Genomic DNA, 57,671 nt, shown 5'->3' on the forward strand with positions numbered 1-57,671 from the left:
GGCACCAGCAGGTAGAACATCACCTCGATCTTGAGAGTCCATAGTGCCCCATTGACCTCAGGTACCCTGTTGACCGTCAAACACACCAGGAAGCGTTGGCTGCAGAAAGTTCAGAAAGATCAGGTTGCTGCCGACGTACTTGAGCCATGCCCACGAGAAATAGTCGCCGACGGCCTTCGAGCTGACCGCTACCAGAAACACCGCGCAAAGCATCACTACCGTGAAATAGGCTGGATAGAGGCGTCTGACACGCTTGCTGAAATAAGAAGCAAGCGATGTCGACCGCTCACAGCTCATGAAGATGAGAAAGCCGCTGACAACGAAAAAAGCCTTCACTGCGGCACCGCCTGACAAGAAGCCAATGTCGGGCGACAGCTCTTGAAATCCGGAAAGAAAGGCAACGTGAACGACGACAACATTCACCGCCAACAACAGGCGCAGCAGGTCGAAGTTGTTTCTGCTCAAGCGCGGACTATCGTCACTGCATTTATTTCGACTCCCAGGGGAAACGTGGATTGACGGACTTCAGACGCCTTGCGCCGCAAGCCGGGGATGCCGGGGAGCCAGACGCGCAGAACGAGCGCAGCAGCCGAAATCAATCGTCCTGCCTGATCAGCACCACCGCCTCGGTGGCAATACCTTCTCCTCGCCCGACCAAGCCCAGCTTTTCGGAGGTCTTTGCCTTGACGTTCACGCAGTCCAGCGCCACCTGCAGGTCGGCGGCGATGTTGGCGACCATTTGCGGAAGATACGGCGCCATCTTCGGTTGCTGGGCGATGATCGTCGCATCGATGTTGCCGACCTGCCAGCCAGCCTCTGCCAACAGCGCCAACGTGGCGCGCAGCAGCGCGCGGCTGTCGGCGCCGCGATAACGCGGGTCGGTGTCGGGAAAGTGACGACCGATGTCGCCCAGCGCGGCGGCGCCGAGCAGCGCGTCAATGATCGCGTGCAGCAGTGCGTCGGCATCGGAATGGCCAAGCAGGCCACTGTGATGCGCGATGTCGACGCCACCGAGAATCATCTTGCGACCGGGAACCAGTGCGTGAATGTCGCAACCCTGGCCGACGCGGATCATTCGTCCTCCCGCGCCCTGCCCTGCAGGATCAGTTCGGCCAGGCGCAGGTCGGCGGGGAAAGTGACCTTGAAGTTGCTGGCGTCGCCGGCAACCAGGCGCGGCTTGAAGCCGGCGGCCTCGACGGCCGAGGCTTCGTCAGTGCCCTGCGGGTGTTCGGCGAGCACCTGGCGCAGCACGCCGTAACGAAACATCTGTGGCGTCTGCGCCTGCCACAGGCCGTCGCGCGACACGGTGCACGCGACGCGCTGTTCGCCATCTGCGCGCTTGAGCGTATCGGCCAGCGGCGCGGCCAGGAGGCCGCCGACCGGATCGTCGGCGAGCTGCTCGCATAGCGCGTTCAAATTCGCCTGCGACAGGCAGGGGCGCGCGGCGTCGTGAACCAGCACCCAGTCATCGTCGTGAGCGGCCGTAGCCGCGGCAGAGAGGCCATTGGCGACGCTGTCGGAGCGGCTTGCGCCGCCGCAATAGACGGTCTCCAGTTTGTGGCCAAGACTCGTCCAATCGTATCGCCGCCACCAGCCGTCGTCCGGAGAAAGCACCACCCAGACGCGATCGATGCGCTGGCAGCGACAGAGAGCGGCAAGACTGTAGTAAATCAAGGGTCGGCCGGCGAGCATCTGGTATTGCTTTGGCATCTCGCCGCCAAAGCGCGATCCGCTGCCGGCGGCGGGGACGATTGCGTAGTGACGTAGCATGGCGTAATTTTAACCAAAGAAGGCAAGCCGATACCGAAATAAGCGCGCAGCGCTGCGCACGGGCTCTCGCCGCCGGGCAACTTTTCGGGAGCCCGTGCCGGAGCCGCTCCGCCTTCCCGAGCAGCAAGCCTTGAGGATCGACAAGATGACCCACTCGACAGCCACAGTTCGTCCGGCCGCAGTCGCCGGCACCTTCTATCCAGAATCGGCCGTCGTTCTGACGCGCGCTCTGCGCCGGCTACTCGGCGACACGCCGCCAGCGCAGGAGAGTCGGGAACGGCCACCGAAAGCGATCATCGCGCCGCACGCCGGCTACGTTTATTCCGGCCCGATCGCCGCCACTGTCTATGCGCCGCTGCACGCGCTGCGCGCCACTATCCGGCGCGTCGTTCTACTCGGCCCGACGCACCGCGTCGCGGTCAATGGGCTGGCCGTGCCGTCGGTCAGCGCCTTCGCCACGCCGCTCGGCGAGGTTCCTCTGGACGCCGAGGCCATCGCCCGCATCGCGCCATTGCCTCAGGTCGTCGTCAGCGACGCCGCACACGCCATGGAACACTCGCTCGAAGTACAACTGCCGTTCCTGCAAACAGTGCTCGAACGCTTTACGCTGGTGCCCCTGGCCGTCGGCAAGGCCTCGCCGAGCGAAGTCGCCGAAGTGCTCGAAACCCTGTGGGGCAGCGATGAGACGCTGATCGTGATCAGCTCCGACCTCTCGCATTACCTTCCCTACCCGCGTGCCTGCGAGACCGACACCGACACCGCCCGGCACATCGTCGCACTTGACGCCAAGCTCGACCATCAACAGGCCTGCGGCGCGACACCGGTCAACGGCCTCTTGCTGGCCGCGCGTCGGCACGGACTGCGAGCCCGCTTGCTCGATCTGCGCAATTCGGGAGATACCGCCGGCGACAAGTCACGCGTCGTCGGCTATGGCGCCTTCAGCTTTACGCCGGTGAGCGCCGATGCCCACTGGGACCTCCTCGGCAGCGCCCTGCTCGTCAGTGCGCGCAACGCCATTGCCGCAAAGTTCGGACTATCACCACAGCCGGTGACGCCGATGCCCGAACTCTCCGAGCCCGGAGCGAGCTTCGTCACGCTGACCCAGAACGGCCACCTGCGCGGCTGTATCGGCAGCCTGGAAGCGCATCGGCCACTGGCCACCGACGTCGCCGAGAACGCCTTCGCCGCCGCTTTTCACGACCGGCGCTTCGCACCGCTGAGCGAGCCGGAGTTGCCGCGCACGCGCGTCGAAGTATCATTGCTGACGCCGGCCGAAGCTTTTCCGGTACGCAGTGAAGAAGACGCCCTGGCCCGCCTGCGACCGGGTATTGACGGCCTGATCCTGAGCTACGGCCGGCGGCGAGCGACTTTCCTGCCACAGGTCTGGGAGTCCCTCGCCGACCCCCGGCAGTTCATGGCCCAGCTCAAGCTGAAAGCCGGCCTGGCCGCCGACTTCTGGGACCCCGAGCTCACCCTGGCGCGTTATGGAGTACGAAAATGGAAAGAGACCTGAACGACTCGCTGAAAACCCCCGCATCCGCTCACCCTGCGCGTTGGTGGCACACGCTTGCCGACGGCCGCATTCAGTGCGACCTCTGCCCCCGCGACTGCAAGCTGCACGCCGGCCAGCGCGGCGCCTGCTTCGTCCGCCAGAACATCGCCGGCGAGATGGTGTTGACCACTTACGGTCGTTCGTCGGGCGTCTGCATCGACCCCATCGAAAAGAAACCGCTCAACCATTTCTATCCCGGCTCGTCGATTCTTTCTTTCGGCACCGCCGGCTGCAACCTGGCCTGCAAGTTCTGCCAGAACTGGGACATCTCCAAGTCGAAGGACATGGACCGCCTGCTCGACGCTGCCAGCCCCGCGGGCATCGCTGACGCTGCGGCCGCCTATGGTGCGCACGCCGTCGCGTTCACCTACAACGATCCGGTAATTTTTGCCGAGTACGCCATCGATACCGCCGTCGCCTGCCGGGCAAAGGGCATCAAGACCGTTGCCGTCACGGCCGGCTACATCCATCCCGAGCCGGCGCGCGAATTCTTTGCGGTCATGGACGGCGCCAACGTCGATCTCAAGGCCTTCACCGACGACTTCTACTTCAAGCTCTGTGGCGGCCACCTGCAAGCGGTGCTCGATACGCTCGCCTACATCCACCATGAGACGAACTGCTGGCTGGAAATCACCACCCTGCTGATCCCCGGCCGCAACGACTCGTCGAGCGAGGTCAAGGCTCTTGCCGACTGGGTGGCGCGCGAGCTGGGAGCGAACGTGCCCCTGCACTTCTCGGCTTTCCACCCGGACTGGAAAATGAGCGAACTGCCGCCGACGCCGCCATCAACCCTGACCCAGGCCCGACGCATCGCCATGGACGCCGGTTTGAACTACGTCTACACCGGCAATGTGCATGACACCGAAGGCGGCACCACTTTCTGCCCGGAGTGCCAGGCGGCACTGATCGAGCGCGACTGGTACAACATCCGCCATTACGACCTGCCGAGTGATGGTCGCTGTCCGCACTGCGCGACGCCGATCGCCGGCTATTTCAGCCGCTTCGGCAAACCTTTCGGTCCCCGTCGTGTTCCGGTCAAGCTGGTCCGCCGTTGAGTGAAGCGCTGGCCACCGCCGCCAGGACGCTGGCCATCGCCAGCGGCAGCGCGCGACTGCACGCCGAGCTGGTCCTGCCCACGCGACCTTCGGCACTGGTGATCCTGGCCCACGCCGGGCCGAATCCCGAGGCCCGCGACGACGCCCTCGCCGTCGTCCTCCGCCACGCCGGCATCGGCACGCTGAGCTTCGACCTGCTGAGCAGTAGCGAAGAACGTTTCGCCGACAATCATCACAACGTTTCGCTGCTCGCCAGCCGCCTGCTCGACGGCCTGACCCTGCTCAAGCAGCAGATGCTCCTCGAAGAACTGCCGCCGCTGCCAATCGGCCTCAGCGCTGCCGCTGACTGCTCGCCGGTGGTCGTGCGCGCCGCCGCCATTCGTGACCGCGACATCTTTGCCATTGTCTGCCGCGGCGGCCTGATCGACCTGGCCGGCATGCTCTACCTGCATACCCTGATCTCGCCCCTGCTGGTCCTCGTCGGCGAAGGCGAACAGCGCGTCGAAGCCAGTAACCGGCGCGCCTTGCGCGAGCTCGCCGGGCGCAAGGAGTTGAAGCGACTGCCGGCGAGTGCCGATGCCCCCGACTCGGCCGCGGCCTTCGAGTGGGTCGCGCGCGAAACGGCGCGCTGGTTCGTGTACCACCTGCCAGCGGCGGCAAGGACGACACGCGCGTAGAGGGGCGGCGCTGGAGCGTCACAACCCTTGCCGATGGAATAATCCCTGGCGCGTAACGCCAGCGCTTTATCCATGCTCAGCTTGTGGTACCAATGGCCAAGGAATAAAATTGAGGCCGAGCCTGATTCCCGCAATACCCTGGCCGCGGTCCACATTCGTACGCGCGGCGTCAACGCAAAATAGAGAAGGCATATGAAACCGGTAGATAGCATCACGCGACCCACCCTCAATGACCACCATATCAAGATCATCGAGGCCAGGCATCACGATCCCTTCGAGGTGCTGGGCAAACATCCCGACGAAAACGGCGTCGAAGTCTGCGTCTATATTCCGCATGCCGTTGAAGTCTCCATCCTTGAAGGCAATCACCCCCTTGAACGGATCGGAGAAAGCGATTTCTTCAGGTGGCGCGGCGCGGTCGACGACGTTCCCGAGCACTATCGGCTGATCTGGCTGGACGATGGTCATCGCCAGCACATCTCCCATGATCCCTATTCCTACGGACCACAGATCGGCGATCTCGATCTGCACCTGCTGAGCGCCGGCAACCACCGCCATGCCTACAACATCCTGGGCGCGAATTGCCGCGAAGTGGACGGCGTTGCCGGCGTCTTGTTCGCCGTCTGGGCGCCCAACGCCGAGCGCGTCAGCGTGGTTGGCGACTTCAACCGCTGGGACGGCCGTCGCCACCAGATGCGCGTGCGTCCGGGCAGCGGCGTGTGGGAAATCTTCATTCCCGACCTGGCGCCGGGAGCCTTCTACCGCTTCGAGATCAGGAATCGCAACAGCGGCGAAGTGTTGCTGAAGGCCGACCCCTACGGACAGCAGTTCGAGGCACGCCCGAAAACGGCGTCGATCGTCGTCGGTGAAGCAGAGCACGTCTGGCAGGACGGCGAGTGGATGGCAAAGCGTGCCGAATGGGACTGGCAGCACGCGCCGATGTCGGTCTACGAAGTGCACCTCGGTTCGTGGCAGCGCGGAGCGGAGGGAGAATTCCTGAACTACCGCGAGCTGGCCATCCGACTGGTTGACTACGTCACGCGCATGGGCTTCACGCACGTCGAACTACTGCCGGTCACCGAGCATCCCTTCGACCTCTCGTGGGGCTATCAGGCAACCGGCTATTTCGCCCCGACCAGCCGTTTTGGCACGCCGGATGACTTCCGCTTCTTCATCGACCATTTGCATACCCACAAAATCGGCGTGATTCTCGACTGGGTGCCGGCGCATTTCCCGAAAGATGCCTTTGCCCTCGCCCGCTTCGACGGCACGGCTCTCTACGAGCACGAGGACCCGCGCAAGGGCGAGCACCTCGACTGGTCCACGCTGATCTTCAACTTCGGTCGCAACGAAGTGCGAAACTTCCTCGTCGCCAGCGCCCTGTACTGGTTGCGCGAAATGCACCTCGACGGACTACGCGTCGACGCCGTGGCATCGATGCTCTACCTCGATTATTCGCGTGAGGACTGGATTCCCAACATGTACGGCGGCCGCGAAAACCTCGAAGCGATCGAGTTTCTGCGCGAGCTCAACAGCGTCGCGCACGTCGAATGTCCCGGCGCTCTGATCATTGCCGAGGAGTCCACCTCCTGGCCGCAGGTGACGCGACCGGTCTATCTGGGCGGTCTCGGCTTCGACATCAAGTGGAACATGGGCTGGATGAACGACACCCTGCGCTACATCGCCCAGGAGCCGATCCATCGCCAGTACCACCACAACCTGCTCACCTTCAGCATGCTCTATTCATTCACCGAGAACTTCATGCTGCCCTTCTCGCACGATGAAGTGGTGCATGGCAAAGGCTCGATGCTAAACAAGATGCCCGGTGACGAATGGCAACGTTTCGCCAACCTGCGCACGCTCTACAGCTACATGTTCACCCATCCGGGCAAGAAGCTGCTGTTCATGGGAACCGAATTCGGCCAGGGCCTGGAATGGAACAGCGCCGGCGTGCTCGATTGGTATGTGCTCGAATACCCCCTGCACAGTGGCATGCAACGCATGGTCAGCGACCTCAACCACCTCTATCGCAACACCGCGGCGCTGCATGGTCACGAATTCGACTGGACCGGCTTCGAGTGGATCGACTGCAACGATTCTGCCCAGTCGATTCTGAGCTTCGTGCGCCGCTCGGGGTCCGAGTTCGTGATTGTGGTGGTGAACCTGACGCCAGTGCCGCGTAGCTACTACCGCATCGGGGTCCCTGAAGAAGGTGCCTACGCCGAAATCTTCAACTCCGATTCGCATTTCTACGGTGGCAGCAACCTCGGCAATGGGCAGGAGGCTCTCGTTGCCCAGTCCATGCCGTGGATGAATCGTTCGCACTCGCTGGAAATCACCATCCCGCCACTGGCGACCATCGTGCTGGCCTTGCAACGCTAAGCAGCGAGTCGCCTACGCGACTCACGAACCGCCCTTCTCCCCTTGCGGGAGAAGGGCCGGGGGAAGAGGGGAAAACGGTCATGACTTTGATGATCCCGGGCGTCTCGATTGTCGTGACCGTTAGCGCCCCACAGTAAACGCCAGAGCTCCGCCGTCGCACATGCCGTCGGACAGGATCAGCAGCTTGTAGGCCTGTGGGGTCTCTTCGAGCACCGTCATGGCCTCCGGTTTGAGCGCCTTGTCTTCGCAGGTGTTGGCTTTGCCGGCTTTGGTCTGGCGCAGTTCCACGCCTTCGAGATCCAGGGTGGCCAGGGTTTTTGGCGTGACCACGGCGGCGCTGCCTGTTCCGTCCCACCAGGCAATCGACCACTTCACGCGCTCCTGGTTGGCAGGGTCGTCGTCAGGGCCGGTCAGCAGCAGGAAACCGCCTGCTACGGCCACCATGTCGCGTATGCCCCGCCCTGCCCCGACCTTGATTCGGGTGACGCCGGCCTTGGCGTCGCCGCCCTTGAACAGCGCTTCGGCATCGACCGCCAGGATGAGCGCCTGCCCCTTCCTGGCCGGGCCACGGAAGCCGAAATACAGGCGCCCGTCGCTGACCGCCAGGCCTTCGATGTTGACGCCATGTTCTCCCGCCAACTCCAGCGCCTCGGGGGGAGGCGCCGAGCCCAGGCATTTGCCTTCGCCGACAGACGCCTTGAGTTCCGGCTGCGCCTGCATGATCGCCCACAGGCGCCCGCTGTCCGCGTAGTCGACCAGGATTCCGCTGGGGTCGCCGCTCGGAGAGCGTAGCGCGCGGCCGGTCGCCGGATCGCGGCGGAAGCGGAGCACATGGCGGCTGTGCGGATTGCTCTGGCAGTCGGAACGTTTCGCCGAATGCGAGCCAGTGACATAGAAGTAGCTGCCATCGGTGGCTGCGCCTTCAGCGTCCAGTTCGCCCTCGTCGGCGCGCAGCACGACGCGCTCCGAACCGACGACCAGAGTAGCGTCGCGTAGGGTCGCGTAACGCGCCTCGACGCCTTCGTCGAAAACCAGCAGGCAGATGCGCTGTCGGGCGGCACTGAGACTACAGGCCATGCCGCTGACCGAGCGGCGGGCTTTCGCCTCTTTCTTCTTGCCCAGGCCGAAGGAAAAGCCCTCGCCACCCGTCCATGGGCCGCTGCCGGGCTGTACGCTGGGGACCGGGAGCGGGACCGGTGCGCGGGCGTACGCACTGCCTGGCACCCATAGCAGGGAAGCACTGGCGAATGCCAGGGCGCCGAGGTGCCAGCACCCTGAAAATTTACATGCCTTCCTTCTCATGGCATGAGAATGGTCTGAGGGGTCATTGATCTTCCCGGCACATGCGGCGGATTTCATCTTCCTTGATGGCCAGCGCGACCTGTTGCAAGACCGCGTCGACATCGGCCAGATGTTCGTCAAGAACAACCCGGCCCGTCAAGGCAAGGTCCGGGGTGAGCAGGCCACTTTCGTAGTGCGCCCAGATTTCCTTGCCGAACTGGCTGCCCGCCAGCGAGGGCGCAAAACTGCTGAAGTAGCTGCGCAGATTGATTACGTCCCGCGCCAGCATCTCGGCGGCGTTGCTGTTGCCCGCCGCGTCGATCGCCTGCGGCACATCGATGATCACCGGTCCGTCCTCGCCGACGAGGATGTTGTATTCGGAAAGATCGCCGTGGATGATGCCGGCGCAAAGCATCCGCACCACCTGCTCGATCAGCAGGGCATGAAACTCCAGCGCCAGTTCTTCGCTGAGCTCGACATCGTTGAGGCGCGGTGCCGGATGGCCGTCGGCATCGACAATCAAATCCATCAGCAAGACGCCCTCGTAGCAAAGATGCGGCTGTGGAACCCGCACACCGGCAGCGGCCAGCCGATACAAGGCATCGACCTCGGCACTCTGCCAGACCTCTTCCTGCATCTTGCGCCCAAAGCGGCTGCCCTTCTCCATGGCGCGCGCCTGCCGGCTATTCCTGACCTTGCGGCCTTCCTGGTAAGAAGCGTTGTTGCGGAAGCTGCGCTGGCTGGCCTCCTTATAGACTTTGGCGCAGCGAATGTCGTCGCCACAGCGAACGACATAGACAGTGGCCTCCTTGCCGCTCATCAACTGGCCGAGCACCTCGTCGACGAGGCCTTCTTCAACGAGTGCTGCGAGTCTTGCCGGGGTCTTCATGAGATGTTCATTCTCTTCTTGCTTGTCCTGCTGAGGAAGCCGCGTCTGCGACTCACGAATTGAGGGAAGGGATGGAAAGCAATCGCCGCCGCCGGAGTGCCAGGTCGCTGCGCTCCTCCCTCGTGACGGCCTGGCATATGACGGTCATTGCGAACACAGTGCGGCGATCTACAGGCTTGGCGATAGCCGCCGCCGCGTTGGCGGAACCTGCCGATCAAGGCTTGCGCAATCGTCTTCGCGAGCCCTCCATCCACGCGAACTCGCGCCAACCATAACACCACCGCGCGCTCTTGCGCAGACTGCGTTGACAGCCGTAAGGGATTCTGCGGTCCGCGGAAGCAGGCCTGGTTCCCCTGTCGATCCCAGCCGACGCCACGACTCTCCCCGCGTGACCCGCCCGCGCCCTCGGGGAACTCGGCTTCAAGCAGTACGTCCGGCGGCCCCGTTACGCGCGTCCGCCCGGCAGAGCTCTCTGCAAAAAAAGACCGATGTGCTGCACCTGGTGCGCCACGGCTCACACCCGCCCCCCGAATCATCCAACGCCGTAGGGTGCCATGTGCTGTCATTCGAGCGCGATCGGACAGGAGGTAAAGCAAAAACAAATAATAAGCAGCGGAACAGCAATATTAAAAGACGAAGAACACAAAGCCTTCGAAATCGCCAACGCGCCACCATTAACGGACTTGCAAAACGCAAACAACACACACACGGGGAAAATATTAACGGGCCTTACTTCGGCCCTATTTCCAGACATACGTTGTGCACGGCACGCCAGGATGGTCGAGGTCTTAACGGGCCTTACTTCGGCCCTATTTCCAGACTGGTGATGCAGAACCTATACGTTGTGCACGGCGTCTTAACGGGCCTTACTTCGGCCCTATTTCCAGACGCGGATGCGCTGGATAGCTACATTCCACCAACTCGGTCTTAACGGGCCTTACTTCGGCCCTATTTCCAGACTCGAAGAACAGTTGCCGGGTGTCGGTTATCGCAAGTCTTAACGGGCCTTACTTCGGCCCTATTTCCAGACCAACAGGTGTTGCTCCCAATGAACGGCATCAAGTCTTAACGGGCCTTACTTCGGCCCTATTTCCAGACAAGCTCTCCATCAACCCGGACTTCTCCCCGGACGTCTTAACGGGCCTTACTTCGGCCCTATTTCCAGACTGAAGTGCATCGACTATCTGGAGGAGCGTTACGAGTCTTAACGGGCCTTACTTCGGCCCTATTTCCAGACGGGCATGGCAACACTGAAAGGCTCGCACTGGTCTTAACGGGCCTTACTTCGGCCCTATTTCCAGACTCGGCAGCCTGCCCTCCACTCGCCAAGAAAAGTCTTAACGGGCCTTACTTCGGCCCTATTTCCAGACCGTGCGCTACTTCCAGTGCCATGGAGGCGACGAAGTCTTAACGGGCCTTACTTCGGCCCTATTTCCAGACATGCGTTGCGATATCGAAAGCTCCTTTACCAGAAGTCTTAACGGGCCTTACTTCGGCCCTATTTCCAGACAACAAGGACAGCCTGGGCCACTTTGTGGGTGATAGTCTTAACGGGCCTTACTTCGGCCCTATTTCCAGACTTTACAAGGAGAAACAAATGTTGATCACAAGAGTCTTAACGGGCCTTACTTCGGCCCTATTTCCAGACACAATGCACACACCATAAGGAGTGTCAAGTTATGGGTCTTAACGGGCCTTACTTCGGCCCTATTTCCAGACCTCAAAGCTCTCCTCCCTTTCTTCCCGCCGGTGTCTTAACGGGCCTTACTTCGGCCCTATTTCCAGACCCTACGACATTGACGATTGGTCAGATCTATGTGGTCTTAACGGGCCTTACTTCGGCCCTATTTCCAGACGGTCTGCCAAGAAGCAACAAAGACAAGCAGCGGTCTTAACGGGCCTTACTTCGGCCCTATTTCCAGACCCTCAAGGCGTGGGCAACAAGCACTACTTCGTCAAGTCTTAACGGGCCTTACTTCGGCCCTATTTCCAGACCGCATGACCCGCAACCCGATCGAGATTTGCATGAGGTCTTAACGGGCCTTACTTCGGCCCTATTTCCAGACCCCCTGACCGTGGGCCGGTCCCTGACCGTGCACGAAGTCTTAACGGGCCTTACTTCGGCCCTATTTCCAGACCCCCTTTCCCAGTGCGCAGAGTGAGTGATCCGTCTTAACGGGCCTTACTTCGGCCCTATTTCCAGACCACCGTGGGCAAGTCCCTGAACGTGGGCGAGTACGTCTTAACGGGCCTTACTTCGGCCCTATTTCCAGACCGTCAAGCTCGCAATCAGTGAGCGTATTACCCTGGTCTTAACGGGCCTTACTTCGGCCCTATTTCCAGACCACCTTGACAGGGGGCACTCGCAGCACCTTGGTCTTAACGGGCCTTACTTCGGCCCTATTTCCAGACCTGAGTCTGGCGACGAGTTGAACTACCCTGGGGGGTCTTAACGGGCCTTACTTCGGCCCTATTTCCAGACCCCCTCAAGGTTTCAGCAGGCCGTCGCAAGAAAGTCTTAACGGGCCTTACTTCGGCCCTATTTCCAGACCAGAAAGTCATCCAGAGCGCACCGGCGCCAAGAAGTCTTAACGGGCCTTACTTCGGCCCTATTTCCAGACCCCACTGCTAGGCGCGATGATTTCGTGTCAAAGGGTCTTAACGGGCCTTACTTCGGCCCTATTTCCAGACCCGATTACTTCCGAGTTTCCTACGACAACAAGACGCGTCTTAACGGGCCTTACTTCGGCCCTATTTCCAGACCCCGTTGCTAGCCTTGGCCAATGACTTGGTACGGTCTTAACGGGCCTTACTTCGGCCCTATTTCCAGACCCCCTTTCGATTCTGCCTTAAAAAAATTGCTCTGTCTTAACGGGCCTTACTTCGGCCCTATTTCCAGACCAGATAAAGCTGGAAGCCAGTAGTGGCGGGGGCTGCAGCGAGCTTTGCGGCGCTCGGAGATGCACGGGGGTTGCCATCACCGTTCGGGAGGCCATTTCTTTCAAAAAACGTCATAAAATCAATATGCGGCGCTATTTTTATCAACCGGTTTCCTCCATTAATAGCGTAAGCTGCTGATATTCAAACGATCCAAAATGGCTCGCACGCAGCTGACGGTGGCTTGCCTTGCCAACCCATATCTCGCCGACAGTGCCGGCAGACGGGTTGAATCAGAATATGGTCTTCGGCGGGGTCAATGATCCTTCGCAGGCGCAGGCGAAGCGCCTGCAGGCCCGCGGGCGTGAGCCCACATTCGAAAACGCTTTTCTGCAGGCGGTCCCCCACCGCTTCGAGCGTGCGCGCGACTCGCCGCAAGCGGCGCGGGTCAGCGATATCGTAGCTCACCAGAATCAGGTACAGGGTGCTCATCGCCAACGCGTCATCAAAAAATCGGCACCACGACCGCTGCGTATGGCCGCCAGCAGTGATAGCACGTCGTGATCGATGATGCGCCGCAAATCCATCGCGGCGCCGCTTTGCGGGTGCAGTTGAACCACATTGAAACGGTTTTCCAGGGCACCGATGAAGTGTCGGATGGTGCTCTTTCCCAGAGCACAGCGCCCGTCCTTTTGCTGCTGATCCTGGGGGTCGAGCTGATCGCCATGCAAGAGCTTGAGCACTGTAGCATCGACCACGTAGGCCCGGAAGGCTTCCATCAAATCCGAGGCCAACGCCAGATGGCTGCCGCCAGGGACATGCAGGTAACCCAGGTGAGCATTGAGCCCGCGGGCAGCCAGGATCCCGGCAACGCTCTGATAGAGAATGGTGTAGCCAAGCGATAACAGGGCGTTGACGACGTCCGGCGCCGGACGACGCTGGCGGCGGGAAAACTGCCACTGCGCCGGCACCAACTCGGCAAAGGCTTGCCAGTAGAGTGCTGCAGCCGCGCCTTCGCTACCGCGCAGGCTTTCGAGGCTGGCAGCATTCTTGAGGGTTCCCTCGATCTCCACCAGTCGTTGCCGAACGCCGGAGTGCTGCAGGGCGAGTTTGTGGTGACGCTGGCTACGTGCCAGCACACGAGCGCTGTTGTGCAGCTTGGCGGCGACCACCTGGCGAGCGATCTGCAAGCCGAAATCGCCGTTGGCATGGCCGGCGAACTGGGCTTGCAGCAACTGCACGTGCTTGCCCTCGGCAGCTTCGAAGCGGCCGTAATAGCGGCCCATGTACGAAAGCCAGGCGATACTGCAATCGTGGCGCGCAGCGAGATGCATCACTTGACTGGTGGTCTGAACCGCGCCGAAGAGAATGATCTGATCCACGTTCAGCGCCGGCAGGCTCAGGATGACCTTGCCATCGCGCTCGACTTGGTAACGCGCATTGTCCACCGCCAGCCGGGCCCGGTGATCGACCAGATAGAGGGTGCGCAGCAAGGGCGCCAGCGGCGGCAGTTGGGGAGCTTCGTCAGCGGGCGCGGTTGCCGGACTAGCCGTAGCCGTGATGGCAGGCTGCGCAGGCGCGATGGCAGCAGCCTCTGCAGGGGCTTGGGCCTGCCAATTCGGGGCTTCCTCACGGGCTTCGACCATCGCCTGTGCCAGCGCGACATCGACGGTCTCCTGGTCGTCGTCAGGCGGCGCTTCCAGAACTGCCGCATCGGTCGGCACCTCCTCTTTCCAGCGCTTGGGCACGGCAAAGCTGCGCACGAAATGCCAGCCCAGAAACTCCAGCCCTTCGTCCAGGTGCAAGATTCGGGTCTTGAGCGGGTTGAGCCGCAAGGAAAGTCGGTCGAGCACTTCACGACTCAGATCAAGCGCGACTTCAGCGCGCCGCCGGGTCTTGGCGAGAACGATGAAGTCATCCGCGTAACGCACCAGCACGTGCTCGGCGTCGAGCAGCGCGTCGTCCAGGGTGTCCAGGTAGAGATTGGCCAGCAGCGGCGAAACCGGGCTGCCCTGCGGAATTCCCTTGTCCGGCGTCGTGTGCCGGCTGCCCTCTTGAATCGGCGTGGTCAGCCAGAGTTCGATCAGTTGCAGCAGCGCCGGCTCCGGCACCAGCGCTTGCAGCTGCGCCAGCAGGCTGGAATGAGAAATGTTATCGAAAAATGCTTCGATATCCGCGTCGACGATCCAGCGATAGCCTTGCCGCTGATAGTAGCCGATGCGCTCGACTGCCTGGCGCACGCCACGCCCTTGTCGATAGGCAAAGGCAGAATCTTCGAGCACGGCTTCGACTGTGGGTGTCAGCGCCAGACTGACGCTCGTCTGCAGGAGACGATCTCTGACCACGGGTACGGCGAGCCCGCGCGGGCTCTTGCCGGAGCGAGGGATCCAGATGCGCAAGAGCGGTCGGGGCCGGTATTCCCCGGCAATGACCTCCTGGGCGAGGCACGTACAGAGGGCGTCGATCTTCGGCGCCAGATCATCGATACCCTCTCCGTCCACCCCGGCCATACCACGGTTGCCGGCAACTTTTTCCCAGGCCCTGAGCAGGGCGCTGCGCGTCAGTGCTTGTCGCAGGAGGGGGCCCAGGGGATGCACGGTGGTCATCTCAGATGATCCAGTGACCGGGAGGCGCTGCCAGCCCACGGCAGAGCCCTTCGCCCGCAGAACGCAAGAGGTCGAGCCGGCACAGGGGGTAGTAGCGCACGCTATCCTCGGCGCCACACAATACCCGCGCCAGATCCCCTTGCAAGGCACGCAGCTCTTCCGGACTGAGTTCCATCAGGTAGACGCTTTCCTGTACCCGCTGCCCCACACGCTCGCAAATCCGCGCAGCCCGGCGCAGACGACGCGCTTGGGCGATGTCGGTGGTGATCAGCCAGTGCGGCATGATCGATACCTCGCGTGTTCAAGCATTCCGGATCAAGGGCTTGATCTGCGGCGTGCTGGCCGTGAAGGCGACCAGCGCTTGCCTCGCGCCGGCCGGTGCTCCGTCCCGGTCATTGGCCATGAACCACTTGAAATGCTCTCCTTCCATCATCCCATTGGGTAGCTGTGGATAATGCACCGGCACGCCGATCGCCCCGGGGTTGCCCAGCAGTTGCAAAGCGCGGCGCACGTCTGAAGACACCGCCAGCATGCCCTCAGCGGCCAGTTCACCCGGTTGCGGTGCTCCTGCTAGCACATCGGCCTGGAGTTCGGGCTGCAGGTGGCCGGGCCAGGCCGCGGCGCTCTCGGCACGCCAAGCGGCGTGATAACGCGACGTGCCCGGATCATCGCTGGCATAGCGTGCGCTTCGATTCACCAGGAACAGCCCCACCGGGTCGATCTCGACCGACCCCAGGCCCAGTGGCTTGCCCATGCCCAGCCGGTGTTCAAAATGGGCGCAGGGATGCAGGGTGGCGCAGAGTAGCGCCAACTGGTGCTGGCTGAGGTTATTGAAGTCGATCTCGAAGTGGAAAACTCCGCCCACTGATACGGGCTCGATCAACACTCGCCGTTTGTGCCCGTCATCCGGACAGCCGTCGTACCTGCTCTTCCAGGGCGGTGATCCATTACCATCGGCACGCCGGCCATTATCACCCAACGCGACGACCTGGCCTTGCTCACGCCAGGCATGCAGATAGGCTTTGCGCCCACGCAGCGTGTATTGCGCAGCGTTCTTGGCGAGCTCGTTCTTGCCGACGTAACCGTCGCCAGCGATTCGGCGGAAGTACAGCGCCGGCGACGGCGGCTTGGGCGTGGAAAGTTCCTTGAGCGTCACCGGCGCGTCCTGTCGAATGTCCTGCCCGATGCCGAAACCAACGAAGACCCTGCCAGCCAGTGCGTCGGCCTGTTTTTCGGGGCGATCGTTATGGCGCTCCTCGACGAAGCCAAACAGCATTTCCGTCGGCGACAGCTTCTTGCTCCGGCCCGCCATACCGTATGGCAGTAGATTGGCATCGTACTGCGCCAGCAGATCGGCGGTCGTGCACAGTGTGCCGTCCTTTTCTATGCCGCTCCGCCACATTGACGAGAAGCTGACCTCCTTGATCGTGGGCTGCCGCACGTTGTCATCGACATCGAAGAAAACCAGATCGCCATGCTGCAAGCGTGTGAGCTTGCCGTCACCCGATCGGGCGGGCCGGCCTACGGGCGTGTAGGGCAGCAAGCTGGTATCGGCGAGGCGTTCTCCATCCTTGATGTGCATAGCCGCCAGTGCCAGGTCAGCGAGATCATGGAAGCGTTTGCTCACCGCCTCGGGAATGGCGAGCAACTGATCCGGACCGGGGTTCTCGACGAGATCCGGGATGAAGATGTGATGCTTGACGGTCCGAGGGAGATCACGCCCAGGTGCTTTCAAGGAACGTACCCAACCACGGATATAGCCAGACTGCTGCGCGGCCGTGAGTTTTCCGAGTTCCGCCGCCGAAATGGGTTGCTGATGATGGTTTCGCTGGCCAATCAGAAAGCGCTCGTCATTATTCCCCTTCGGGAACCGTAGATCACCCGAGCGCAGCAGGTGGTCCTTGTTGGCGCCGCCATAATCCACTTCGGCTACTTGCATGAAATAAGGCTGATCACAGCCGTAGCTGACGTTACCGAGGGGATCAAAATAAACCCGCAGGGGAGCAGGATCCCAGTCAAAGATTTTTCCCCATTGCGCTGGGATGGGATAGATCGTGCCGCTCCTGCTTAGAGTCGGCAACGTAAGGGGCAAGAGATGCGGCTTACCTTGATGCATCACCACGCGACCGATGGCCGAAAGCGCGTGACGATTGATTTTCCGCATCGAGTATTTTTCGGGATGCAGCACCCGGAAGTTCGAGCCGCTAACACTTTCGAACAAGGAAGAGAGCATGCCGCGCAGGCTGGTGGCCGGGATGGCAATTTCGTTGCGCAGCTTGAAAGGCTCGATGGGGGTGGGGCTCAGGGTAGCGGCAGCAGTACCGCGTTTGCCGCCGACAAACAGCGGCGTCTTCGGCGTGAGTTTGCACACCAGCCGCCCCGACAAGCCTCGGTAACGGTCATGCCCGTGATCGGCGCGCAGCTGTTCCATGTCGGGCCAGCTCGTAACGTCGGGCTTCACCAGAGGGATGAAGTGGTAGGGGTTGTGAAAGCCGGTGCTGGCCGGCCGGGGTTCAAATTCCTCATCGGCCTGCGTCTTGATGGCGTGCAGCGGTAGCGGGCTGGCCGCCGGGCTACCCAGCCATTGGCGCAACGCCTGCAAGGCATGGCTGACGGGCTCATCCTGCTCGGGGAACAGAGTCTGCAATTGCTGCCGCCAGTTGTCCAGAAGCTGCGGCGCACGGCACTGACCATAGCCCTTGCTGATGCCATAGCCGAAAGCAATGTCGCCCTCGGCAAGGTCACGCAGCAACAGGGTGATCACACCAAGCCCGGGCCACAAGGCAATTTGCTCGCCCGTGAGCCGGGCAGCGTTCAGCCTGAGCAGGTCAAGGCTGATGCTACCTTTGAGCGTCGGGCACTCCACGTAATCGACGTTGAACTTGGCGCCGTCCTTGCCGCCGCCGGTAAAGCGGTCGATGGCCACCATTTCCTGGCGGACGACCGCCGGCTCGCCGAGCGCAACACAATCGCTCGCGTGGACAATTCCGCGCCATCCGGCGCTGCCAAAGAGCACGCTGGCGAGGTCGTTGTGCAGCTCTCCTTTGCGATGAGCCGAGGCAGCGTGGCCTTGCGGCACCTTGCTGCCCAGCGTTCGCAGGATGCGTTCGGTCTGGCTGCGCAAGCGTCCGCGCAAGCTACTGGCCGGCAGGCCAATTTGCCCATTCGCAGTACGACGCGGAATGGCGTCAGCTTCGGGCTTGTGGTCGCTTTTGGCGTCCCGGTCGGCTTCTAGCTCTTGCTGCCTGACAAGGAATGGGGTGTGAAAACCGAGCTGTAGATCGATCTTCAATGCTTCGACTGCTTTGCCCCGCTGGCGGGCGGCAAGCGTGACTTCCTTGGCGTGGCTCCACCAGGGAGTTGCCTCGCCCTTGCCGATCCTGTCGAGCCAGGCGCTGGCCTGCTCGCGGCCGAAATAGCCGGTGCGAAACTTGCCATAGGGCTGAACGCGACCCAGGTCGTGGTTACGCTGCGCGCCGAGAGAAAAAGACGGGTCGCTGGCCATGTGCTCCAGCAAGCCAAGCAAGTGGCCGATCTCTTCCTCGCTGGCGCTGTGCACGACAATGCGCAAGCTGAAGCGCGTGCCGGCAGGGATAAGTGCGGTACGAAAGAGTTTCTTGTCTTGCGCACTACCCGTGGCTCGATCAATCGCATTCCGCGCTTGCACGGTTTCCGTGCTGCCCGGCTGAAGGCTGCACCATGCACAAAGAAACTCCGCCTGCCCGGCCAGGGTCTTGTCGCCCTCCTCCCAACCAAACAGTTGCTTCAGCTCTGGGAGCAGATTGGTGCGCCGGGCCAAGGCCTTGAGCGCGCCCTTCAGGCTGGCTCCGGGGATGTAGGGTTGGCCGGCATGATCGAGGGCGAGATCAGAGATCCAGTAGCGCTCGATGTTGCTGTCGCCGTCGACCGCTCGTTCCTCATCCCGACCCTGGCCCGCATCGGCGAAAAGCCGCTTGAAAGCCTTGCCGTCGACCTGTGCCTCGATCTCCACATCCAGACCATTGCCCACATGCAGCGGTGTGACGAGTTCAAGTTCTCCATCAACGATCCAGCGGGTGTTACGAGACATCGCATTCTCCTCAGCAGGGGCTCAGTTGGTGGGCTTGCGGCACGGCAAAACCATGAAGCGGATTGATGACGACTTCCCCGAAGCCGTTTTCGGGCAGGTAGCTGTGGTCTTGCCATTTGTCGCCGTGCTCGGCGACCACCGTTGGCGGCAAAGGCAGACCCTGGCTTTGCCAGACGCTCAGCACCGTTTCCGCTGCGCAGGCCTTGCCGGCCGCCACGCTGAGAACGAACACGCTGCCGGCATCGCTAAGAACGAGAGGGAGATACATGGCTGCCCCGCCACGCCGCTGGTGCAGGTGATCACCACCGGCCATACGGTGGCTGGCATAGAAGTGCGACAGTTGCAACGCGCCGCCCGAGAGGCTGGCAAACGCAGCCGCGTAAAGCTCCTGCAGATCATGAGGAGTATTTGCAAGCTCCTTCGAGGCCAGGAGCAGTGCTGGCGTATTGAGTGTCAGGCGGATGAACTCGCCCGCTCGCGGCTTCTGCTGCTGCCATACGCTGGGGCAGTCCCCGCCTAACTCGCTCCGTGCCCAGGCGTCGGTCTTGCCAACAGGCCCGAGACCGTTGGCAAGCAGATCTGCCAGTTCCTGCCAGACAGCGGCGCGATGGTCATCGGCGACGGCCGCGAGCGAGAGGTCGGCAAGCCAGCGAACCGCCTCCTCGGCGACCAAGCACTGGTAGGCGAAGAGCTTGCCTTCCGCGGCTGTGCGCGTCCCTTCATCAATCGCCGTGCGAACGCGCAAATGCTCACGTGTCTGGCCCCACTGGCGTTGCCCGTTGACCTCATCCCAGACCGCAGCCTTCCAGTCATGGCAAAAAGCCGGCGCCTGACTCTCTATCAGCTGCGGCACCGCGAGTTCCGCGACGTCCCAGATTTTTTGCTCATTTCCTCGTTTCGTCGCCACCAGAGACATCGGGATCGCGCCCGGTCTGCTGTACGTCGCAGACGGGAAAGCATGGCTCACGCGGATCGCATCGAAGTGTTCGGCGAGCTTGCTGGTCGACTTTCTCTCCGCGACGGTCTCGCCAAATTGCGCCCGAATCAGGCTTGCCAGCGCGCCCTTGATGGTCGCCCCGGGAATGATGTCACCCGACTCAAAGACGTTGCCGCGGCTCCGCACAGCCACGCAGATCGCCTGCTCAAAATCAAGCGTCAGACGAGCGTGCGTACCGCTGACCGAGTCGACCCGGGCATTGGTAGCAGCTTCGACAACTACCGAAGCCGATAGCAATTCGCCAAAACCGACGCTGCGCTGCGCGCCCAACTGGCTGTGCCAGAGCAAACCGGCCAGGAGCGCGCCCTTCAGTGGGCACACCTCGTCAGGGCTCAGAAATGCTCGCCACCGACCCGTAAAACTTATGCAGCTGCCGGCTTTCTGGGTTTGCTCGATCATCATCAGCATGCCGTTCTGCGGAGCACCGGTCTCTACGTCGATCGGCACACGTGAGGAAAGCTGCAGCTCCGCCGCGCTGCTTTTTGACGAGAGATCATTGCTCCAGATACGACTGCGATCACTGTCCTGGTGACCAATGCGGCCAAACCATTGCGACGCATCGAGTACGGGCAGAGCAAGCTCCGCCATCGCCGCCCACGCGGCGCGAATACGCCCGACGATCAAACTGCCGGGAAGGATGAGTTGGCCGTCGTGATCGCGAATCAAGCTGGCATCCAGACCAAAGTGGCCCGGATCGTTGCCATGAACCAAGCACGGGGTCTTTAGCGTGACCTCCAGGTCTATCGTGTGCAGGCTGCGCGGCGTCTTCACGGCGTTCCTCCCGTGCTGAGAAGTGGTGCATCGGGCAGCAAATAATCCCAGAGTTCGAGCAGGATCGTCCAGGCGACCACATCCGCCGCAGGCAGCATCGCCGCCTCTTGGCTGCTGGAGTCGTTTTCCCAGAAGCTACCGCACAGCAAATGCCAGAGAGAGGCGAACTCGCCACGATTCTGAGTGGCCAGCGCCTCGTCGGTCGATGCGTAACTGCGCCTGAGCAGACGCACTTCTTGCGCAGCCTTGCCGGCGGCGAGGCTGCGCAATACACGAATCATGGCTGAACGTGGCAGATCGTTCTTCAGCGCCGGAATCAACGCGCGTAGCCGGCGGATTTTCTCTTCGCTCAGCAAGAGCCTCTGCCAGCCGTCCTCCTCTATGCCATTGCGCTGCCAGAATCTGGTGATGCTGTTGCCCACGTGGTCGAATGATTCAAGCACGATCCACGAAAGACTATTCTGCTGCCTGTCGTATTGTTTGCCAAATTCAGCGAGTTTCTCCGTGGCAAGCTTCTGTAAGCGGCTGATCGGAGCGTTATGCTTGGCGAAAACGAGCCCCGCCGAATGCGTCAGTTTCTGTCCCTGGTAATCCCAGTTGGCGGTCAACTCGAAAAACCGCTGCGCGAACTCCAGCCCCAGCCAGGCGGGCAACAGGAAGAGCATTTCGTCGCCGCCCCACAACAGCGTTTCAAAACGAAGCTTGCCTTCTTGCGTTCTGCCCAGCGACGTGGAAGCCTGCCAGCCCAGAAGGTCGTGGAGAAGCCGGCGCCGCTTCGCCTTGAGATCGCGGTCCCACGCATTCAGGTCGATATCGCTCTCGCACGCCTGCTGAATCTTTCCAAAGCCATTTCCATCAGCATAAAAAACCGCCATCTTTCCATTGAGATTGGCAGGGATGGCAGCATAGTCCCCGAGCTGACGAAATGTTGACAGTTCTTCCGTATTGTCGGAAAAGGAGTCCATACCACACGCGAACGCCGTTGAGCTGCCCAATCCACCAAGTTCCTGCTGGTAAAAGCCCTGCCGCAACTCCCGACCCGCATTGCTCCGAACATGAACGCTAAGGCTGGTTGGTCGATTTTTGTACTTTTGCTTGGCGGCTGCAGGACGAATTTCATCCGTGCCACACACCTCCGAACACCTCCCCCACTCGGTAGAAAAATTGAGCGTGTGCATTTGCTGCCAGCGGTTTCGTGCCAGCGAAGCCTCCACGCACGTTCTGAAATCTGCATGGGCCACACGATCGACGACAAAGGTCGCATGACGGTAATCCGCATGCTGGCATAAATATTCCCGGACTTTGCTTTCGTCGAGCGTCGCGTCTGACAGATTGAACAAGCCGATCGAGGCACCCGTACTGATGGGCGAAAGCCGGCCTCTGAATTTATTTTCCACATCGCGAACGGCTTGCAACAACAGGTAACCCCCGCCACGACGGGTATTCAGATCCTCGGTGTCGTCAATTGAATGAAGCAGATTGACGGCCTCGATGCGTAGTAGTCTATTCATCACTCCTCCTGCGGTATCTGAAACAGGCGACAATAACCATCACAGCGATGATCCCAAACAGTGCTAGAGATAAACGGCCCACGTTTCCCGCAACCCAATTGATGCAGGCAACGAACTCAACCTGTATTGGCGGCTTGTCCGTGTCGAACGTGTTCATGCCCAGAATACTGGAAGCCAGGCCGGCAACGGCAATGGCCAGACCGAAAATCGCGACTATTACAACAAGGATATTCAATCTGTGAGCTTCACTGGTTTGATCTTGATTCTCTCTTGAGTCAACGAACTGTACGATGTCCTGTAACTCCTGCCGCATTTCATCGTACGCCGACTGCAGTCGCAGCCTTGTGCGCCACATCTCGAATAGCTCGATCCCCTGCTCCTGAGGTGTTACCTCTTCAAACCAGTAGGTCTGGGTGAAGGCAATGAATCCAGCTTTCAGATCCTGGAATTTCTTTGCATCCAGCGGCCTTGGCTTCCGGTCTTCGTACGGTGACAAGTCTGCCAGTCTTCGCGTAGTCACCAGCAAGGCAGCTTTCTGAAAATGCGCAATGATGGCCATCGGAACGTAGATATGACGGTAGCTGACCGGAGCACCGTTCAATTGATTGCAGAAGAAGAATCCATCACGCGAATCCCCAAGCCAGGTGAAGGCGTAGCCACAGTTCATGATGCGTGAGGACAGTTCCGTGGATTCGTCATCGACATACCAGAAACGGTCATAGCAGAAGCGCTCCTCGAAGTTGCTGAGATAACTCTTGCTATAGGAGAGAATATCGGAGCCTGCCTCGTCGGCAAAACAAAGCCGAATCAGATTGCCGCGGTCGATCAGCTTGTGTAGTGGTGGATCATCACTCTGGTTTTCGAGGGTGATCATGCTTGCCAGTGCTGCACGATCATCACCGAGCTGCCTGGCAAAGAAAACACTACCTGCTCCGTTGATTGGCTTGAGTAGTTGCTGCCAGTGTTCCGCCCATAGATGAGTATGGGATGACACGTCGCCTGCTGTTTCTTCAAGCTCTGCAGCTTCGCTTCGAAGCCCGTTCAACTGGCTGGAATCGAATCCGGGCACTGCGTCACGTTTTTTTGGTCCGTGCCACAATTCTACTGAATTTGGAAAGTGCCCACCGGGGTACTTGTCGTGCCTTTTGTCAAGATAGGGCGGGTAGATGCGCCGGAGTCGGTCAAGGCAATTTTGCACCGCCTGAAATTCGAGCACATCCCGACTTCTCAAATGTAGAACGAGAACGGCGATATCGGGCGTGAAATACAGGAGATCGCAGACGGCGTCGAGGACGATTGTTCGATCACCAATCGTGCACTCCAGGGCTTCCACATCGCTGCGCCGAAAACGCTGGACCAGCCCCTGATCAAACCAGAAGCGGCGAACGAAGGGATGAAAATAGTTGTAAGCCTGATAGCGGATATCTTTCAACGCCTCTTCATCGAGGCCGTGTGCCGATATCCGATCTGGCTCATGCCCTGCCAGTCGTTTCCAACCCGCACTGCACAAGGTGGCCTGCAAATCGCCGACTTTCCAGCCCTGGCGATCGGCTCGTCCGATCTCAAACGGTACGATAATGAATGTCTCGAGGCGTGCCTTTGGCAAGTCATTTCTCCTTTAGCTGGTACATACCACGGCCAAGGGCGGTTCCTTGACCAGCACCAAACCAGACCCCCCATTTGAGAAGGGCGTGAATGGCAGCGGGAATTGGGCCTGAGTAGCTGACCTGGCCCAGGAGGCCTTCCAGTTCGAAGGGGCGATTGTGCTTGCGAGACCCGTAGACCCAGGGGGCTGACCGCAGCGTGTGCTTCGCTACCAGAAGTCGGCGAATGGACTCCTCGGCGACAATCCAATCCTGACCATTGAGATCGAGTTCTTCCGCCAATGCGGGTTCGACCGCGCGAATCCGCTTCACCAGCGAGCGCACCACAGCCAACAGATTCGGTGCCACATGCGTGGCGCCGGCCGCCCATTTTCCCTGGCTGTCGAGGGTCAGCGGGGTGTTCCATTCCAAGGTCAGGCTGTCGAGCGCTGAAGATTCAGGCGCGATCCCGGGATCGTGAACCTGGATGTCAAGGTGGTCGACGCGATCCCTGCGGTCGCCATAGCGTAATTCCTCCCAGCAACGCAAGGCGTCCGACACCACTTGGTCATGATTGGCAGCCTCACCGAACAACATGACGCCGCAGCCAAGATAGACCGTCGCGTGCCGAAGATCGGCCTGCCAACCGTAAGGCGGTGGGAGAACCGCATACTGTTTGTACCGCACTCCCTCCGTCATTCCCAGCAAGCCAGTAAGCTGGGGAGAGTGGCTGCGAATCAGGTGCTCGAAGACGCCATGCAAAACCCCGCCCAGAAAGGGCGCTTCGGCGAGCGCAGATTGTCCAGCCATCGGCTGCAATGCAACTTGCAGGCTGAGCAGTTTCATCCCGGACGTTTCTGAAGAAACTGCCAAGCCTCGCGACACCAGCGGGCGTCATGCAAAGCATGGTGCACTGACGATTGCTGTGCGGGAAGCGATGGCCCGCCCGACTGCAGGCGGAACTGCTCCAGATTCATGTGCGACAAGGGCCAAGCCTGTGGCCAATCAAGCATGTGCCCAAGCAATTGCCGCAGAACAACCCAGTCGTACTCGCCAAAATAGGCCCATATCTCGCTAGGTGCCGGGCTGAAGAAATCAAGCACCTCCTGGCGGATCGCCGTCCGCGACTTTGCCTGCGAAAAGTTCAAGTGCTGAAGTACGTTCTGGCGAAGCCAATCACTGGCGCATGAGCTGTCATATTCTGAATTTATGGCGTAATACTCTCTACCATCTTCAGCGACGATCCCGACGCTGATCAGGTGAATGATTGAAGAGCGTTCATCAAACTCCGTATCAAACCAGTAGCGCATACCATTTCTCAAAAAGTGGGCATTCTATCAGCATCTATGATGCATTGGCCAAAGTCTTCAGTCCGGTGCCGCGAAGACTACGACTTTGCTACATTAGCCATATTGAAGACGGCACGATAAGAAACAGGCTTTCAATGTCCATCAGCGTTCTCGATCTGTTCAAGATTGGCGTCGGGCCTTCGAGCTCGCACACTATCGGCCCGATGCAGGCGGCGCACGACTTCGTGCATGAGCTTGAAGGCAGGAAGCTGCTCGCTGCGGTAGGCCGCATCGAGGTCCGGCTGTACGGCTCGCTGGCCGCTACCGGCATCGGGCACGGCACCGATCGTGCGGTGATCGTCGGCCTGATGGGCCAGCGCGCCGACAGCATCGATCCGGACTTCATCGCTCCCGCGGTCGCCGACGTCCAGCGCAACGCCTGCCTGCAGCTCGCCGGCAAGGTCGCCGTGCCGTTCGACTGGGCCCACGACATGCGCCTGTTGCCGGTGAGCCTGCCTTACCACCCCAACGCCTTGCGACTCGGCGCACATGGCGAGGCCGGCGCCCTCTTCGAGAATACCTTCTACTCGATCGGCGGCGGCTTCGTGATCGACGAGGCGCATGCCAGGAGCGGCAGCAGCGCCGTCGCAGACACGCCGCTGCGCTACGAGTTCAATAGCGCCGCCGAGCTGCTGACAATCTGCCGCCGGCACTCGCTGCGCATCAGCGAAGTAATGCTCGCGAACGAAGGCGCCTGGCGCAGCGAGGACAAGACACGGGTGGCGCTGCAGCGCATCTGGGAAGCGATGCGCGCCTGCGTCGCCCGCGGCATCAGACAGGGCGGCGTGCTGCCGGGCGGCCTGGAAGTGCGCCGCCGCGCGCCAGCGCTGCACGCCACACTTCAGCAGCGCGAAGTCGGCCGCAACCTGATCAGCGACACCATGGCCGCACTCGACTGGGTCAATCTCTACGCGCTGGCGGTCAACGAAGAGAACGCCGGCGGCGGTCGCGTGGTCACCGCGCCGACCAACGGCGCGGCGGGCATCATTCCCGCTGTTCTGCACTACTACATGAACTTCCAGCCCGGCAGCAGCGCCCGCGATGTCAGCGACTTCCTGCTGACCGCAGGGGCCATCGGCACACTGTGCAAAAAGAATGCCTCGATCTCGGGTGCCGAAGTCGGCTGCCAGGGTGAGGTCGGTTCTGCCTGCGCGATGGCCGCGGCCGGGCTCACCGAAATCATGGGCGGCAGCCCGGAGCAGGTGGAAAATGCCGCCGAAATCGGCCTCGAACACAACCTCGGCCTGACCTGCGACCCGGTCGCCGGCCTGGTGCAGGTACCGTGCATCGAGCGCAATGCCATGGCGTCGATCAAAGCCATCAATGCCGCCCAACTGGCGCTGCGCGGCGACGGCGCGCATACCATTTCCCTCGACCACGCCATTCGTACCATGCGCGACACCGGCCGCGACATGCTCGACAAATACAAGGAAACCTCGCGCGGCGGCCTGGCAGTCAACTTCACCGAGTGCTGAGCGCGCGCTGCGTGTCTACGGCTGACGCCACGCAGCCAGCCGCACCAAGGCGCCCCCGCCTTGACCAGGCCGGCCAAGGCCAGAGATACTTTGGCTGCGACCGATGTCGTTACTGTCGCCTTCTTGCCAAGCGTGGTTTCATTCGTATAATCGCGCGACTCTGGTTCGTGCGACATCCCACGACCTATCGACCATCCCGGGAGGTCGAATGAAGGACATCCTGAATTTTCTGGCGAGAGCAAATCTGATTGAGCTCTCGGAGGATGAGCAACTGGCCGCTGCTGAAGCTGAATAGGCCGCGGCAGACACGCAATCCTACGCTGCGGAGCCCGCAACCGCTGCCGATACGCCCGCGGAAACAGGTGGCGTTTCGCCGCCGGAAGTGGCGACCGTTGGCGCTCCGGCAGAGCAACTCGCGGCTGAACAGGAAGACATCCCCTCGCCCGACATCTTCGCAGCCGCAGCTGTGCCCGCTTCGCCGTATACGGCGGAAAAGCTCCTGCGCCTGCTCAACGGCCTGCGGGCGACGTCAGCCCGGCTCTGCTGACGCATCCGCGCATCGTAGCAATCGAGCTGCCGATACCGGATTGTGAAGCGCGCCACGCGGCGATCGGGCATTGCGCATCCAGCATGCCCGCTGCCGAGGCCGATCGACTGGCCGATCGCTGGCCGACCATACCGCCGGACTGCGCCTGATCCAGTTGGCGAGCATCGTCACCAGCGAAGCGCCGCAGGCACTGAGCGAGCAGCAACGACGAAGCCTGATCGTTGGACTGCTGTAGGGCAGTCCGAACGCCGAGCAACGCGCGCAAAGACTCGCCGCGATCACCGCCGGCATGAGGCCAGGCGAGATCCAGCAACTGGTCGACCCGACCCGGGCGCTGCCCGAAGAGGACCCGGCCGGCGAGATGCTGGCCGTCGTCCGCCAACGCAAGCGCGAGTTGATCGAGAAGGAGTGCGCCGGCCTGATCGAATTCATCGAACCTCGGCACGGACTCGACAGCGTCGGCGGCAACGAGCACATCAAGAGTGAACTGCTCGAGATTGCCCGGCTGATCCGTAGCGGCGACCGAGCGCGGGCACCGATGGGTCTGCTCGCCGTGGGCCCGATGGGCGCCGGCAAGACCTTCGTCATTAAGGCCTTCCTCAAGGAGGCGGGATTGTCCGGCGTGGCGCTGAAGAACTTCCGCTCCAAGTGGGTCGGTTCGACCGAGGCCAACCTCGAACGGGTGCTGGCGACGGTCAAGGCCATGGGACCGATTGCGCTGGTCATCGACGAAGGCGACCGCAGCTTCGGCAGCAGTGGCGATTCCGACGGTGGCACCGGTTCGCGAGTCATCGCCCGCCTCAAGGAGTTCATGTCTGACCCCGAGAACCGCGGCCAAGTGCTGTTCATCCTGATGACCAACCGCCCGGACAAGCTCGATACCGACATCAAACGTCCGGGGCGTCTCGATCGCAAGATTCCCTTCTTTTACGCCGAAACGGCTGCTGAGCGCGCAGCCGTCATCGGCGTCATTTTTCGCCGCTAACCAGGTCGCACTGGACCTCACCGACGCCGCCCTGCAAGAAGCCTGCGAAGTGCTGGAAGGCTATTCAAATGCCGACCTCGAAGCGCTCGCACTACTCGCTGCCGAATTTGCCGAACGCGCGCGGACAGCGCTGACCAGCGCGCTCCTGAAGCAGGCGATCGATGACTTCATGCCGCCGCAGGAGATCGCCATGGTGCGCTATATGGAGATGCTGGCGGTTTCGGAAACCTCGCGCCGCTCGCTGCTGCCGCAGCGCTTCCGCGCGCTATCGGTCCAGGAAGTGCAGACCCGACTCGCCGAGTTCCGGCGCCAGATCGACCTCTGCAGGAGCCCCTATGTTTCCCCAGTTCGATGACGTTTCGCTTAACCTCCCTTTAACACCTCGCTGTCATATTTCGGGTTTTTCTAGCCCGCGCTGATTTTAAGTCGTTGATTTGAAAGAGGCGGTTTTCCGGAGGTGAAATGTTGTGCCATAATAGCTTTGACGTTCTGGTTTTTTTCCCTTGCATTTCTTGTACGATCGTGGGCATGTATATCCGACAGACACGAACGAACAACAAGGTCACCGGCGAGGGCTACTTCACCTACCGGCTGGTGCGTGGCGAACGCATCGCAGGCAAGGTCCGTCAGATCACCCTGCTGAATCTCGGGCGTAATTTCGCGATCAAGCAGGAAGACTGGCCGATACTGTGTCGTCGTATCGAACAGTTGCTACACCCCCAGGAAGCGCTGCTGCCGTTGCCATGCACAGGTCATATCGAAAGTGCGGCCCAGCGCTACGCCGGGCAGCTGATCGTGCGGGCGCCGATGAGCGACGCGTCGGCGACAGAGGCCAGCGACCCTGCCGAAAACCCGCGTCCGCCGGCGACATTCGTCGAAGTCGATGTTGACTCGCTGCAAACGATGCAGCCGCGTTCGGTCGGCGTCGAGCACGTCGGCCTGCATGCGCTGGCCGAACTGGGCATCATCGACCAGTTGCGGGAGTTGGGCGTTAATGGCGTTCTGTGGGCGTCGATTATCGGCAATTTGATCGGCAGAATGGCCCATCCGGGCTCCGAGCGGGCAACCTGGAACTGGCTGCAGACGCACAGCGCCTTGGGCGAACTGATCGACGTCGACTTCCTGTCGATGTCACACATGGGTCTTTACCGGGGTTCGGACATCCTGATGAAGCATCGGGAGGTGATTGAAGCACGTTTGTTTGGCCGCGTTCGCACGCTCTTTGGTTTGGAAGAGACGATCACGCTCTACGACCTGACCAACACCTACTTCGAAGGCGAAGTCCCGAGCAATCGCAAGGCCAAGCGTGGCCGTTCCAAGGAGAAGCGTAGCGATTGCCCCTTGGTGACCCTTGGCCTGGTGCTCGACGGCAGTGGTTTTGTGCGCCGCTCGCAGACCTTCGAAGGCAATGTCAGCGAAGCCGGCACGCTTGCCGGCATGCTGACCGGTTTGGCCGCCCCGGCAGGGGCGCTGGTGATCATGGACGCGGGCATCGCCAGCGAAGCCAATGTCGCCTGGCTGGTCGAACACGGTTATCGCTACCTGGTCGTTCGTCGCGGGGGAACCCGGCAGTTCGATGAAACACAGGCGATCACGATCGAGACCGCCGACGAGCAACCGTTGCGCTTGCAGAAGACGCTCAGTGAAGACGGTCAAGAGCTTCAGTTGAATTGCCATTCACCGGGTCGCCAACTCAAGGAGGAGGCAATGCTCGAATCCTTCAGCCAGCGCTTCGAAGCCGGATTGCAGCAAATGCTCGATGGCCTGGCCAAACCGCGTGCCGAGAAACGCCCAGACAAATTGCTCGAACGACTCGGTCGACTGAAGCAGAAGAGTCGCGGCACCAGCCAGCATTACACGGTAAACCTGGTGACGGACGAGTCGGGCAAGCGCGTCACCGGGATCACCTGGCAGAAGGTGCCCCGCGAAGGGAGCCAGGCGACACACCCAGGCGTTTATTGCTTGCGTACCAATCAACTCGACTGGGATGAAGAGCGGCTCTGGCGCACCTATACTCTGCTGACTGACCTGGAAAGTGTGTTTCGCAGCCTGAAGAGCGAGCTGGGCTTGCGCCCGATCTACCATCACAAGGAAGATCGCGCCGACGGCCATCTGTTCATTACCGTGTTGGCTTACCAGTGCGTGCAGTTCCTTCGCGTCAAGCTGAAGGCGGCTGGCATTCACGACAGTTGGACGACTTTGCGCGAGACCCTCTCGATGCAGTGCCGGACGACGACGACTTTCCGCCAGCGCGATGGCCGCACGCTCCATGTCCGCAAGGCCACCAACGCCGAGCCAGAGCAAATGGCCATCTATCGCGCCTTGGGCATCCACTCACAACCCGGAGGACTCCGAAAACTGATCGCCTGACAGCACATTACGCGCTTGTTGTGCCATTAGAAATTCATTTGCCCTGCAAGCAATTGATTATGCAAGAGGTTTTTTGGGGTAGGTTAAACAGGGGTTAATGCCGCCCAGACCGTCGCCGCCACCCAAATGCTGCTGCGCATCGCGCACGTCGATGGCACAAGAAGCGCGGAAGAAGTGGCCCTGATTGGCCAGTTCTATGACGCCTGTCGCAATGCGGCGCTGGACTGGCCCGCTTTCGCCTCCCTGCAGACCGAGACACCCGCCGGCAACGCTGCCGGCCTATTCACGGAGCCGGCGCAGCGCGACATGCTCGTCGCCACCTGCCTGCTGGTGGCCTACGCCGACGGTGCTCTGATTGACGAAGAATTGGCGGCGGTTCGCGACGTCGCCGCCGAGATCGGCATGGCCGCGGCACGCGTCGACGAACTGCTGGCCCTGGTCAAGGACTACATGCTTGCCCAACTCGCCAGTCTGCCCGACGCCCACTCGGTGGCGGTGGTGGCACGCGAATTGGGCTAACGGTCATGACATTCCAGATACCCCGGATCATGAAAGCCATGACCGCCCCCTTCCCCGACCCTTCTCCCGCGAGGGGAGAAGCAACCGTGTTTGACGTCAAGCGTTTTCTGGTTGCCAAGGGGTGTTGTTTTTAACCATAGCATTCATGATCGTAAGCAATTTGCGCATACAGGCGACGATGACCACCTTGGCCGGTTTCCCGGTCCCTTTGAGACGATCTGCGAAAGCTTTGATCGTCGGATTGCAGCGAATCGCGGAAACCGTTGCCATGTATAGCGCGGCCCTGACGTCCGCCCGACCGCCCCAAACGAAGCGTTTGCCCCGGTGCTTGCCACTGTCGTTGGCCAGGGGCGCGACGCCGACGAGCTTGGCGATCCGTTGCCGGTTGAGTTGCCCCAGTTCCGGGCATTTGGCCGTCATGGTCACACTGGTTACCGGCCCGACGCCGGGAATCCCGCGCAGCAAATCGTCTTTGGCTTTCCACGCATCGGAATTCCGCAGGCGTGTGTTCAGGTCATCGTCCAAAGTGGTGATCTGTTTGTCCAGCCAGATAATGTGGCTCTTCAAGCTCTTCTGCAGCATTCTGGAGGCTGCGGTGCCAAGGCGTAGCGTCTCTTGAACCCGGTTTTCGACCAGTTGATGGCGCCGGCTCACCAACTCATCCAGCTCACGTGTCTCGGCATCCTTGAAGGGACGCACCGCGGGCCGAATGGCTTGAGCAAACCGGCACAAAACGGCCGCATCAATCCGATCGGTCTTCGCTAGCTCTCCCGTCGCCTTGGCAAAATCCCGTGTCTGGCGTGGATTGACAACGGCCACGGGCAGGCCCTTGGCCAGCAGCGTGCTGGCCAGCCGCGTTTCCAGGCCACCGGTCGCCTCCACGACAATCAGTGCGGGAGCAGCCTTTACGAGACGATGACATACTTCCTTGACGCCCGGATCGTCGTAGGCGACCTGCAGGCTTTCGCTGGCCGGCTCGATGCGGATGTCCAGCGTATTCTTGGAGACATCAATCCCTACGAAAGTCTCAACCTCGTTCGCGCTCATGGTACCCATCCTTGCAAAAATACGGGCTCTGTCGCCCAAGCAACCGTTCGGGTTTGCCTTGAGAAGACGGTACGGCGCTCTTTGCTTCTCCACGGGCTTGGCGTCCCAAGGGAGTGACGAGCTACCGCACCGAAACCACAGGTCTGTGGATTTGTGGACAATTCGCCTGCGGCGAACCGGGTCGCTTGCCGTGGAAAACGCTTCGCGTTTCCCACCGCGCGCCCCTTTGCCCACAAGCTCCACAGACCACATTTCATTTATATATATCTTCAAACCCAACATACAAGGGAGTTTCGTGAGTCGCTTGCGCGACTTTCACATTAATGGGCTGAAAGGCGGAAGGGCTCGAAAACCCGGCCTTTCGATGTTTGTTTCGGGGGTTCGCCGCGGCCGAATCGGTAATTGACAGAGCTGTTGGCGGCTACCTATACTTTTTGAGCGCGCTCCTGGAGTTCGCTGCTTCTCTTGGTCGTGTCGCTTCGTAGTTCATTCGCAGTTCATTCGCAGTTCATCCGCGGCCCACACGTGGCAGAGCACCTGAGCTTACCCAAGCCCCTATCCGACTGCGGGGGCTGCTGCCAGCGCGTAGCTTTGCTGGCAAGAGTCGAGCGCGCGGCGTTGACCGTTGACCACCCATCAAGCGAGGTTACGACAATGAACCTGGAATCGATTGGCGGCATTGATTTTGCCGCACTGCGCACAGGCTGCTTTCACCCCTCCCCGGCTGCCTGGGAAGATCAAGTCCTCTATTTTCTGATGCTCGACCGCTTTTCCGACGATCAGGAGAACGGCTACAAAGCCAATGACGGAACGTTGGTGAGCACCGGTAGCACGCCCCTTTTTACGCCAGCGGATGCTGGCAACGCCGTGTCCACCGAGGCCGCTGCCGCCAGCTGGCGCGATGCCGGCGGACGCTTCTGCGGCGGCACGCTGCGTGGCTTGAGCAGCAAGCTGGGCTATCTGCAGCGCTTGGGAGTGACGGCAATCTGGGTTAGCCCGATCTTCAAACAGGTAGCGTTCGACGCCGGCGCCTATCACGGCTACGGCATCCAGAACTTCCTCGCCGTCGATCCACATTTCGGCAGCGCGGACGAGCTGCGCAGGATGGTCGCCGAGGCGCACAAGCGTGGCATCCGTGTCATCCTCGACATCATTCTCAACCACAGCGGCAACGTCTTTGCCTACGAGCCGGATGTCGTTCCGTTCTGGAACGGCGGGACGTTTCCGGTGGCAGGCTACCGCGACGCCAGCGGCGCCCCGACGTTGCCTTTCGATGCTCCGCTGGCAGCGGGACAGGGATCACCCGACGCTGCGATCTGGCCGCAAGAACTGCAAGCCGCGACGACGTTTACGCGCAAGGGAAAGATACGCAGCTGGGATTACGATCCGGAGTTCTATCAGGGCGATTTCGAGACGCTGAAGGATATCTCCCTGGGCGAAGGATTTCTCGATCCCTACCGACCCTCAACGGCGCTGAAAGTCATCACCCAAGCCTACAAGTACTGGATCGCCTTCGCCGACGTCGACGGCTTTCGTATCGACACCGTAAAACACATGGAACCCGGTGCCACGCGATACTTTGCCTCGGTCATTCACGAATTCGCGCAGAGCCTGGGAAAAGAGAACTTCTATCTCATCGGGGAAATCACTGGCGGCCGCAGCTTCGCCTTTCAACGGCTCGAAGAGACGGGGCTTGATGCCGCCCTCGGCGTCGATGACATCCCGGACAAGTTGGAGTTTCTCGTCAAGGGCTCGCGAAACCCGGAGCAGTACTTCGACCTCTTCCGCAACTCGCTGCTGGTCAACAAGGAATCGCACGTCTGGTTTCGCAACAAGGTCGTCACCCTCTTCGACGACCACGACCAGGTACGCAAGGGCGAACGCAAGGCCCGCTTCTGTGCCGGCGACCCGGCTTATGCGCGTCAGGTGATCGCCGTTCTCGGGATGGAAGCGACGACCCTGGGAATTCCGCTGCTCTATTACGGAACCGAGCAGGCGTTCGATGGCGAAGGCGGCAACGATCGTTACATTCGCGAATGCCAGTTCGGCGGCGATTTCGGCGCCTTCCGATCACGCGGTCGCCATTTTTTCGATGAGAGCCATCCCGTGTACCGGGAAACATCCAGGATCCTGGCCCTGCGCAAGGACAAGATGGCCTTGCGCCGTGGTCGACAATACCTGCGGCAAATCTCCGGCGATGGTATCGGCTTTGGCTACCCAAGGATGTTCGGGAATGAAATCCGCTCCGTCGTTCCCTGGTCACGGCTCTTCGACGGCGAGGAAGTCCTGTGCGCGATCAACACCGACTCCGTCCAGGCCCGCACTGTGTGGTCGGTCATCGACCACGATCTGCATCGGCCCGGCGAACACTTCCGCTGCGCCTATTCTACCGACGCCGCCGAGGTCGGCACCCAGTTGCCGGTTGAAGATCGCGGACCGACAAGGGCCGTACATCTGACCGTTCCGGCGGCCGGTTTCGTGATCTACGAGAAAGCGAGCTGAATGGTGCTCCAAGCCATGCCGCCAAGGCGCCGGCGACGCGCAGGAGGGAGCACCCGCGCATGAACGGTAGGTGCATTACCGGCAGGCGAACTCAAGGAACTTCACGGGTCCCACGTTCCACGAGCAAGCGGGCGTCATAGGTCCAGGGCCGAACGGCCGTTGCAGTGACCTTGGCGGCGTCCGCGTGACGAGGATTCAGCAGCACGTTGAACTCATCGGGGACGATCGCCGACGGCACCATCAGCAGAGCCGACAGCAGACCATCGAGCCATGCATTGCCAGCTTCTGCGGACACCGATCCCGCAGGCACGGCATTCCAGCCCTCGGCAAGGCTCGCAAGCAACAGCGATTGCCGTACATTCCAGACTTCGTCCGGAACGTCGATACGCACCAGCACGCGGTTCAGCGGCAAACCACCCGCATTGAGGTGCACGACCGTCTCCAGGCAAGCCAGCGAGGCGCTGGTGGCGGCATAGACTACCGGCCTGCCAGGGCTGTTCCACCGACCACCCGTGTTCCCTGCGCCCAGGCCGCCGAGATCGGTGGGGGCAATGCTCCTCGATGCCAATGCGATGCGCCAGAGCGCGACGCTCATGCGTAGGCGCCGCTGCCGATCTGGTCGAGCAGGTGGAAAACGATGTTCTGTCCTTCGGCGGTGTCCATCCACTCCGCGGGCCGCTGGCCTCCGAGCGCCGGCAACGGTTGCTCCAGCCAGGTCGCGGCCCACACGGCAGCATCGAAATCCGCCACGCTGCCTGCATCGTCCATGATCGCCTGCACGCGCCCGACAAGCCGGCTGAGTCCCAACACGCGCGAAGTCTCATCGGGCGATAGCAGGCTGGCTTCGCGTACCTTGCGGTCGATCGTGGCACGAGCCAAACCGAGCGTACGGCACAGTTGCTCCTTCGAAATGCACAGTTGCGCTGCCAGTTCCACGACCAGCGTGGCCGGCACGCCGTGCTTGATCATATCGATACGCACTATCGGCGCGGCACGATAGGCCTGCTCGAAGTACTGTTTGAAGTACTGCTGCTTGAGGATCCTATCGGCAGACCTGTTTTTCTGCACAAGCGCGACCTGGCCGGCGAGATTGAGCATCTCCCCGCTCAAATCAGGATTGGCCGGCACGCTCGCGTCGGGTGGCTTGAGCCTGGACTTGCTGGTACGGTTGGTCGCTCCCACGTTGGACATCCACATCGCTCTAGTGAGCAGTCACTATACGTCGAGTGAGCAGAAGGAATCAAGCGAGCCTGCTCGTCGAAATCGGACTCCCCGTCGAACAGGCCGCGATAGACCGACTGCCGATCGTCGGGTAAACGACCCAGGGCGACATACTCAGGGTGCGCGGTCAGGACAGCACTGCTCACCCCCTACGCATTGGCCGCGTAGCTGGACCAACGGGACTTGGCCGGATGATCGACCATCGCGACCCTCACCGGATTCAGCTCCTTGTAACGCATGCACGAGAGCAGATAGGTCTACGACTCAATCACGTTGCACCGGTGGCGACCCTCCCACAAACCGCCATGTCGCTGATAAGTTTCGCTGATATGTCGCCTGTAGAACGGTGCAAGGGATCTGACCCCTTTCTACTTTTCTTTCCTAGCTACTCCCCAGTTCGCTTCGGCCGCCGAATGGCTGCTTCCATAGCGAGGGCAACGCCGACGCCGACAAGTAGGCCCACGACTAGCCCCACGGCATTGCCGACGACCGGCACCACCGTGCCCGCGAGCGCGCCAGTGGCGGCCGTGCCAGCGACGGTGGCAAGGAAGCCGCTGGTTGCACCGATCACCAGGGCGCGACCTTCGCGCAGCGCGACCTCTTCGCCCGAGTGCGGTCCTTCTTCCGTGGCGATTTGCCAGGTCTCAACGGCAAGCGAAGCGATGCCGCCGCCCGCCGCGCCACCCGCCCCGCGCAACAACGTGCTGCGAACGGCCGTTGGTGCGCCGGCAGTGAGCGTTCGTGCCACCAATTGGCGCTGAATCTGCGCTTGGGCAGCAAATTCGGTCGCCGCCCCTGTGGTGCCACCGAGGAACCCGTAACCAGCGCTGCGCTTCAGTCGCTCCACAGCCTCGGGGTTGTCACGCCCGTCGAAAAGCATGATTCCGGTGTCGGTGATGACCGCAATCAGAGCACCAGCTGCACCGCCGCGCGGTGCCACCCCCAACGCACCCGCAGACACTCCGGCGCCCCACGAACCGTACTGCCGGCCATAGCGAGACGCGGCCAGGTATTCGGGCCCCACGATGCCCTCGGTGCTTGCCGGGCTACCGGTGCGGCTCCGCAGCTTGACGTCGGCGCGCAGATCGCCCACGCCTTCTCTGTGACCGGCCACCATGCCGGCAGCCCGTTGACCGCGCTGCTGCAGCACAGCGTCCATCTGTGCCTGCGTCATGACGTTTGCCGCCACGGCGGCATCGAGCGCAGCCACCGATTTGTACTGCGGTCCTCCCGGTGTCGACCGCGCCGGGTCGGCCGCAAGCAAGCCGTCGAAGATGGGGGTGAAAGACTGCAGCCGGTACAGCGGCTGACGGCTCTTCGCTGTCATGGGTGCCGTAGGGTTGGACAGCAGCGATTGGAACGCCGCCACGTCGCCTGGCGGGATGAGCAGTTGTGCCGACGCCAGAAAGTCCGTGGCAGTGGTCTGCCCGCCGGGCAGGTTTTGCAGCATGGTGGCGAACAAGTCCGGGCGGCGTCCTCCGGTGAGATCGCCCAGGCCCTCGGCGTAGTACCGATTTCGACCACTTGGGTCTTGAACGCTGGTCTTCAGCGATTGATTGGCGCCGGTCGGTCGGCTGCGCAAATCCACGATTGGGAAGTTGCGCTCGGCAGCGAGGTGGAGCACGTTGGCACCGCCACGCGTGTCGACCCAGCCGCGATTGTTGTAGTCGTAATGCAGTAGGTCGCCGAACAACGGGTGGCTCATCTGACCATACTCGGCCCGTTGCCCCATCCAGGTGGTGCTTGGCTGGCGCGAGAAGGCGCGCGCCTCGGCGACCTGCACTCCTTGTAGGTGGGCATCGCCACCCAGAGCACCCAGCGCACCGGCGCGGCCGGCGCGCGCCGCGAGGTATTCCCTGGGTGTCATCGCCGGAATGGCATGCGCCGCGAGGAACGCACTGAACTGCTGCTCGGAGAGAATTGGCTTGTTTCGAATGTCGATGGGCGACCCCATGGCAAGCGCCATGTCAGCCACCAGCACCTCGATGGCCGGGCCCTTCGGCACGACCTGGATCAGGCGCGACGGCGCCACATCCCAGGTCTCTTCAAGCCATTTGTGGCCCAGGCGGACGCGCCGCTCCTGTTCGCGCCCCAATACCGACGAGCCGCGGCCAGACCCGATCGCCATGGCGGCAATCAGTTCCTCGTTGGTCAGACTCTCGACATGCGACGCGCCTGCCGGTACTCCGCGATCGACAAAATCGACTCCATAAGCGGGCGGGGCAACCGCGACGCCGTTCTTTCCACTGGATGACTGTTGCGACGCGACGCCCCTGTTCTTGTTGGCTTTACTGGCCGAGGTGTGGGTTTTCACGAATGGGGTGCTCATGTCGCTTTCCCTTCCTTGCCCTGCTCGCGGCGAATGCCGCGCTGGAGCGTGTCGAGCGTAACCACGCCGTCGCCGCTCTCCAATGCCTGCAGCGACGCGTAACGAACGACATTCATGATCGAGCCGCCGCACAACTCGTACTGCGCCGCGATCTTGTCCAGATCGACGGCTTCGTCAATCCGGGCTTTTGGCGAGAATCCCTGCCGCCACAGGCGCAAGCGCTCCTCGTGGCGCGGCATGGGGAAGTAGATGATCGACTCGAAGCGGCGGGCGAAGGCCTGGTCGATGTTGTCTTTCTGATTGGAGGCGAGGATGGCGATGCCGTCGAAGGTCTCGATGCGCTGCAGCAGGAAAGAGACCTCCTGGTTGGCGTAGCGGTCGTGTGCGTCCCTGGTCTCGGTTCGCTTGCCGAAGAGCGCGTCGGCTTCGTCGAAGAAGAGAATCCAGCCCTTGTGCTGTGCCTGGTCGAAGACGCGGGCGAGGTTCTTTTCGGTTTCGCCGATGTATTTCGAGACGACCAACGCAAGGTCCACCTTGTACACCTCGCGGCCCGTCGATTTACCGAGCAGGCAGGCGGTCATCGTCTTGCCGGTGCCGGGCGGACCGTAGAACAGCGCGCGGTAGCCGGGCCGCAGCTTCGGCCCCATACCCCAGTCGTCCATCAGGGTGTCGCCGTGGCGCAGCCAGATCTCGATTTCCTGTACCTGGGTGAGCGTGCCTGGGTGCAGCACGAGGTCGCTCCATTCGAGCCGGGTCTGGATGTGGCGGGCGGGAAAATCGGCGCTCAAGTCTGGGCGCCGGGCGTAGCCGGTGGTGACCAGGCCCAGGCACTCCGCCGAGAGGCGCAGCGGCGCTTTCATCAACGGCTCGTCGCGGCTCTGCGGGACGGGCCGCAGGAGGTCATGCCGGGCGAAACAATGGTCGCGGTCGAAGATCGGTTGAAGCGCGAAGCGGGTTTCGAGATTGGTGCCCGCGAGGATGAAGGCGAGTGTTTCGCCGGTCGGCACGAAGTCCCCGTTTTCATCACGAAGGCCACCGAACTCGGTGAAGCGGCGGTCAAATGTCTTGTTCACCGTGTGGAAGATGTCGAGTAGTTGCGGTCGGAGGTGGGGCACGAGGCCGAGGACGAGCGCCACGCGCTCGACGAAGGAGAACGCGTAATGGCGCAGGAAACCCGCGTAGGCCGATTCGGGAGTGCCGAATTCGGGTGGCGCGACCTCAAAGACGCTGCTGTAACTCGTTTCCTGGCTGAAATAGAGCTTGAAGCGCGTATCGAGCAGGCGTGCGAACCACGCGAGTTCCTGTTCGAGGTCGCGCGCGTTGAGCTCGATCAGCGAGGACCTAAGCGTTTCCAGAGGTAGATTGGCACCCAAGGGCATCACCACTCGACCTGCATCAGCGCCGTCATCCACGGCAGTTTGACGATCTGGACGCTCCACGGGAAGCGGTCGAGAACGATGTCGTGCGTTTCGCGCTGCACGCGCAGCAGCCAATTCCCGTCACGCACGCTGAGTTGCCCCTGGCGCAGCAGGAAACTGCCGCGAAAGCCGGCAATCGACATCTGGTGCAGAATCGGTGCCTGCGCAATCACCGCGGTGAGCAGGCCGGTGCATTCCTCGATTTCGTCGGCGCTAATCGGCTCGCCGAAATCGAACACCTCGTCGAGCGCAATCCCGCAGAGTAACTTGTTCAGAGGCAGCAGATACTCCGGCGGCGCCTCGTCGGCGGTGGCGACGTATTGCAGCAGACCCGCCGCCCGCTGCGCCGCGGCCTCATCCCTGAAGCGCTTTTCGTCCACGAGCCCGAGGCGACCGAAGAAACTCTGCAGGAACGGCCAGAGGATGACCAGGCCGGCGTTGTCGACGTAAATCGCGTCGCTGTCACTGAAGGCCCGGTCGACTCGCGGGGTGCTTTTCGACGCGCTCGGCACCGGCTCCTGTGCCGTGCCCAAAACGTTCAGCAGCTTCGCGCCGAGTTCCGAGGAGACCGCAGTGGGCATTCCCGGCGGTGCCGATTGCTGCAGCCTCGCCGCGTAGCGGTCGACCACGCCGGGCGCAAGGAGCTGCTGCGCGAGCGCGGCGCGCACCAGTGCGGCGAGGGTGTCGATCATCGTGCTGCTCAAGTTCTCGACTCCACCATCCTGTACGACGGCAAACGCTTCGATGGCTTGCGCTTGCAGCACCGCGGGCAGGCGGCCGAAGACGGCGCCCAGCCGCTGCCACAAACCGCCGTCGGGTGCTGGAGCGGTGGGCGAGTCGAACTGTTCGAGCAGCCGCAGGAAGTGCCGGCGCGCCGACTCACTGGCCGGAATGGCGTCGCGGGTTGCCGGCAAGTCACCGCCGCTCTCGCGCCACAGAGCTTCCATGACCTCGCGCATCCAGGCCGGCACCGACACGCTGGCATCGGCGAGCACGCGATGGAGATCGGCCGCCAGTGAGTGATAGTCAAGTTGCCTGCGCCGGGCAACGCGTCGCAGAACCGCACCGAAAATACGCGGCGCCTCGGCTGCCGAAGCGTCCTCGGCGATCGCGGCGCGCAGGATCTCCTCCCAGAGGAGATGGCGCTCGGCGTGCGCCCGCTCTGCACGTGCCGACTTGCCCTGCCCCTCGCGCCGCGAGCCGACAATGGCGATGACGGCACTGCCGAGGCCCGGGCAGGCTGCGGACCAGCGCGGCGCGAGCACGGCGGCCAAGTGATCGAGCAAACCATCGGAGAACGCCCGAACGATCCGCCTCAGCGTTCGCTCGCCGTCGGCTGCAGCGACTATTGTTCGCCGAAGCGTTCGCGGGGCACGCCCGAGCAAACGCGCCACAGCGGCTGGCAGCAAATTTCGGTCGGCCACGTCGGCCCACCAGGGAACGGTTCCCGTCCGGATGAAATGTTCGAACAACTCCAGATCGGCATCGCTCTCCGGAGCATCGTCGATGGCGTCGGCCAGCCGACTGCGGAACGCCGGCGCGAAGCTGTCGGCGAATGCGGCTTCGAACGCTTCGAGCGGCAGCTCGCCGAGGTCGATCTCCAGCCTGTCGACGCGATCGATGCGACCCGGCGCGCTCAGCTCCGAGCAAATCGCTTCGATCAGCGGCAGCAGGCGCTCGCGGTAGGCGTCACGCAGCTGCGACTGGAGGAGTTGTGCCGCGTCGCGCGAGCAGCCGTGGACTTCCAGAACCTGGCGCATGATCTTGTGCTGTTGGGCGATCATCGTTCGGCGGCTGCGCTCAGGCGCCGGATCTAATTTTCACGGTCGCTTGCGCCGCAAGAACGACCGCGATTTCCGGTTTGTCGGCGCGCGCGGCAGCGACGCTGAACGTCGTGTCCGCGGCGATCGGTCCGGTCGGCAGAACGATGCTCGCCGCGTTGCCGGGAAGCGACGGGCCGATGGCTGCCTGCCCGGAAAGCAACTGGTAATCGATGCCGGGCTGGGTTTTCTCGACGACGATCTGAGCGCCCGCGTTCAGTGCGACGGCGTCGGCTGTCGCCGATACCGGCAGCGCCGCGTTCGGCCGCACCAGCACCTCAACCGCCAGCACGCGCTCGACGCGCATGCCTTGCTCGGCGACACTGGAGACGACCACCTCGAAGGCTGCATCCGCGTACAACGGCTCGCTGCCGATGACCAGTTCGCCATGGTTCCCGGTCAGCGCGGGCCCCACCGCGGCGTCTGCAAGCGTCACCTGATACTGGTCCTCGGGTTGGCTGTCGGAGATCACGATCTTCGCGCTGCTGCCGTAGTCGATAACCGTCTGCTCGGCCCGGATCGCGGGCACCGCCGCGAGCTGCGCGAGTTGTGCCATCGCCACCGCGACCTTGGTCTGTGCTTTCACCGCGCGGCAGGCCAGGCTGGTGCCGGCCGGCAAGGGCGTGATGTCGAGCAGCGGCAGACGCGGAAAAGCCCTCGCCAGGTCGGCGCCCGCGGCCAGCGGAGGCTCCGGATCGGCGGCGAGCACCAGATCTATTTCGACGCCGAGTTGATCGACGCCCTTGGCCTGGGTCACGTCGTGTTGATCCCGCTGGTGGAAATACGCCGGCAGCGGCAACTCGTCGCCTGCCGACGACGGCCGGAAGTGGTAGAAGACCCCCGGTTGACCACCGGCGACCTGCAGGCTGTTGCCGGTCTGCACGCCGATCAGCGGTACGCGCAGCGTCAGCACCCGCTCCGGGTCGGGACGTACGAGCAGCGCCGCGGCCTGGTTCAACCGGACGGCGGACAAGATGATCGCTGAAGCCGGATTGCCGGCATCGACCCGATGCTCTTTCAGCGCCTGGACGATGATCAGCGAGTCGTCGGTCAAGGACGGTATCGGCAGGCGCAGCGGCTTGCCGGTGCCGGGCACCGGACCGTCGCCGAGGGGCGCATACCCCACGGGCGTCTGCCACCTCCGCCACGCGTCGGGAGCCGTTGGCGGCGGCACTTGCACTTGCACATCCGGCCACCCCGGCACCGGCACCGTTACCGTTACCATGTCCGCACCGCCGGCGTCGCCGTGCACGAAGTCGGCGTCCGCTATTCGACGAAGGTAGGCGCGGTACTGGACACTTTTCTGCGTGGCGGCAATCTTGATCGCCGCGCCCTGACGGTAGTCAAGAATCGGCTGCGGGTCGGTCGAGACGGCGAGCTCCGGATTGGCTAGCACCTTGAGGTACAGCCTGGCATCGAGCAGATCACTCTCGTCAAGCCGATTTGCGGAAGCGGCGAAGGTCTTGGTCGCACGTACCCGAATCACGGCATCCTCGGTCATCGGGCCGGTCTGCAGACTGACCGCGCCCAGGTTGCCGGGCTTGCTTCCGGGCAGCTCGCGCTCGTCGACGATCAGCGAATACATGACTCCTTCCTGCGTCTTGTCGACCTGCACCTCGACGCTGGACTCGTAGGGAGCGATGCGCGGATCGGAAGGCTTCGGATCCGAGAGCGTGCCATCGAGCACCTGCGCTGCCAGGATGCTGATCCCCAGGCTGGTGTCAATGCCGACCTTGACCGGCGCGAGGTCGTCAAGAAGGTGCGGAATCTGCGCAGGCAGCGTCGAGCCCGCAGCTCCTTGTTTGCTCGCCAGGATGCGATAGGTGACGTCTTCCAGGACCGCCGGCGTTTTGATCCCCAGCGTGGTGTCGGCGCCGTCGCGCTTGAACTTGTCTCCGAGCGAATTTCCCTCGTGATCGAACAACTGGTAGCTGACGCCCGCTTGCGCGTTTTCAATCTGGATGCTGGCGGTGCCCCCGTACGAGACCTTGGGTGGCTCGGCGACGACGTGCAGGTCGGTCAGCGGGTAGGTGTCGGCGATCCCGAGCAGGTCGATCAGCCGATCGCGCGCGCTGCGCAGCGGGATGGCATGGTCAGGCGTGCTGCTCATCGTGCTCATCGGTCAATACTCCGTCAATACTCCAACTCGGCCAGGCGGTAGCTGCGCCATTGCTCCAGCCAGGCGCCATACGCCAGTTCGAAGGCCTGCATCTCCCTTTCCTCCTTCCACAGCACGCGGGCGCTGAGGTGTGCCGGCGTTTCCTCGAACACCGTCCGCTCCACGAACTGCCGGAAGTTGGCGTCCTGGTAGCGCTCGAGCCAGCGCGAGAAAACCAGGCTGATCTGCAGCGAGTAGGGATCGCGCAGCTGCGCGTCGCGAAACAGCGGACGACTTTGATGCACGTCGCCCGGCAGCGGACGCAGCAGGATGTGCTCGACAAGATAGAACTGCTCGTCATCGGCGATGCCGAGCTTGCGGCGCAGCGTCAATTCCAGCCCCGAGCGGTTGCCGGCGCCAACGGGTTCGAGAAGGTTGAACGCCGTACCGCGGTCACGTCCGATGCGCGGGTAATCGCGCAGAAAGGCGCGTTTGTCGCGTACCAGCCGCTCGGCGCGCGCCATGCCGTCTGACGCCCCCTCGCCGGCCTGCAACATTGCGTAGTCGTGAAATTGCTCGCCAAAGCGCGCCAGCAAGTGATCGAGAAAACGGTTCCGCCGCTGCAGGCCTGGCTTGCGTTTCGACCCGGCGGCGTCCGACGGCTCCTCGGTGATCCGCTGCAGCAGCGCGCGATGCTCATCCGGGCCCGAAACGCGAATATCGTCCAGGCCGAGCACGCCGTCGTCGGGAATGACCTGCGAGAAGTACGAGTGGTACGCGTGGTACGAATCGTCGGCACCGTCCGCATCGTTCGTATCCGGCGTTTCGTCGCGGCAAGAAAACAGCTTCCCGACGTTGGCCAACTGGGCGAATTGATTCGCCAGAAGTTGATCGTAGAACATCAGGTAGGCTTTCAATTGCTTCGCCAGAGCGTGCCGGGCTGGCGCCGCCGACTGCGGCAATCCCGCCGCGCCTATGCCGTAGTTCAGCGGAAAAAGTTCCTGGATCGAATGGTAGCTGGCCACGTGGCGGTCGCGACCTGGCGGCGGGCGCAGTTCCAGTTCATGTTCCTCGATCTGGCTGCGGGGCGCAGTGTCGCGCGTGCGCGACTCGTACAGCAGCTGTGCCGCCCGCTTGATTCCCGCCTGGTCGATCAGCATACCTCGCCTTTGCAGGCGGATTTCCGATTTCTCCAGATCGAAACGGGGGGTCTTCCTGGCGGCATCGACGGTCAGCAACCAGTCCTTGACCGCCTTGCCATCGCTATCGGTGAAATGCAGACTCTTGACCGCCAGCACTCCCGGCACGGCCATCAGTACGCGGATCAGATCCGAAACACGCACCGAGCTGCGTCGCTCGATTCCGGCCAGGTCCTCGTCGTCAATGAATCCGTGATCGAGCAGCGGCCCCTCGAAGATTTCATCGACCCGCCGGCCGCGCTCGAGCATTTCCGCCAGCGTGCGGAACGGCACCGCCGGCGAGCAGTAGCTGGCAATACTCTGGAAAATGCTCGCCAGCAGCCGCGTGGCGTCGCCCACTGCGCCGATCTCCAGCGTCGCGCCAAGCCTGATCGGCTCGTCATCGAGGACGTCGATCTCGTGCACATCCACTCCCAGCGGGCGATGGCGATGCACGCGCCGCGCCACCTCGCTGCGGATCGTGCGCGCTGCTTCCGAGCGAACCGCCGTCTCGTCGACGTCGCTCATTTCGACCCGAATCCGAAGCAGCCCTTGCACGCGGATCTCCGAAATATCAGGGCTCGGCGCCGCAGCGAGCGGGCTAGTCGCCGGGGAAAGAGCGCTCACTTCGTCCCTCCTCGCCGAATCAAAGGTCGCTGCCGGCTCGTCGACGAGGTCGATCCAGGCGTTCCTGACGCCGGGAACGTCGATCACCAGCTTGCGCAGGTCGCTGATCGTCACCGGGCTGGTCGGCAGGATCTGCGCTGGCGCGGGAAGATCCGCGCCGGGCTCGTATCCTTCGCGGGTCAGCAGGTCGGGAAGCGCGAACTGGCTCCGGTAGCCGAGATCGGTGAGCGCATAGCAGAGCTGCTCGAGGATCGTGATCCCCGGATCGTGCGTGTTGTGATCGGTCCAGGCATCGCCGGCCAGGGAGCGGACGAGCGCCATCGCTTGCTGGCGCAGCGACGGGAAATCCGGCACCGCGGCGGTCGCCGATTCAAGCACTGCGTGATTTTCGGGCTTGTCCATGTTTTGGCCGCCGCGTCAAAGCGCTCGTAGCGCCTCGATTTCCATGCGCAGCTCCCCGATCTGGGATTGCTGTTGCTTCAAGGTCTCGATCAGCGGCGCGATGAGCGCCGAATAGTTGATGCCTTTCATCCCGTCGGGACCGGTACCAACTGCCTCCGGAAAGAACTCCTCCACCTCTTGCGCGACTAGTCCCATCGCATAAGGATCGTCCTCGGCGGCGTCTTGCCACTTGAAACGAACGCCGCGCAGCTTGAGGATGTCTTCCGGCGCCTGTATCAACGGACCCACGTCCTTCTTCAAGCGCAGATCGGAGACGCCAAGGAGACTGCCGGCCCACAACGGGCCCTGTACCGTGAGTGAGCCGGTTCCCCCCCATTCCCTGCCGATGATGACTCCCTGCTTGTGCAAGAGAAACAGAATTTCGGCGCCGTCGATATGCATTCGCCCCGGGCTGTAGAGGACACCCCCTGCGGCCATGTTGATACCGCCGTTTACATTCAGCTTCGCCTTCATGTCCGAAGTGCCGATCCCGACGTTGCCCCCGGCATCGATGACAAGGCCTGTAACGCCCGCATGTCCGTTCACTATCGAAAACGAGTTTCCGCCACGAACCCCGATATCCCACCAATGGCCACTCGGTACGCCCCCGCTACGGCCCATGCGAATGGAGGCTCGAGCTTCCTGCTCGTACCATACGACGTGAGGGTTGTACAACATGATGCCGCTCGCGCCACCTTCACCTATTGTGACGTACTGGTTATTGCCGTCTCCCCATCGGTTCGTCGTCTTGACGACGAACTTATCCCATCCTCCGTCGCCACCAGTTTGGACATGTAATTTGCCCGCGGGACTGTCCGTCCCTATACCAACGCTTCCGGCGCCGACCACGACCAAGTTTCCACCGTCTATAGACAGGCGCCCGTTCGCGTTGTTGATGATCCTCATGTTGAAGTCCTGGCCAGAGCCTGTACCGTAATGGAAGTCTATGTACGGAACCACACCTGCCTGTAGGCTGTCTCCCAGTTCGATTGATCCACCTTGGTTGGATCTAGCCCAACCGCCCGAGCCAAAGCAAATGTCCGAGGCCTTGATACGACCACTCACTTCCAATGACGCTGTGGGATTCGACGTCCCGATGCCAACATTCCCAGTACTCTGATCAATGAACAGCCTGCTCTTGCCGTCGGCGTCACCGATGTCCCAACCCGGCCTGGCGGTCGCTGGGTCGTTGGCATCGACGCGCGGATTCAGGCTGAGCGTCCACGCCGGCTTGGGATCAGCGAAATTGCCATAGAAATTGATCACTTTCTTCTGGCTGGTAGCGTTGCCGTCCGCCTGTAGGCTCAGTGGCTCGTCCGGCAGCTTGACGATGCCGTCGTCCTTCGCGTTGATCATCCCGTCGATCAGGTCCTTGAAGTTGCCTTCCGTGGGAATCGCGTTCTTGACAAAAAAAGACTTCAGCGCTTTGCGGTCGAGTTTCTTGATTTCCATGGCGGTCTTTCCTGTGATCTATGGTTCGTTAGTCGAATGCAGCGACGACGAAGTCGAGCTCGATCTTCATGTAGTTGATGCCGGTGAGTCGTTCGACGCGGTAGTCGGCCTGCGAAATGACGTCGAAGACGTGCTTGCGCGCCGCGACGAGAACGTCGTCCGCGCTTTGCGCACGAACGTGATAGCTATCGCCCTCGGGGACGATGTTGAAGGTCTGGCCATCGTCCGGGCTCGAGAACAGCTTGAATTCGGCGAGGTAGTCCACGTACTCGCGGCCGTCGAGGAAATCGATGATGCTGTTGGCGTAGATGCTGCCGCCGATGACGATGTCCGCGCCTTCGTCGTAGGCCCAGGGCGACAGGAAGCGGTTGAGCTCATCGTTGAGCCGGTTCCGGCAATAGCCCTCGTCGCTGCCGGAACGAAAGCGCACGCCACAACGGACCATCACCGGAACGTAGCGCGCGTTCCTGGCCCTGACGGTGGCAAATGGCGGCGTCTTGTCCTGCAGGAAGGCGTCGATGTCGCGCAGCAGGTCAACCGGGGCCTTGGGCTCGAACGGGTTGAAGGGCAGGCGGTTGCGGATGTCCGGAATGACGATCAGCTCGATTCTGCCGGGTTCGTCCCGAGGCGCGCTGGGGTCGGCGCGCAGGCACTTCACCTTGTACAGTTGCGGAAATTTCTCGAGCACCAGCCGCTCGTAGTCCCAGACCGTCAGCGCGCGCTTCTTGTGTCGCAGCCGTTCGCTGACGCGGACGTTGAAGCTCGTGTCCTGCTCGGCCATTTTTCCGCCGAACGAGGAGTACGGCTGGCGGATGTGCGCGACGCCGGGCTGTGGCGTCACCAGCCTGGCAATGCGGCCGGCGGGAAGGGCTTCACTCAGATGTTCGGGCGCGTTGTGGTCGTCGGCAAAGGCCGCGAGCACCGCATTCGGATGAATGTCTAGGAGATCGCACACGGCGTCCGACGAACGGGCGATGGCGGCGCGTAGCCAGTAGCAGCCGCCGGGCAACCGCGTGTTGGGCGCTGCCGGTTTCAGCAACAGCTCGACGATGCCGGAATTGATCAGCCCGCGCGTGCCATCGGCGAGGAGGCTACCGTCGTGCAGCGTCAGCCAGCGGTTGCCGCTCAGGTAGCTCCATTGCACCGGCTCGGGTAGCGCGTCCGGATTCGCGCTGCCTTCGGCGACCTGGAACAACAGCGACACTCTCTGCGGAGCGTAGACGTTGCGCAAGCCGATGTACAACTCGCCCTCGTTTTCGTACTGCGGCAGGAACGGACAACCCGGCGGCGCGCCTTCGGGCTTCAGCTCGGCATAGCCGAAAGGCTCGACGTGAAAAACGCGCATCGCCGCCGTGCCGCTCGCTGCCGGGTCGAGGACGAGGTCGGCGGAGGCCACATAGTCGACGGTCAGTGCCTTGATCTTCGGCGTGTACGGTGGGTTGACCTGGTAAGTGGCGGCATTCACCGTCGGCGGGTTCTTGTTGGCAATCGCCGCCGCCATCGCCAGAGATTGCTGCAGTGCGAGCGTCGGATAGACGGCGTGCTGAAAGTCCGGCTCGTTCAATTCCCACACGAAGTAGCGGTTCCATTCGGTGACATCGGATGAGTTGGCGAGCATGTGCTCCGGGTTGCCCTGATCTTCCGGGGCCTGCAGAGTTACCGCGACCGGCTTGGTGGCGTTGTCCTTTTCGAACAGCGCGAGGCCAGGAGAAAAGTCTTTCAGCACATGGCCATCGGCTAGTCTCACTTTCGCCGTGAACTTCTGGTTGTCGAGCGGAACCTCGCTAGCTGCCACGACCAGCTTCGGGTAGTTCGCATAGTGCGCGCCGAGTGTCTTCGGCACGCCCATCCAGGTGATGTTGAAGCCGAGCGAGTCGAGCTTCTTGCCAAGCACCTCGCGATGCCCGAAGTAGAAGCGCGAACCTGTCGCCGGCTGGGTGCCAAAGGGCTCGAACGGCTTCCTGGCGTCGAGGATGGTCTGGTCGTTGCGAATGCACAGACCGGCAAGCCCTTCGACCTTGACGACCAGGCGGGCGCGGATCAGCGTCAGCTTGCCTAACGGCTGGTAACTGGTGACGTAGCAGGAATCCTCGTCCTTCCAGATCGGCTTGAGCATCAGCCGCACAACCGGCACCGGCATTTCGACGCCGTGCACTGCGAGCGTTGGCGGAAGGAGCGGCGGTTGGCTCTCCGAGAGGACCAAGCGGAACATCACCGCGCGCAACTTTGTGACGCCCACGTCGCGCTGCTCGCGATAGTCCATCGCTGGATCGTTCCAGGTGATCTCCACGGACAGTGGTTCGATCCAGCCCTTGGCAGTACTCATCTGTACATGGAAGGGGTTGAAGGTCGCGACGCTCGGGGCTTTATCCGTTGGCGCGAGCAGCCCTCGGACTTTCTCGGGATCGAAGCTCTGCGGGTCGGCGGCGAAGCCGAGCGTCAAGTCTATCGTCCGCTTTCCCTCGGCAAGGGCCAGTAGCGGCGACGACATCGCCCAACCAATTAGCGGCGCCGGAACGGGCAGCTCGGCGCGGCGCTGCTCGCCGCAGCCGAAAGTTTTCCAGCGTGGCAAGGCCTCAGGCTCCGCCTGTGCTGGCTGTGCCAGGACCGCTCTGGCGTCCGCCGCGGCATAGAGATTGCGCCATTCGACTTTCTCGGCGACGGGCTCTTTGAAGTTCTCCCGGTTGCGCTGGGCGATTTCGAGCATGTGGTAGACGCGACCCCAATCGGTAGACTCGATCGTCCTGGCGATGTTGGCGAGGTATTGCTGGTCAGGTGCGCTTAGCTTGAGTGCGCCAAGCCCTGCGAGCGCCTGGTCAACATTCTCGATCCTGTCGAGACCGAGCACCTCGAGCAGTAGGTCGCGCAAAGCCCATGTGCCATCGTTTACGGCGATGCCGGGCTGCGCAAGGGTCGCGAGCGCCTTGCGCCGCCGTGCGTAGATCATTTCCCGGTGCGCCGCGTCGACGATCTCGTAGACCTTCTGCCAATTCCGATCTTCGACCGTCCCCGCAACGGACATGATGAACATGAAGTTCTCAGCCGACATGAAGAAGTAGCGCTCGATGGCGAGGAACGCCTCGAAATAGGCATCGATGCCGCCGGGGAAGTCGAAATGCGGGGCGACGGTCGCCACGGTCGCCAGCTTGCTGTCGAAATCGTGCGCTGCGCGCTCGACGGGGGGCAGCTGGAAGTTGGAATCCTTGCGCTTGCCGGCTGTTTCCAGTAGTTGATTGATCGCTTCCCATTGGTTATCCAGCTTGAGCACCTTGATGTCCATCATGGCCTTGAAATCGGCCAGCGTCAGCGGGCTCAGCGCTACCTCAAGAAATGCCTCCACGTCCTCGGGCCGCTTGCAGTACGCGGCGTAGGCCTCCTCCACACTATCGACCTCGGGCAAGCCATTGAACAGCATTGCCAGCTGCTTGTTCAGCGCGGCCTCCAGGTTGGCCGTGAAACGGCTCGAAGTGATCGGATCGATCTTGAAGGCCGGGTCGCGCCTCCTACCGGCTTCGGCGAGATAGCCGTTGATGCTCTGCCAGTCCCCCGCATCGCTCTTCGCGCGCAGCTGCTTCAAGCGCATCAGCTCGCGGAAGTCGGCGAAGATCGACATGCCCAGCCCGCTGTCGACGATAGCGATCAGATCGCGGGCCGTAACGAGGTTTTCGAAGCGCACGTCCGACTTGGCAGGCGGCACACCCGCATAGATCGGCAGCGGCAGCGGATCGCCGGGATTCGGCTGACCGAGGGCGATTCTCAACATCGCCACGAACGCTTCCTCGGGAGTGCCGCGCAGCAGATACTCGCGGCGCGCCTCGCGAATGCCGATGTGCCTGATCTCGGTATGCAGCGAGCTGACTTGCGCCACCTGCACCTGACTGGCGATCAGCTCGTTGTTGGTGCGGTAATGGAGGTCCCTGCCCAGGCGGTCCTTGCCGGCGCGCAGTGCCGTTCCCGGAGGCAGTTGCACGGCCTCCGTACGACCGTCGAGCTCGACCAGCACATGGACCTGGTCGGGAACCGCGCGCTTGCGGATCATCCTCAGGACGTCGCGGTAGAAGAATTCGAGATGCCGCCCGGTCAGGGTGTTGAGTTGCGCGCGCGTGTTCTCGAGCAGCTTGAGAAAAGTGAGCAACAGGGCAAAGTGCGGCCGCGCGTACGCGCTCGCAGCCTCCGGCGCAAATTTCTCCGGCTCGTCCGCATAGCGTGCGGCCAGGTCGAGGTCGATGGAGCCGACGAAGCCGCCCCAGTCTCCCTGTGCCTGATCGGGATCATCGATGCCGAAGTACTTCAGCTCGCGCGCGTAAGCTTGCACGAAAGCCAGCAGCTCACGCGTCGTGCGTTCGTCGACCCGGACAGAGTCCGGATCCAGCTCACGCAGAATCCGGCCCGACTGGCTGGTGCCGTCGTGCGCTTGTGGAAGCGTCGCCTGCTGGTCGTTTGCCATGCCGTTCCCCGTTTCCTAGTCGCCCATGAACTTGCTGTTGGTGGTGACGAACATGCCCTTGCCGCTGTAGTCGCTCGCCGAATCCGGTATCGGCGCTCCCGGCCCGGGAGGCGGCTGCTGTGCCGGGCTCTGGACTTCGAACCTGGCGGTGAAGTTGCCGCCCTTGAGGAGCACCGGCTTGCCACCGGTCTGCGTTTTCTTGGCCTTCTGGTCGCCGGCCAGCGCCGAGATCTTCAAAGTGCCGGTGCCGGGGATCGAATACTGCGGGGTCATGTAGGTGCACCCGGCGACGGAGACCTTCGCTTCGTCGCCGTCTACGCAGATCTTCTTGCCACCAATCGTCGCCGGACCACTGCCTTCGAGCTTGCCGGGTTGCACGACCACGATCGCCGGCGAAAAAGCCGGGAGGAAGATGACCTGATCGCCTTCGATGAGGATGGAATCGGACATGATTGCAGTCAGCCCACCGGCTCGGTCGCATCGTTCGGATAGAACGGGTAGACCAGGTTGTAACGCGAATTGGTGGCTTTTACCGTGTAGTCGATAGTGATCAAGAGCAGCCCCTCGCTGGCGCCGCTCAGCGAAACGTCGACGTCGTTCAGGTTGATCCGCGGCTCGTGATGAAGCAGGCCGTCCGCAATGAAGCTGCGTATGCGGCCGATCAGCCCCTGGCTGACTTCGGCGAACTGAAATTCGCTCAGGTCGCAACCGAAGTCGTCCTGCAGCACGCGCTCGCCGCGCCGCGTCGTGAGCAGGATCGTCAGGCTCTGTTCGATGTCTTCGGCCGCCGAGACCATGTGCACATCGCTCCCCGCCGAGGCAAAGCTCGGCGGAAAGCTCCACCCTGTGCCGAGAAAGGAGCTGTCGCTGCTCATCGCTTCATTCCAGCGTGTGGGCCATCGGTGGACCGGCGTCAGCCTTCTCGGCGCCGCTCTCCTGAAGCTGCTGCGCGGCCTGTTGCTGGATTTTTCCGATCAGCGTGTAGACCCTGGCGAAAGGAAGACTCCCCAGCGCCTCCAGGATCAGGTTGACGTCTTCGATCGCCAGCTCAAGTTTGATTTCCTGCATGGTAGTCCTTTCAACGGTTGTCGTCGGGCCGCCGTATCGGCCCGCAGTAGGTTTGCGCGGTCATTTCACGTCCACCGTCGCGCCCTGGATCTCGACTTTGCCACTCGCCTTGAGCTTGAGGTCCTTGGCGCTCTCGATGGTGATGCCATCCTTGTCGAGGGTGATCTTGTTGCCGTGCTGGTCGGAAATTTCGATCGTCTCCATGTCGTCGTCCAGACGGAGTTTGTTCTTGGCCGCGGTTTCGAGCGTTAGCGAAGCCTTCTCGTCGTCGTTAAACAGGATTTTCGTGCCGGCCCTGGTGACGAAGCCTTTCTTCAGGTTGTCCTTGGTGATTTCGGCGCAGTCCGGCGGCGCGGTATTCTTTGAGCCGTATAGCGCACCAAGGATCACCGGTTGTCGGGGATCCTGATTGAAGAAGCCGACGACGACTTCGTCGCCTTCCTCGGGACGGAAGAAGTAACCTCGATCCTTGCCGGCATCGGGCGCCGCCAGCCGCGCCCACAGCGCTTCGCTCTGGGCGCCGATGCCCGGAAGAACGACTTTGACGCGCAGCTCCTTGTCCGTGTCCTCGGCGAATTTGTCGACGATGCCAATCTGCAGGCCGCTCACGCCGGGCAGCAGCCCGGCGGCGGGAGCATCGGCGATGCCTTCCTCGCGGCAGAAAGCGCGCGGCGAAAGACCGAACTGGATATCGCTGCGCCAACCGTCACCATCGACGCGATGACAGATCCCGGTAATCAGAGTCTTGCCGTTGAAGCGCATGCCGACGCCGTCGATCTCGATGACATCCAGGAGCTTGAGCTCGGCGAGTCCGCGGGTTGCCAGGCGGCCGCGGATCATCGACATGCGGCTGCGCATCATGCGCGCATCCGCCCAGGCTTGCAGTTCCTCCTGAGCCACCGGTACCGGATGCGACAGCAGGCAGGGTTCGAAACCGACGACGTCGGCCAGCTTGCCGCCGTCGAGGTCGCCCTGCGCCAGGGAAAATGCCCTGGCGTCCGCCGGGTCGGTGGGCGCAGCCTGCTTGAGGTCCCAGCCACTACTCTTGACGCTCGGGTACTGGTTGCCGGCGTCTACCTGGAATTCGAAATCGTAGATCTCGTCGATGCCGTAATCGAAGCGGTGCTTGGGCTGCGCGCTCGCGTCCGCCTTGCGCAGCGAAATCTCCCCGTCCTCGACGACGGTGAGCAGCCCCTGGATGTCGGCACGCGAGACGAGGAAGTCCCAGTCGGAGCAGCCATACTGGACGATCTGCGGATGTTTGGGCTGGGTCACTTCCACCGTCCCGCCTTTGAGTTTGCCGTCCGCGATGATCTTCTTGATTACTTCATCGTCGGACTGGTCGATGAAAACGGCGCTCTTTCGCGTCTGTGCCAACTTGACGGCGGCATCCTTGATCTCGACCCTGAGCAGCGAGCCGCGGGCGCTCGCCTCAACCCCGTGCGTGATCACCCGACCTTTGAACAGCGTTGCGTCGTCGGTCTCCCCCTCATGGCGCAAGACGATCTCGATTTCCTTTCCCGGCTCGAAAACCTGGTCATTGCTGAGAGAAAATTCGCGCTTCGCGACGTCGCCGTCGAGCAGCACCAGGATGGCGTAGGGGATGCGGTTGACCTCCCGGCGAATGTCGATCGAGAGCAACTGATAGATCTCATCGATCTGCTTCTGCTCGCTCAGGATGGTGGCAGTGACGACGCTCATGATTGCTTGGCCGATGAACGATCAGTTCTTTGGCGCGCGCTCGCCGCGCTTCAACGGCGCGAAGCAGAGCGTCTTCCCGGGGACGAGGCGACGAAAATCGTCGAGGCCGTTATCGGCCGCCACACGCAGGTAATGAGCGGACGACCCGTAGATCTCCTTGCACAGCAAGGGCAAGGTGTCCCCGCTCTTGACCATTCGGAGATGCGTGAGGTCGGGAGACTTCTTGTCGGTGCCCAGAGCAATCGTTTCGGCCGTCCGGTCGTCAATGAAGCGGGCGTCGATTTCCGCACGCAGCGGATCTCCGCCCTCGTCGAACAGTTTGTAGGTGATGTCGAGCGAGCGCAGCCGCGCGTCAAACTTCAGGTGATCCCCCCAGGAGATGCGGAGAAAGTTGGGCTGATGGCTGTCACCGTTCACTGTCAGGCAGAGTTTTTCGAACCTCTCGATCCGCTTCTTTACGCTCTCGCCGCTGAAAGCGCGCGCCGCCTGCTCGACTCCGGAATAGGCCACGCCGGTTCCGTCAAAAACGAACTGGAAAGCCAGCTCGCCCGGAGGAGTGAAGCTGTAGCCTGCAGGCTTGCTGGCCGAACCCATGGGCTGCGGAGAAGAGAATGCGATCTCGTACTTTCGCTTGTAGCTGGCGGGATTGAACATGACTTCCATGGCCGACGGATCGGCCGGGGATTTCCGGTCGGCGTCCTTGAAAGCTTCTATCCGCAGCTTCTCCAGCTTGAATAGATTCCCCAACCCCATTTCATCTCTCCTTTTCTTTGGCCAGGATGCGCAGGACCTGGCGCACGCACTCCTGCACGATTTCTTCGCTGTTGGCGGCACCCAATCTGCCCTTCGACACGGCAGAGAGGGCCTCCACCCCTTCTCTGCCTGCGCCGTCGCGGTCGTCACCAAGCACGACGCGTATTACCAGTTCCTTGATCTCGACCGGCATGATCAGACTCGCAAGGCCTGCATGCGGGTATAAGCGAGCTCGAGGGTGTCGATCACCAGCGCGGGCTCGGCGTTCAGATCCGACGTCGACCACTTGACGGGGTAGGCCTTGAGAAACAGCCATGCGGCAAGCGGCTGCCTGTCCTCGCCGAGCAGCGTGACCAGGACATTTGAGGTGGCGAACTTGAACAAGGACATGGCGGCGTTGAACTCCAGATTGAGCGGCGAACCGACCACCATGCCGCGTTCGAGAACCAGGTTGTTGTACTTGATGCCTCTCGGCACGCGCTGGGTGTAGAGGTTCTGCCCACCTTCGCTCACCGCTTCGGTCTCGACCTCGGCCGACAGCCCCGAGACCCTCTGGAAGCGGATGTCGAGTGGATTGGGCACAATTCCCCCGGCGAGAAACAGTACGCTGAAGCGCATACCGAGGATCGGATCGCTCATTGTCGGGCTCCTTGTCTGTGGTGGTGTCAGTGGTGCTCGACCGAGATCCCGGACGCCATCAGCGTCAGCGTCTCGATCGCCGCCTCGTTGCCGCTGGCCTGCAGCAGCGGGGCTTCGAGCTTTACGATCAGCGCCTTCTTGATCTGCCAGGTCACCACGGCATCGCCCTTTTCGTCGCACAGGCTGATACTCAAGCTTAGCCTGTCCGCGCTGTCCAGCCACTCGTAGATCTCGGTGAGGCCGGCGATCACGCCTTTCTTCAGCGTCAGCTGCACGTATTTGTCGTAGCGGAACCTGCTAATCGACTCGCCCTCCCAGAAACTCAACCCATGCTTGTAGGTGAGCGTCTGGTACTCCCGAGCCAGTCCCGACACTTCGGTGAAGCTCATCACCGCCTCGCCGACGGTGACGCGAAAGTTGTAGGCCGCCAGTGGATACTGCGCCCGCTGGCTCGCCGCGGTTTCCGACATTGAGGGACCGTCCGGTTTCAGGCCGGCTCGACGACGACGCCGTCGGCCATCAGTTCCATGCTTTCGATCGCGACGTCGTTCGAGTTCGCGGTGAAGGTGGGCGCGTCGAGCTTGGTCGGGAAGGCGTTGATCACTTTCCAACTGACCACCGTGGCACCACTCTCGTCGCAAAGGCGGACATAAATGTCCTTCTTGTCAACGCGATTGAGTTGAATCGAACTGATCCAGCCGAAGAGCGCCGGTACGCTGACGCCGGCGACCATCCCTTTCTTCATGGTGATGGTCGCCGATTTTCGCTGGCTGGGCATGTACATCCGGCGTGGGCCGACGCCGCTGGTCGGGCTCTCGACATAGGTGCTGGTTTCGTAGGCCATGCTCAAGCCCGATACTTCGGAGAAAGCGACGGCCTTGCCGTCGATTTCGACCTTGTAGTTGTACACGGGCAGCGGGTAGGTAGTCCTGATTTCGTCTTTGGTCAGTGCCATGGTGGTCGAGGCCTCGTAGTGTCTGGGTTGGCGGCAAAGGCGTGGCGGGTGGGTGGCGGCTGCGCTCAGGCGGTCTGCATCATGTGGGAGAAGCGGAGAATGATGAATTCGGCTGGCCGAACGGCAGCGATACCCGTCTCGACAATCATCCGCCCTTCGAGCACGTCTTGCGGGGTCATCGTCGTGCCCAGGCCGACGCGTACGTAGTACGCGGCTTCCGGCTTCGACCCGGCGAGTGCCCCCTGTTGCCAGAGGCCGTAGAGATAGCTCTCGATCATCGCTCGCACCTTGAGCCAGGTGGTTTGATCGTTCGGCTCGAAGACGGCAAACGCGCTTGCCTTCTTGACCGATTCCTCGATGACGATAAACAAGCGGCGGACGGGGACGTAACGCCATTCGTTGTCGTTTCCGGCGAGAGTGCGGGCGCCCCACACCAGCGTACCTTTGCCGGTGAAGCTGCGGATCGCGTTGATCGACTTGCCGGCAGTCGCATCGACGTTGAGATCCTCCTGTTGTGCATCCGTAATCCTGACGTCGGGCCCGAGAACGGAGAGCACGCCGACGTTGGCAGGCGCCTTCCAGACGCCCTGCTCGCGGTCCACTCGGGCGTAAATGCCGGCGATCGCCGAACTGGGCGGCAGAACGACACGTTGCTCGGCGAGCGCCGCCTTGGTCTTGTTGTAGAGCGCGGTCTTGCTGCTCATGATGCT

General features: G+C 62.0%; 45 protein-coding genes and 1 CRISPR repeat array (1 of these 46 running past the window's edge). Of the genes, 11 read left to right on the plus strand and 34 right to left on the minus strand.

Going from position 1 to position 57,671, the window contains the following annotated elements; all coding sequences use genetic code 11:
• Positions 1–57: 57 nt before the first annotated feature.
• The 3 genes from V5B40_RS13090 to ispD form a co-directional block, all read right to left on the minus strand.
• Positions 58–465 (minus strand): acyltransferase family protein, encoded by a 408-nt coding sequence (locus tag V5B40_RS13090; protein WP_332354911.1) that lies wholly within the window; start codon positions 463–465, stop codon positions 58–60.
• A gap of 130 nt (positions 466–595) precedes the next feature.
• Complete coding sequence (ispF, locus tag V5B40_RS13095) at positions 596–1,075, minus strand: 2-C-methyl-D-erythritol 2,4-cyclodiphosphate synthase (protein WP_332354912.1); 480 nt, start codon at positions 1,073–1,075, stop codon at positions 596–598.
• Complete coding sequence (gene ispD, locus V5B40_RS13100) at positions 1,072–1,770, minus strand: 2-C-methyl-D-erythritol 4-phosphate cytidylyltransferase (RefSeq protein WP_332354913.1); 699 nt, start codon at positions 1,768–1,770, stop codon at positions 1,072–1,074. Before ispD ends, ispF begins: the two co-directional genes overlap by 4 nt.
• 145 nt (positions 1,771–1,915) lie before the next feature.
• Here ispD and amrB point away from each other — a divergent pair, with 145 nt between their 5' ends.
• The 4 genes from amrB to glgB all read left to right on the plus strand — a co-directional run bounded on the left by amrB (position 1,916) and on the right by glgB (position 7,436).
• Entirely contained in the window at positions 1,916–3,283 is a 1,368-nt protein-coding gene (amrB, locus tag V5B40_RS13105) for an AmmeMemoRadiSam system protein B (RefSeq protein WP_332354914.1), read from the plus strand.
• A complete protein-coding gene (amrS, locus tag V5B40_RS13110; protein WP_332354915.1) occupies positions 3,268–4,377 on the plus strand; it encodes an AmmeMemoRadiSam system radical SAM enzyme in 1,110 nt (369 codons plus the stop codon). Before amrB ends, amrS begins: the two co-directional genes overlap by 16 nt.
• Positions 4,374–5,054: a hypothetical protein gene (locus V5B40_RS13115; protein WP_332354916.1), complete on the plus strand. Its 681-nt coding sequence runs from the start codon at positions 4,374–4,376 to the stop codon at positions 5,052–5,054. Before amrS ends, V5B40_RS13115 begins: the two co-directional genes overlap by 4 nt.
• A gap of 192 nt (positions 5,055–5,246) precedes the next feature.
• Positions 5,247–7,436, plus strand: a complete 2,190-nt coding sequence (gene glgB, locus V5B40_RS13120; protein ID WP_332354917.1) for a 1,4-alpha-glucan branching protein GlgB — start codon at positions 5,247–5,249, stop codon at positions 7,434–7,436.
• A 120-nt stretch (positions 7,437–7,556) separates the two neighbouring features.
• On the opposite strand, the gene V5B40_RS13125 is transcribed toward glgB, so the two are convergent.
• The 11 genes from V5B40_RS13125 to V5B40_RS13175 form a co-directional block, all read right to left on the minus strand.
• Positions 7,557–8,738 (minus strand): DUF3616 domain-containing protein, encoded by a 1,182-nt coding sequence (locus V5B40_RS13125; RefSeq protein WP_332354918.1) that lies wholly within the window; start codon positions 8,736–8,738, stop codon positions 7,557–7,559.
• A 22-nt stretch (positions 8,739–8,760) separates the two neighbouring features.
• Positions 8,761–9,606, minus strand: a complete 846-nt coding sequence (locus V5B40_RS13130) for a PA4780 family RIO1-like protein kinase (RefSeq protein ID WP_332354919.1) — start codon at positions 9,604–9,606, stop codon at positions 8,761–8,763.
• 716 nt (positions 9,607–10,322) lie between these two features.
• Positions 10,323–12,507: direct repeats of the CRISPR family, unit length 36 nt; unit sequence GTCTTAACGGGCCTTACTTCGGCCCTATTTCCAGAC.
• A 180-nt stretch (positions 12,508–12,687) separates the two neighbouring features.
• The gene (gene cas2, locus V5B40_RS13135) at positions 12,688–12,975 is read right to left on the minus strand and encodes a CRISPR-associated endonuclease Cas2 (protein WP_332354920.1); all 288 of its coding nucleotides are present in this window, start codon (positions 12,973–12,975) and stop codon (positions 12,688–12,690) included.
• Positions 12,972–15,089, minus strand: coding sequence for a CRISPR-associated endonuclease Cas1 (gene cas1, locus V5B40_RS13140; protein ID WP_332354921.1), 2,118 nt, complete (start codon positions 15,087–15,089; stop codon positions 12,972–12,974). The genes cas2 (V5B40_RS13135) and cas1 overlap by 4 nt, the downstream gene beginning before the upstream one ends.
• 1 nt (position 15,090) lies before the next feature.
• The gene (gene cas2 / locus V5B40_RS13145) at positions 15,091–15,372 is read right to left on the minus strand and encodes a CRISPR-associated endonuclease Cas2 (protein WP_332354922.1); all 282 of its coding nucleotides are present in this window, start codon (positions 15,370–15,372) and stop codon (positions 15,091–15,093) included.
• Between the two features lie 18 nt (positions 15,373–15,390).
• A complete protein-coding gene (locus tag V5B40_RS13150; protein ID WP_332354923.1) occupies positions 15,391–19,158 on the minus strand; it encodes a TIGR03986 family type III CRISPR-associated RAMP protein in 3,768 nt (1,255 codons plus the stop codon).
• A gap of 10 nt (positions 19,159–19,168) precedes the next feature.
• Positions 19,169–20,926: an RAMP superfamily CRISPR-associated protein gene (locus V5B40_RS13155; RefSeq protein ID WP_332354924.1), complete on the minus strand. Its 1,758-nt coding sequence runs from the start codon at positions 20,924–20,926 to the stop codon at positions 19,169–19,171.
• Entirely contained in the window at positions 20,923–22,437 is a 1,515-nt protein-coding gene (locus V5B40_RS13160; RefSeq protein WP_332354925.1) for a Cas10/Cmr2 second palm domain-containing protein, read from the minus strand. Before V5B40_RS13160 ends, V5B40_RS13155 begins: the two co-directional genes overlap by 4 nt.
• On the minus strand, positions 22,430–24,043 hold the full coding sequence (locus tag V5B40_RS13165; RefSeq protein ID WP_332354926.1) for a hypothetical protein: 1,614 nt from the start codon (positions 24,041–24,043) through the stop codon (positions 22,430–22,432). Before V5B40_RS13165 ends, V5B40_RS13160 begins: the two co-directional genes overlap by 8 nt.
• A gap of 1 nt (position 24,044) precedes the next feature.
• Complete coding sequence (gene cas6 / locus V5B40_RS13170; protein ID WP_332354927.1) at positions 24,045–24,866, minus strand: CRISPR system precrRNA processing endoribonuclease RAMP protein Cas6; 822 nt, start codon at positions 24,864–24,866, stop codon at positions 24,045–24,047.
• Entirely contained in the window at positions 24,863–25,330 is a 468-nt protein-coding gene (locus V5B40_RS13175) for a 3'-5' exoribonuclease domain-containing protein (protein ID WP_332354928.1), read from the minus strand. The genes cas6 and V5B40_RS13175 overlap by 4 nt, the downstream gene beginning before the upstream one ends.
• A gap of 134 nt (positions 25,331–25,464) precedes the next feature.
• Here V5B40_RS13175 and V5B40_RS13180 point away from each other — a divergent pair, with 134 nt between their 5' ends.
• The 6 genes from V5B40_RS13180 (at position 25,465) to V5B40_RS13205 (ending at position 31,265) form a co-directional block, all read left to right on the plus strand.
• Positions 25,465–26,844, plus strand: coding sequence for an L-serine ammonia-lyase (locus tag V5B40_RS13180; protein WP_332354929.1), 1,380 nt, complete (start codon positions 25,465–25,467; stop codon positions 26,842–26,844).
• 617 nt (positions 26,845–27,461) lie between these two features.
• Complete coding sequence (locus V5B40_RS13185; protein WP_332354930.1) at positions 27,462–27,626, plus strand: hypothetical protein; 165 nt, start codon at positions 27,462–27,464, stop codon at positions 27,624–27,626.
• A 54-nt stretch (positions 27,627–27,680) separates the two neighbouring features.
• Complete coding sequence (locus tag V5B40_RS13190) at positions 27,681–28,376, plus strand: ATP-binding protein (protein WP_332354931.1); 696 nt, start codon at positions 27,681–27,683, stop codon at positions 28,374–28,376.
• A 49-nt stretch (positions 28,377–28,425) separates the two neighbouring features.
• Complete coding sequence (locus V5B40_RS13195) at positions 28,426–28,731, plus strand: hypothetical protein (RefSeq protein ID WP_332354932.1); 306 nt, start codon at positions 28,426–28,428, stop codon at positions 28,729–28,731.
• Between the two features lie 173 nt (positions 28,732–28,904).
• Positions 28,905–30,746: an IS1634 family transposase gene (locus tag V5B40_RS13200; RefSeq protein ID WP_332354933.1), complete on the plus strand. Its 1,842-nt coding sequence runs from the start codon at positions 28,905–28,907 to the stop codon at positions 30,744–30,746.
• Positions 30,747–30,872: 126 nt separating this feature from the next.
• Entirely contained in the window at positions 30,873–31,265 is a 393-nt protein-coding gene (locus tag V5B40_RS13205; RefSeq protein ID WP_434735873.1) for a TerB family tellurite resistance protein, read from the plus strand.
• 96 nt (positions 31,266–31,361) lie between these two features.
• On the opposite strand, the gene V5B40_RS13210 is transcribed toward V5B40_RS13205, so the two are convergent.
• A complete protein-coding gene (locus V5B40_RS13210) occupies positions 31,362–32,312 on the minus strand; it encodes an IS110 family transposase (RefSeq protein ID WP_332354934.1) in 951 nt (316 codons plus the stop codon).
• Positions 32,313–32,966: 654 nt separating this feature from the next.
• Here V5B40_RS13210 and V5B40_RS13215 point away from each other — a divergent pair.
• Positions 32,967–34,814, plus strand: coding sequence for an alpha-amylase family glycosyl hydrolase (locus V5B40_RS13215; protein ID WP_332354935.1), 1,848 nt, complete (start codon positions 32,967–32,969; stop codon positions 34,812–34,814).
• A 91-nt stretch (positions 34,815–34,905) separates the two neighbouring features.
• Here V5B40_RS13215 and V5B40_RS13220 read toward each other — a convergent pair whose 3' ends face one another.
• The 19 genes from V5B40_RS13220 to V5B40_RS13310 all read right to left on the minus strand — a co-directional run.
• Complete coding sequence (locus tag V5B40_RS13220) at positions 34,906–35,409, minus strand: RES family NAD+ phosphorylase (RefSeq protein WP_332354936.1); 504 nt, start codon at positions 35,407–35,409, stop codon at positions 34,906–34,908.
• Positions 35,406–36,005, minus strand: a complete 600-nt coding sequence (locus tag V5B40_RS13225; RefSeq protein WP_332354937.1) for an antitoxin Xre-like helix-turn-helix domain-containing protein — start codon at positions 36,003–36,005, stop codon at positions 35,406–35,408. Before V5B40_RS13225 ends, V5B40_RS13220 begins: the two co-directional genes overlap by 4 nt.
• A 415-nt stretch (positions 36,006–36,420) precedes the next feature.
• Positions 36,421–38,364, minus strand: coding sequence for a hypothetical protein (locus tag V5B40_RS13230; protein WP_332354938.1), 1,944 nt, complete (start codon positions 38,362–38,364; stop codon positions 36,421–36,423).
• Complete coding sequence (locus V5B40_RS13235) at positions 38,361–39,743, minus strand: ATP-binding protein (protein ID WP_434735874.1); 1,383 nt, start codon at positions 39,741–39,743, stop codon at positions 38,361–38,363. Before V5B40_RS13235 ends, V5B40_RS13230 begins: the two co-directional genes overlap by 4 nt.
• A complete protein-coding gene (locus tag V5B40_RS13240) occupies positions 39,743–41,566 on the minus strand; it encodes a contractile injection system tape measure protein (RefSeq protein WP_332354940.1) in 1,824 nt (607 codons plus the stop codon). Before V5B40_RS13240 ends, V5B40_RS13235 begins: the two co-directional genes overlap by 1 nt.
• 16 nt (positions 41,567–41,582) lie before the next feature.
• Positions 41,583–43,721 (minus strand): hypothetical protein, encoded by a 2,139-nt coding sequence (locus tag V5B40_RS13245; protein ID WP_332354941.1) that lies wholly within the window; start codon positions 43,719–43,721, stop codon positions 41,583–41,585.
• A gap of 14 nt (positions 43,722–43,735) precedes the next feature.
• Positions 43,736–45,907 (minus strand): hypothetical protein, encoded by a 2,172-nt coding sequence (locus V5B40_RS13250; protein ID WP_332354942.1) that lies wholly within the window; start codon positions 45,905–45,907, stop codon positions 43,736–43,738.
• Positions 45,908–45,922: 15 nt separating this feature from the next.
• Positions 45,923–47,398, minus strand: a complete 1,476-nt coding sequence (locus tag V5B40_RS13255; RefSeq protein WP_332354943.1) for a tail fiber domain-containing protein — start codon at positions 47,396–47,398, stop codon at positions 45,923–45,925.
• 28 nt (positions 47,399–47,426) lie between these two features.
• Positions 47,427–51,845, minus strand: a complete 4,419-nt coding sequence (locus V5B40_RS13260; RefSeq protein ID WP_332354944.1) for a hypothetical protein — start codon at positions 51,843–51,845, stop codon at positions 47,427–47,429.
• Positions 51,846–51,860: 15 nt separating this feature from the next.
• The gene (locus V5B40_RS13265; protein WP_332354945.1) at positions 51,861–52,295 is read right to left on the minus strand and encodes a hypothetical protein; all 435 of its coding nucleotides are present in this window, start codon (positions 52,293–52,295) and stop codon (positions 51,861–51,863) included.
• A gap of 8 nt (positions 52,296–52,303) precedes the next feature.
• Positions 52,304–52,720: a GPW/gp25 family protein gene (locus V5B40_RS13270; RefSeq protein ID WP_332354946.1), complete on the minus strand. Its 417-nt coding sequence runs from the start codon at positions 52,718–52,720 to the stop codon at positions 52,304–52,306.
• Positions 52,721–52,724: 4 nt separating this feature from the next.
• Positions 52,725–52,913 (minus strand): hypothetical protein, encoded by a 189-nt coding sequence (locus V5B40_RS13275; protein WP_332354947.1) that lies wholly within the window; start codon positions 52,911–52,913, stop codon positions 52,725–52,727.
• Positions 52,914–52,973: 60 nt separating this feature from the next.
• Positions 52,974–54,614 (minus strand): type VI secretion system tip protein VgrG, encoded by a 1,641-nt coding sequence (vgrG, locus tag V5B40_RS13280; protein WP_332354948.1) that lies wholly within the window; start codon positions 54,612–54,614, stop codon positions 52,974–52,976.
• Positions 54,615–54,635: 21 nt separating this feature from the next.
• Positions 54,636–55,367 carry a CIS tube protein gene (locus V5B40_RS13285; protein WP_332354950.1) on the minus strand — a complete coding sequence of 244 codons (732 nt, stop codon included), beginning with the start codon at positions 55,365–55,367 and terminating at the stop codon, positions 54,636–54,638.
• 1 nt (position 55,368) lies between these two features.
• The gene (locus V5B40_RS13290) at positions 55,369–55,560 is read right to left on the minus strand and encodes a DUF5908 family protein (protein ID WP_332354951.1); all 192 of its coding nucleotides are present in this window, start codon (positions 55,558–55,560) and stop codon (positions 55,369–55,371) included.
• A 2-nt stretch (positions 55,561–55,562) separates the two neighbouring features.
• On the minus strand, positions 55,563–56,006 hold the full coding sequence (locus tag V5B40_RS13295; protein WP_332354952.1) for a phage tail protein: 444 nt from the start codon (positions 56,004–56,006) through the stop codon (positions 55,563–55,565).
• A 26-nt stretch (positions 56,007–56,032) separates the two neighbouring features.
• Complete coding sequence (locus tag V5B40_RS13300; protein ID WP_332354953.1) at positions 56,033–56,476, minus strand: phage tail protein; 444 nt, start codon at positions 56,474–56,476, stop codon at positions 56,033–56,035.
• 17 nt (positions 56,477–56,493) lie between these two features.
• Entirely contained in the window at positions 56,494–56,961 is a 468-nt protein-coding gene (locus tag V5B40_RS13305; RefSeq protein ID WP_332354954.1) for a phage tail protein, read from the minus strand.
• A gap of 65 nt (positions 56,962–57,026) precedes the next feature.
• Positions 57,027–57,671, minus strand: partial view of a phage tail sheath family protein gene (locus V5B40_RS13310; RefSeq protein WP_332354955.1) — the 3' end only. It continues 1,005 nt past the right edge of the window; only the last 645 of its 1,650 coding nucleotides appear in the window; the start codon falls outside the window, past its right edge — the gene reads right to left on this strand; its stop codon occupies positions 57,027–57,029.

It is taken from the genome of Candidatus Accumulibacter meliphilus (assembly GCF_036625345.1).
GTDB lineage: Bacteria > Pseudomonadota > Gammaproteobacteria > Burkholderiales > Rhodocyclaceae > Accumulibacter > Accumulibacter meliphilus.

Coding starts and splice junctions, on each gene's coding strand:
- V5B40_RS13265 (WP_332354945.1), bottom strand. CDS start 52,295: ATGTCCGATTCCATCCTCATCGAAGGCGATCAGGTCATCTTCCTCCCG.
- cas6 (WP_332354927.1), bottom strand. CDS start 24,866: ATGAAACTGCTCAGCCTGCAAGTTGCATTGCAGCCGATGGCTGGACAA.
- V5B40_RS13220 (WP_332354936.1), bottom strand. CDS start 35,409: ATGAGCGTCGCGCTCTGGCGCATCGCATTGGCATCGAGGAGCATTGCC.
- cas2 (WP_332354920.1), bottom strand. CDS start 12,975: ATGAGCACCCTGTACCTGATTCTGGTGAGCTACGATATCGCTGACCCG.
- V5B40_RS13150 (WP_332354923.1), bottom strand. CDS start 19,158: ATGTCTCGTAACACCCGCTGGATCGTTGATGGAGAACTTGAACTCGTC.
- amrS (WP_332354915.1), top strand. CDS start 3,268: ATGGAAAGAGACCTGAACGACTCGCTGAAAACCCCCGCATCCGCTCAC.
- glgB (WP_332354917.1), top strand. CDS start 5,247: ATGAAACCGGTAGATAGCATCACGCGACCCACCCTCAATGACCACCAT.
- V5B40_RS13240 (WP_332354940.1), bottom strand. CDS start 41,566: ATGATCGCCCAACAGCACAAGATCATGCGCCAGGTTCTGGAAGTCCAC.
- cas1 (WP_332354921.1), bottom strand. CDS start 15,089: ATGACCACCGTGCATCCCCTGGGCCCCCTCCTGCGACAAGCACTGACG.
- V5B40_RS13215 (WP_332354935.1), top strand. CDS start 32,967: ATGAACCTGGAATCGATTGGCGGCATTGATTTTGCCGCACTGCGCACA.
- V5B40_RS13250 (WP_332354942.1), bottom strand. CDS start 45,907: ATGGACAAGCCCGAAAATCACGCAGTGCTTGAATCGGCGACCGCCGCG.
- V5B40_RS13275 (WP_332354947.1), bottom strand. CDS start 52,913: ATGCAGGAAATCAAACTTGAGCTGGCGATCGAAGACGTCAACCTGATC.
- V5B40_RS13285 (WP_332354950.1), bottom strand. CDS start 55,367: ATGGGGTTGGGGAATCTATTCAAGCTGGAGAAGCTGCGGATAGAAGCT.
- V5B40_RS13200 (WP_332354933.1), top strand. CDS start 28,905: ATGTATATCCGACAGACACGAACGAACAACAAGGTCACCGGCGAGGGC.
- V5B40_RS13175 (WP_332354928.1), bottom strand. CDS start 25,330: ATGCGCTACTGGTTTGATACGGAGTTTGATGAACGCTCTTCAATCATT.
- V5B40_RS13130 (WP_332354919.1), bottom strand. CDS start 9,606: ATGAAGACCCCGGCAAGACTCGCAGCACTCGTTGAAGAAGGCCTCGTC.
- V5B40_RS13305 (WP_332354954.1), bottom strand. CDS start 56,961: ATGGCACTGACCAAAGACGAAATCAGGACTACCTACCCGCTGCCCGTG.
- V5B40_RS13270 (WP_332354946.1), bottom strand. CDS start 52,720: ATGAGCAGCGACAGCTCCTTTCTCGGCACAGGGTGGAGCTTTCCGCCG.
- V5B40_RS13245 (WP_332354941.1), bottom strand. CDS start 43,721: ATGAGCACGATGAGCAGCACGCCTGACCATGCCATCCCGCTGCGCAGC.
- cas2 (WP_332354922.1), bottom strand. CDS start 15,372: ATGCCGCACTGGCTGATCACCACCGACATCGCCCAAGCGCGTCGTCTG.
- vgrG (WP_332354948.1), bottom strand. CDS start 54,614: ATGAGCGTCGTCACTGCCACCATCCTGAGCGAGCAGAAGCAGATCGAT.
- V5B40_RS13290 (WP_332354951.1), bottom strand. CDS start 55,560: ATGCCGGTCGAGATCAAGGAACTGGTAATACGCGTCGTGCTTGGTGAC.
- V5B40_RS13260 (WP_332354944.1), bottom strand. CDS start 51,845: ATGGCAAACGACCAGCAGGCGACGCTTCCACAAGCGCACGACGGCACC.
- V5B40_RS13160 (WP_332354925.1), bottom strand. CDS start 22,437: ATGAATAGACTACTACGCATCGAGGCCGTCAATCTGCTTCATTCAATT.
- ispF (WP_332354912.1), bottom strand. CDS start 1,075: ATGATCCGCGTCGGCCAGGGTTGCGACATTCACGCACTGGTTCCCGGT.
- V5B40_RS13300 (WP_332354953.1), bottom strand. CDS start 56,476: ATGTCGGAAACCGCGGCGAGCCAGCGGGCGCAGTATCCACTGGCGGCC.
- V5B40_RS13190 (WP_332354931.1), top strand. CDS start 27,681: ATGAGGCCAGGCGAGATCCAGCAACTGGTCGACCCGACCCGGGCGCTG.
- V5B40_RS13180 (WP_332354929.1), top strand. CDS start 25,465: ATGTCCATCAGCGTTCTCGATCTGTTCAAGATTGGCGTCGGGCCTTCG.
- V5B40_RS13125 (WP_332354918.1), bottom strand. CDS start 8,738: ATGAGAAGGAAGGCATGTAAATTTTCAGGGTGCTGGCACCTCGGCGCC.
- V5B40_RS13225 (WP_332354937.1), bottom strand. CDS start 36,005: ATGTCCAACGTGGGAGCGACCAACCGTACCAGCAAGTCCAGGCTCAAG.
- V5B40_RS13210 (WP_332354934.1), bottom strand. CDS start 32,312: ATGAGCGCGAACGAGGTTGAGACTTTCGTAGGGATTGATGTCTCCAAG.
- V5B40_RS13235 (WP_434735874.1), bottom strand. CDS start 39,743: ATGCCCTTGGGTGCCAATCTACCTCTGGAAACGCTTAGGTCCTCGCTG.
- V5B40_RS13295 (WP_332354952.1), bottom strand. CDS start 56,006: ATGAGCGATCCGATCCTCGGTATGCGCTTCAGCGTACTGTTTCTCGCC.
- amrB (WP_332354914.1), top strand. CDS start 1,916: ATGACCCACTCGACAGCCACAGTTCGTCCGGCCGCAGTCGCCGGCACC.
- V5B40_RS13255 (WP_332354943.1), bottom strand. CDS start 47,398: ATGGAAATCAAGAAACTCGACCGCAAAGCGCTGAAGTCTTTTTTTGTC.
- V5B40_RS13230 (WP_332354938.1), bottom strand. CDS start 38,364: ATGAGCACCCCATTCGTGAAAACCCACACCTCGGCCAGTAAAGCCAAC.
- ispD (WP_332354913.1), bottom strand. CDS start 1,770: ATGCTACGTCACTACGCAATCGTCCCCGCCGCCGGCAGCGGATCGCGC.
- V5B40_RS13205 (WP_434735873.1), top strand. CDS start 30,873: ATGCTGCTGCGCATCGCGCACGTCGATGGCACAAGAAGCGCGGAAGAA.